59 protein-coding genes (1 of these 59 running past the window's edge) are annotated in these 49,276 nt (G+C 29.3%); 7 read left to right on the top strand and 52 right to left on the bottom strand.

Features of this window, described 5'->3' with window-relative positions; all coding sequences use genetic code 11:
* Window positions 1–116: 116 nt before the first annotated feature.
* The 3 genes from LJD32_RS02160 to efp form a co-directional block, all read right to left on the bottom strand.
* On the bottom strand, window positions 117–431 hold the full coding sequence (locus LJD32_RS02160) for an Asp23/Gls24 family envelope stress response protein (protein ID WP_022001561.1): 315 nt from the start codon (window positions 429–431) through the stop codon (window positions 117–119).
* Window positions 432–502: 71 nt separating this feature from the next.
* Window positions 503–961, bottom strand: a complete 459-nt coding sequence (locus LJD32_RS02155) for a SpoIIIAH-like family protein (protein WP_227391658.1) — start codon at window positions 959–961, stop codon at window positions 503–505.
* 73 nt (window positions 962–1,034) lie between these two features.
* Window positions 1,035–1,592: an elongation factor P gene (gene efp / locus LJD32_RS02150; protein ID WP_022001559.1), complete on the bottom strand. Its 558-nt coding sequence runs from the start codon at window positions 1,590–1,592 to the stop codon at window positions 1,035–1,037.
* A gap of 174 nt (window positions 1,593–1,766) precedes the next feature.
* On the opposite strand from efp, the gene LJD32_RS02145 reads away from it, so the two are divergent.
* Genes LJD32_RS02145 through LJD32_RS02115 form a run of 7 tightly spaced genes read left to right on the top strand, consistent with a single transcriptional unit; the run spans window position 1,767 to window position 5,392 of the window.
* On the top strand, window positions 1,767–2,726 hold the full coding sequence (locus tag LJD32_RS02145; RefSeq protein WP_227391657.1) for an ATPase, T2SS/T4P/T4SS family: 960 nt from the start codon (window positions 1,767–1,769) through the stop codon (window positions 2,724–2,726).
* The gene (locus LJD32_RS02140) at window positions 2,716–3,717 is read left to right on the top strand and encodes a type II secretion system F family protein (protein ID WP_175300906.1); all 1,002 of its coding nucleotides are present in this window, start codon (window positions 2,716–2,718) and stop codon (window positions 3,715–3,717) included. Before LJD32_RS02145 ends, LJD32_RS02140 begins: the two co-directional genes overlap by 11 nt.
* Window positions 3,718–3,737: 20 nt before the next feature.
* Window positions 3,738–4,049, top strand: a complete 312-nt coding sequence (gene comGC, locus LJD32_RS02135; RefSeq protein ID WP_022001556.1) for a competence type IV pilus major pilin ComGC — start codon at window positions 3,738–3,740, stop codon at window positions 4,047–4,049.
* Window positions 4,036–4,443 carry a competence type IV pilus minor pilin ComGD gene (gene comGD, locus LJD32_RS02130; protein WP_227391656.1) on the top strand — a complete coding sequence of 136 codons (408 nt, stop codon included), beginning with the start codon at window positions 4,036–4,038 and terminating at the stop codon, window positions 4,441–4,443. Before comGC ends, comGD begins: the two co-directional genes overlap by 14 nt.
* A complete protein-coding gene (locus LJD32_RS02125) occupies window positions 4,430–4,654 on the top strand; it encodes a type II secretion system protein (RefSeq protein WP_032090073.1) in 225 nt (74 codons plus the stop codon). Before comGD ends, LJD32_RS02125 begins: the two co-directional genes overlap by 14 nt.
* Window positions 4,630–5,040, top strand: a complete 411-nt coding sequence (locus tag LJD32_RS02120) for a prepilin-type N-terminal cleavage/methylation domain-containing protein (protein ID WP_022001553.1) — start codon at window positions 4,630–4,632, stop codon at window positions 5,038–5,040. Before LJD32_RS02125 ends, LJD32_RS02120 begins: the two co-directional genes overlap by 25 nt.
* Window positions 5,021–5,392 carry a hypothetical protein gene (locus tag LJD32_RS02115; protein WP_022001552.1) on the top strand — a complete coding sequence of 124 codons (372 nt, stop codon included), beginning with the start codon at window positions 5,021–5,023 and terminating at the stop codon, window positions 5,390–5,392. Before LJD32_RS02120 ends, LJD32_RS02115 begins: the two co-directional genes overlap by 20 nt.
* A gap of 9 nt (window positions 5,393–5,401) precedes the next feature.
* On the opposite strand, the gene LJD32_RS02110 is transcribed toward LJD32_RS02115, so the two are convergent.
* The 49 genes from LJD32_RS02110 to LJD32_RS01875 all read right to left on the bottom strand — a co-directional run.
* On the bottom strand, window positions 5,402–6,019 hold the full coding sequence (locus LJD32_RS02110; protein ID WP_227391655.1) for an MBL fold metallo-hydrolase: 618 nt from the start codon (window positions 6,017–6,019) through the stop codon (window positions 5,402–5,404).
* Window positions 6,020–6,052: 33 nt separating this feature from the next.
* Entirely contained in the window at window positions 6,053–6,202 is a 150-nt protein-coding gene (gene rpmG / locus LJD32_RS02105) for a 50S ribosomal protein L33 (protein ID WP_022001550.1), read from the bottom strand.
* Window positions 6,203–6,274: 72 nt separating this feature from the next.
* Complete coding sequence (locus tag LJD32_RS02100; RefSeq protein WP_032090077.1) at window positions 6,275–8,410, bottom strand: penicillin-binding transpeptidase domain-containing protein; 2,136 nt, start codon at window positions 8,408–8,410, stop codon at window positions 6,275–6,277.
* A 122-nt stretch (window positions 8,411–8,532) separates the two neighbouring features.
* Window positions 8,533–10,341: a translation elongation factor 4 gene (lepA, locus tag LJD32_RS02095; protein ID WP_117346891.1), complete on the bottom strand. Its 1,809-nt coding sequence runs from the start codon at window positions 10,339–10,341 to the stop codon at window positions 8,533–8,535.
* A gap of 64 nt (window positions 10,342–10,405) precedes the next feature.
* Window positions 10,406–10,711: a hypothetical protein gene (locus tag LJD32_RS02090; RefSeq protein ID WP_227391654.1), complete on the bottom strand. Its 306-nt coding sequence runs from the start codon at window positions 10,709–10,711 to the stop codon at window positions 10,406–10,408.
* A 151-nt stretch (window positions 10,712–10,862) separates the two neighbouring features.
* On the bottom strand, window positions 10,863–11,195 hold the full coding sequence (acpS, locus tag LJD32_RS02085; RefSeq protein WP_119363397.1) for a holo-ACP synthase: 333 nt from the start codon (window positions 11,193–11,195) through the stop codon (window positions 10,863–10,865).
* A gap of 2 nt (window positions 11,196–11,197) precedes the next feature.
* Window positions 11,198–11,929, bottom strand: a complete 732-nt coding sequence (locus tag LJD32_RS02080; RefSeq protein ID WP_032090081.1) for a hypothetical protein — start codon at window positions 11,927–11,929, stop codon at window positions 11,198–11,200.
* A gap of 24 nt (window positions 11,930–11,953) precedes the next feature.
* Window positions 11,954–12,274 (bottom strand): thioredoxin family protein, encoded by a 321-nt coding sequence (locus tag LJD32_RS02075; RefSeq protein ID WP_147580250.1) that lies wholly within the window; start codon window positions 12,272–12,274, stop codon window positions 11,954–11,956.
* A 4-nt stretch (window positions 12,275–12,278) separates the two neighbouring features.
* Entirely contained in the window at window positions 12,279–12,926 is a 648-nt protein-coding gene (gene trmB, locus LJD32_RS02070; RefSeq protein ID WP_032090082.1) for a tRNA (guanosine(46)-N7)-methyltransferase TrmB, read from the bottom strand.
* Between the two features lie 33 nt (window positions 12,927–12,959).
* Window positions 12,960–13,676, bottom strand: a complete 717-nt coding sequence (locus LJD32_RS02065; RefSeq protein ID WP_081918920.1) for a pseudouridine synthase — start codon at window positions 13,674–13,676, stop codon at window positions 12,960–12,962.
* Window positions 13,660–14,148, bottom strand: a complete 489-nt coding sequence (locus LJD32_RS02060; protein ID WP_032090083.1) for a hypothetical protein — start codon at window positions 14,146–14,148, stop codon at window positions 13,660–13,662. Before LJD32_RS02060 ends, LJD32_RS02065 begins: the two co-directional genes overlap by 17 nt.
* Before the next feature lie 61 nt (window positions 14,149–14,209).
* Window positions 14,210–14,362 carry a DUF1540 domain-containing protein gene (locus LJD32_RS02055; RefSeq protein ID WP_022001540.1) on the bottom strand — a complete coding sequence of 51 codons (153 nt, stop codon included), beginning with the start codon at window positions 14,360–14,362 and terminating at the stop codon, window positions 14,210–14,212.
* Window positions 14,363–14,426: 64 nt separating this feature from the next.
* A complete protein-coding gene (locus tag LJD32_RS02050) occupies window positions 14,427–14,606 on the bottom strand; it encodes a sporulation protein Cse60 (RefSeq protein ID WP_032090270.1) in 180 nt (59 codons plus the stop codon).
* Between the two features lie 38 nt (window positions 14,607–14,644).
* Entirely contained in the window at window positions 14,645–15,523 is an 879-nt protein-coding gene (locus LJD32_RS02045; RefSeq protein ID WP_032090084.1) for an aldose 1-epimerase family protein, read from the bottom strand.
* A 68-nt stretch (window positions 15,524–15,591) separates the two neighbouring features.
* Window positions 15,592–15,936 (bottom strand): 30S ribosome-binding factor RbfA, encoded by a 345-nt coding sequence (gene rbfA / locus LJD32_RS02040; RefSeq protein ID WP_022001537.1) that lies wholly within the window; start codon window positions 15,934–15,936, stop codon window positions 15,592–15,594.
* Between the two features lie 12 nt (window positions 15,937–15,948).
* Window positions 15,949–17,793, bottom strand: a complete 1,845-nt coding sequence (gene infB / locus LJD32_RS02035) for a translation initiation factor IF-2 (protein WP_032090085.1) — start codon at window positions 17,791–17,793, stop codon at window positions 15,949–15,951.
* 4 nt (window positions 17,794–17,797) lie between these two features.
* On the bottom strand, window positions 17,798–18,100 hold the full coding sequence (locus LJD32_RS02030) for a L7Ae/L30e/S12e/Gadd45 family ribosomal protein (RefSeq protein WP_032090086.1): 303 nt from the start codon (window positions 18,098–18,100) through the stop codon (window positions 17,798–17,800).
* Window positions 18,093–18,350 (bottom strand): RNase P modulator RnpM, encoded by a 258-nt coding sequence (gene rnpM / locus LJD32_RS02025; RefSeq protein WP_022001534.1) that lies wholly within the window; start codon window positions 18,348–18,350, stop codon window positions 18,093–18,095. The genes LJD32_RS02030 and rnpM overlap by 8 nt, the downstream gene beginning before the upstream one ends.
* Window positions 18,351–18,361: 11 nt before the next feature.
* Window positions 18,362–19,657, bottom strand: a complete 1,296-nt coding sequence (gene nusA / locus LJD32_RS02020) for a transcription termination factor NusA (protein WP_227391660.1) — start codon at window positions 19,655–19,657, stop codon at window positions 18,362–18,364.
* Window positions 19,658–19,690: 33 nt separating this feature from the next.
* Window positions 19,691–20,158 carry a ribosome maturation factor RimP gene (gene rimP, locus LJD32_RS02015; RefSeq protein WP_227391652.1) on the bottom strand — a complete coding sequence of 156 codons (468 nt, stop codon included), beginning with the start codon at window positions 20,156–20,158 and terminating at the stop codon, window positions 19,691–19,693.
* Window positions 20,159–20,257: 99 nt separating this feature from the next.
* Complete coding sequence (locus LJD32_RS02010) at window positions 20,258–24,574, bottom strand: PolC-type DNA polymerase III (protein ID WP_227391651.1); 4,317 nt, start codon at window positions 24,572–24,574, stop codon at window positions 20,258–20,260.
* 56 nt (window positions 24,575–24,630) lie between these two features.
* Window positions 24,631–25,710: a M50 family metallopeptidase gene (locus LJD32_RS02005; protein ID WP_227391650.1), complete on the bottom strand. Its 1,080-nt coding sequence runs from the start codon at window positions 25,708–25,710 to the stop codon at window positions 24,631–24,633.
* Window positions 25,695–26,858, bottom strand: coding sequence for a 1-deoxy-D-xylulose-5-phosphate reductoisomerase (locus LJD32_RS02000; protein WP_119363406.1), 1,164 nt, complete (start codon window positions 26,856–26,858; stop codon window positions 25,695–25,697). The genes LJD32_RS02005 and LJD32_RS02000 overlap by 16 nt, the downstream gene beginning before the upstream one ends.
* 3 nt (window positions 26,859–26,861) lie before the next feature.
* A complete protein-coding gene (locus LJD32_RS01995; protein ID WP_227391649.1) occupies window positions 26,862–27,644 on the bottom strand; it encodes a phosphatidate cytidylyltransferase in 783 nt (260 codons plus the stop codon).
* Complete coding sequence (locus LJD32_RS01990) at window positions 27,644–28,381, bottom strand: isoprenyl transferase (RefSeq protein ID WP_175300919.1); 738 nt, start codon at window positions 28,379–28,381, stop codon at window positions 27,644–27,646. The genes LJD32_RS01995 and LJD32_RS01990 overlap by 1 nt, the downstream gene beginning before the upstream one ends.
* A 129-nt stretch (window positions 28,382–28,510) precedes the next feature.
* Entirely contained in the window at window positions 28,511–28,633 is a 123-nt protein-coding gene (locus LJD32_RS15235) for a hypothetical protein (RefSeq protein WP_264472051.1), read from the bottom strand.
* A gap of 70 nt (window positions 28,634–28,703) precedes the next feature.
* Window positions 28,704–29,249, bottom strand: coding sequence for a ribosome recycling factor (frr, locus tag LJD32_RS01985; protein WP_022001526.1), 546 nt, complete (start codon window positions 29,247–29,249; stop codon window positions 28,704–28,706).
* 1 nt (window position 29,250) lies between these two features.
* A complete protein-coding gene (gene pyrH, locus LJD32_RS01980) occupies window positions 29,251–29,967 on the bottom strand; it encodes a UMP kinase (RefSeq protein ID WP_032090093.1) in 717 nt (238 codons plus the stop codon).
* 51 nt (window positions 29,968–30,018) lie between these two features.
* Window positions 30,019–30,900 (bottom strand): translation elongation factor Ts, encoded by an 882-nt coding sequence (gene tsf, locus LJD32_RS01975; RefSeq protein WP_022001524.1) that lies wholly within the window; start codon window positions 30,898–30,900, stop codon window positions 30,019–30,021.
* Between the two features lie 87 nt (window positions 30,901–30,987).
* On the bottom strand, window positions 30,988–31,821 hold the full coding sequence (gene rpsB / locus LJD32_RS01970) for a 30S ribosomal protein S2 (RefSeq protein WP_022001523.1): 834 nt from the start codon (window positions 31,819–31,821) through the stop codon (window positions 30,988–30,990).
* Between the two features lie 144 nt (window positions 31,822–31,965).
* Complete coding sequence (gene xerC, locus LJD32_RS01965; protein WP_147580244.1) at window positions 31,966–32,865, bottom strand: tyrosine recombinase XerC; 900 nt, start codon at window positions 32,863–32,865, stop codon at window positions 31,966–31,968.
* Complete coding sequence (trmFO, locus tag LJD32_RS01960) at window positions 32,855–34,156, bottom strand: methylenetetrahydrofolate--tRNA-(uracil(54)-C(5))-methyltransferase (FADH(2)-oxidizing) TrmFO (protein ID WP_032090096.1); 1,302 nt, start codon at window positions 34,154–34,156, stop codon at window positions 32,855–32,857. The genes xerC and trmFO overlap by 11 nt, the downstream gene beginning before the upstream one ends.
* 34 nt (window positions 34,157–34,190) lie before the next feature.
* Window positions 34,191–36,266: a type I DNA topoisomerase gene (topA, locus tag LJD32_RS01955; protein ID WP_227391648.1), complete on the bottom strand. Its 2,076-nt coding sequence runs from the start codon at window positions 36,264–36,266 to the stop codon at window positions 34,191–34,193.
* A 65-nt stretch (window positions 36,267–36,331) separates the two neighbouring features.
* Entirely contained in the window at window positions 36,332–37,084 is a 753-nt protein-coding gene (gene dprA, locus LJD32_RS01950) for a DNA-processing protein DprA (protein ID WP_227391647.1), read from the bottom strand.
* Window positions 37,085–37,151: 67 nt separating this feature from the next.
* Window positions 37,152–37,781: a ribonuclease HII gene (locus LJD32_RS01945; RefSeq protein ID WP_032090099.1), complete on the bottom strand. Its 630-nt coding sequence runs from the start codon at window positions 37,779–37,781 to the stop codon at window positions 37,152–37,154.
* On the bottom strand, window positions 37,774–38,631 hold the full coding sequence (gene ylqF / locus LJD32_RS01940; protein WP_032090100.1) for a ribosome biogenesis GTPase YlqF: 858 nt from the start codon (window positions 38,629–38,631) through the stop codon (window positions 37,774–37,776). The genes LJD32_RS01945 and ylqF overlap by 8 nt, the downstream gene beginning before the upstream one ends.
* A gap of 1 nt (window position 38,632) precedes the next feature.
* The gene (gene lepB, locus LJD32_RS01935; protein ID WP_227391646.1) at window positions 38,633–39,178 is read right to left on the bottom strand and encodes a signal peptidase I; all 546 of its coding nucleotides are present in this window, start codon (window positions 39,176–39,178) and stop codon (window positions 38,633–38,635) included.
* Between the two features lie 82 nt (window positions 39,179–39,260).
* A complete protein-coding gene (gene rplS / locus LJD32_RS01930; RefSeq protein WP_022001515.1) occupies window positions 39,261–39,611 on the bottom strand; it encodes a 50S ribosomal protein L19 in 351 nt (116 codons plus the stop codon).
* A gap of 105 nt (window positions 39,612–39,716) precedes the next feature.
* Window positions 39,717–40,436, bottom strand: coding sequence for a tRNA (guanosine(37)-N1)-methyltransferase TrmD (trmD, locus tag LJD32_RS01925; RefSeq protein WP_022001514.1), 720 nt, complete (start codon window positions 40,434–40,436; stop codon window positions 39,717–39,719).
* Complete coding sequence (gene rimM / locus LJD32_RS01920) at window positions 40,426–40,926, bottom strand: ribosome maturation factor RimM (RefSeq protein WP_147580241.1); 501 nt, start codon at window positions 40,924–40,926, stop codon at window positions 40,426–40,428. The genes trmD and rimM overlap by 11 nt, the downstream gene beginning before the upstream one ends.
* A gap of 35 nt (window positions 40,927–40,961) precedes the next feature.
* The gene (locus tag LJD32_RS01915; protein ID WP_022001512.1) at window positions 40,962–41,210 is read right to left on the bottom strand and encodes a KH domain-containing protein; all 249 of its coding nucleotides are present in this window, start codon (window positions 41,208–41,210) and stop codon (window positions 40,962–40,964) included.
* A 2-nt stretch (window positions 41,211–41,212) separates the two neighbouring features.
* A complete protein-coding gene (gene rpsP / locus LJD32_RS01910) occupies window positions 41,213–41,485 on the bottom strand; it encodes a 30S ribosomal protein S16 (RefSeq protein ID WP_022001511.1) in 273 nt (90 codons plus the stop codon).
* 86 nt (window positions 41,486–41,571) lie between these two features.
* Complete coding sequence (gene ffh, locus LJD32_RS01905; protein ID WP_032090102.1) at window positions 41,572–42,960, bottom strand: signal recognition particle protein; 1,389 nt, start codon at window positions 42,958–42,960, stop codon at window positions 41,572–41,574.
* 9 nt (window positions 42,961–42,969) lie between these two features.
* Window positions 42,970–43,299 (bottom strand): YlxM family DNA-binding protein, encoded by a 330-nt coding sequence (gene ylxM / locus LJD32_RS01900; RefSeq protein ID WP_022001509.1) that lies wholly within the window; start codon window positions 43,297–43,299, stop codon window positions 42,970–42,972.
* Window positions 43,299–44,285, bottom strand: a complete 987-nt coding sequence (gene ftsY / locus LJD32_RS01895; protein ID WP_032090103.1) for a signal recognition particle-docking protein FtsY — start codon at window positions 44,283–44,285, stop codon at window positions 43,299–43,301. The genes ylxM and ftsY overlap by 1 nt, the downstream gene beginning before the upstream one ends.
* Window positions 44,286–47,246, bottom strand: coding sequence for a chromosome segregation protein SMC (locus LJD32_RS01890; protein ID WP_227391645.1), 2,961 nt, complete (start codon window positions 47,244–47,246; stop codon window positions 44,286–44,288).
* Between the two features lie 17 nt (window positions 47,247–47,263).
* A complete protein-coding gene (locus LJD32_RS01885) occupies window positions 47,264–47,836 on the bottom strand; it encodes a xanthine phosphoribosyltransferase (RefSeq protein ID WP_032090105.1) in 573 nt (190 codons plus the stop codon).
* A 10-nt stretch (window positions 47,837–47,846) separates the two neighbouring features.
* Entirely contained in the window at window positions 47,847–49,220 is a 1,374-nt protein-coding gene (locus LJD32_RS01880; RefSeq protein WP_032090106.1) for a sensor histidine kinase, read from the bottom strand.
* Window positions 49,221–49,276, bottom strand: partial view of a response regulator transcription factor gene (locus LJD32_RS01875; protein ID WP_032090107.1) — the end only. The gene runs 616 nt beyond the window's last position; only the last 56 of its 672 coding nucleotides appear in the window; its start codon lies off the right edge, out of view; it ends in the stop codon at window positions 49,221–49,223. It abuts the gene before it with no gap.

The raw sequence follows: 49,276 nt of genomic DNA, 5'->3' as shown, positions 1-49,276 counted from the left end.
TCTTGAATTCCTACTGCTTTTTTACTATCACTATATTTTAATGCTGGATACCAAAGCCAGGTTTCTTACGAAATTAAATAAATAAACACAATAAAAAAGGAATTGCTAGACAATCCCTAGAATTTAATTTTATTGACATTAACATTCACTTTAACATTTCTAAAGCCAATATATCTATCAATAGCATTTACAACTTCATTTTGAATTTCACTAACAACTTTTCCAACATTAAGCCCATAATCAATGACAATGTCAATACCGATGATTACTTGATTATGATCATTGATTTCAATATTTACAGAATTTTTTCCACCATCAAAATCAATCCCGTTTATTTTACTCACTTCATGATTAGTAATTGCTTGAAAAACAGATAATTCAATATATTGTTCACCTAAATTATTTTTCTTTTCTACTGTATAGTATTCCATAAAATTACTCCTTTATATCTCTATACTTTATTTTATCTAAAAATCATTGATTATTCAAGTTAGAAGTATCATTAGTCTTCAACAAATTTAACTTCAATGATATATCCATTATATTTATTATGAATAAGCTTGATGATTTTATTAGCATCTTTCGAAGTTGCATCTTTTAATTTTACAACTACTTTCATGTGTCCACCATCAATCTCACAAAAACATTCTTTATACCCTTTATCAGTTAATAACTGACAGATATCTTTTTCATTTTTTATAATTGCTTTTGTTTTTTCATTAGAAGTAAGTGCTGTTGAAATTTCTTTTTCAGATGCTTTTGAAGAGGCAATTACCGTATTATTGTCATTAATTTTATTTTCATGATTTTTATTGAGTTCACTTTGCAAAATTTCTATTCTACTTAATGATTTTTTTGAGACCGTGTCACCTTGATCAATTGGTGGTACTAATAAATAATAAATTGATAAAACAAGAATCAATGTAAATAATGATAAAAATGTTATAGCTTGTTTATTCATGAACATCCCCTCATTACCTACTGTATGCAATCACGTTTTAGAATATGAAAAAACACTAGGTTTTGTCCTAGTGCTAAGCTCTGCCTGAATATTTTCCTTCAGCAGTTGAAATAACGACCATTTCTCCTTCATTAATAAATAAAGGGACTTTGATTTGGAATCCAGTTTCTAAAACAGCATTTTTTGTTGCTCCAGTTGCTGTATCTCCTTTAACCGCTTGTTCTGCTTCAGTAATTTGTAAAGTAACTTTATCAGGTAATTGTACACCTAATACTTCACCTTCAAAACTTCTAATCGTTGCTGTATCACTTTCTTTTAAGAAATTCTTTTCCCATTCTAAATTTTCAGCTGGAATTTCAATTTGTTCATATGTTTCTCCATCCATAAATACAAATGCATCCCCTGTATTATACAAGTATTGCATTTCTTTTTTATCGATTTGTGCTCTTTTTACTTTATCATTTCCACCGAATGTCATTTCAGTAGTAGATCCAGTACGTAAGTTTTTCATTTTAACTTTAATATTTGCTGCTGCTCTGGCAGTTTTATTATGAGAATAATCTAATACTACAAATAAATTTCCATCCATTTGAAAAGTAACACCTGGTTTTAAATCACTAACGTTAATCATAATAATCTCCTTTTTAATAATATCCTTGTTGATTGTAACAAAAAATTATTATGAATGGAATAGTTTTTTTATTTTTACAATCGATATTCTTACTATTTATATTTTTTGAAAAAAATCAACTTAAAAAAAAGAAATTTAAGAATAAATTGTCTATATAATAATAGGAGGATTTTTATGGAGGAACTATTTGAACAGATTATTTATCAAGCTATTAAAAAAAATGTAAGTGATATTCATTTACAATGTACAGAGAAAGGAATGATTAAATTTAGGATTTGTGGGGAACTACTTACTTATGAAACCTATGAAAAAACAAATATTATTCAATTAATGAATTATATTCGTTTCATTTCTAAAATTGATTTAAATTATTACCGTAAACCTCAAACAGGACATTATGTGTATGTTTTAAATAATAAAAAATATAACTTAAGAATTTCCTCACTTATTGGAAAAGATATGGATTCCATTGTTATTCGTATCCTAAATAATCATCAAAAATTATCATTAGAAAATATTAGTAAAGATATTCATGTTTATCAATTTTTAAAACAGATTGTCCAAAAGGATAGCGGATTATTTGTAATAAGTGGTGCAACTGGTTCTGGGAAATCTACAACATTATATGCTATTTTAGATGCAATTAATAAGATGTATAAAAAAAATATTATTACACTAGAGGATCCTATTGAAATCAATAAAGATTATTGTTTGCAAATTGAAATTGATGACAGAAAAGGTATCAGCTATCATGAATCGTTAAAACAAATATTAAGACATGACCCAGATGTCATAATGGTCGGTGAAGTACGTGATGAAAAGACAGCTCAATTAGCACTTACATGTGCTTTAACTGGACATCTTGTACTAACAACTATTCATGCAAGTAATTGTATAAATACGATTAAAAGATTAGAAAACTTAAACATTTCATCTCTTGATTTAGAAGATGTTCTTCTTGGTATCATGACACAAAAAATGCGTTTTAACGATAAAAAAGAAGTATTTATTTTAAGTGAATACATTGATCAAAAAAACTTATTAAAATATTTTGATCGAAAGAAAATAGATTACTATGATTTTTCGAAAGCTGCATGCACATTAAAAAATGTAGGTGTTTTAAATGAAAAATAAATTACTTAATTTTATTGATCTACTTATTTTTTTCTTTAATCAAGGATATTCATTACAAGAAACGCTTGATTTTTGCAGTTTGCTTAACTATGAAAAAGAAGTAAAGGAAATAAAGAACTATTTAAATCAAGGTTTTTCTCTTGACGAAATTTTTATAATGCTTCCCTTTCCTACTCTATTTAAAGAATATTATTCATTTTTTAAAAATGAATTCACATTAGAAACTGCATTAAAAAAGTCAATTGAAATTTGCAAAAAAAGAGATGAGTATAAAAATACTTTTTTAAAAAAATTGGCATATCCAATTATATTGCTTATTTTCTTATTTGTTTTTTCTATTTTTACTGTTTTTTACTTATTACCACAGGTTGAAATTTTATTTAACGATTTTGATATTCAAAAATCATTTATTATTCAATGTCTATTTGTATTATTACATGCAATTCCTGTTTTTTTAACACTAATTACTATAATAAATATTATTTTAATGATATTTATCTATCAAAGCATTGCAAAACAAAAATTCAATCAGATAGATTTTTTGATTAATCACACACACTTTATTAAAAAATTGATTTGTAAGTATTATTCGTTAAAGTTTGCAATTTATTATAATGAATTACTCATACAGCACTATGATACAACATCCATTATTGAAACTTTATATGATAAAATAACTGATAGTGATATTAAAATGATTGTTTATGAACTTTATCGTTTAATTATAAATGGTCATGATTTTAATTTAGCAGTTAATGATTTTCCTTATTTTTCAGATGATTTTAAAAAATTTATATCTATTATTCAAAATAGTCATGAAAACCAAAGTTTAGAAAATTATATCCAACTTACATTTATGCAATTAAATCAATTTGTTTCTAAATTTATAAAAATCATAGTTCCATTGATTTATGGTTTTGTTGCTACATTTGTAATTGTTGTGTATGTTTCAATAATAATTCCTATGATGAATGTTGTCTCAAATTTATAAAAAGGAGGATTATAAGGATTATGAATTCTAATAAAAAAGGTTTTACACTCATTGAAATGATTTTTTGTATTTCTGTAATACTAGTTATTTTACTGCTTGTTATTCCAAATGTTACAAGTAAAAATCGTTTAGTAAAAGAAAAAAGTTGTGATGCACAAATTGAAGTTGTTAACTCACAAATCATTTTGTACGAAATCGAGCATGGAGAATTACCAACTAGTATGTCTCAATTAACTTCTGGCAGCCATCCTTATTTAAAGGAAAAACAAGCTGTTTGTCCTTCAGGACTTGCCATAAGAATAAGTGATGGTGAAGCCTATGTTTCAAAATAAAGGATTTACTTTGATTGAAATGTTGTTAGTAATATCTATTATATTAACATTGTCAGTACTTTCATTCCCTTTTATGAATACAAAAACAATTTATATAACGGATGAATGTGTAAAAAAACAAATAGGAATGATTATTAATCAGGCTAAAAGTAAGGCAATAATTAGTCATGAAAAAGTTAGCTTAATTGTATCAAAACAAGAAATATCTTTTATTGATCATCAAAAAAAATACAAAGTAGTTTTACCTAATAATTATTTTTTCAATAATATTAAAGAAATATATTTCAATAAAGATGGCAATATAAATCAAGCAAATCATATTGATCTCATTGCACCCAAAAAGAAATATACCCTTATTTTTCATCTTGGAGCGGGTGATTATGAGTTTAAATAAAAAAGGTTTTACTTTGATTGAAAGTCTTTTTGCTTTTAGTATCTTTACTACTGTTATTATTCTATTAGTGTCTTTATATGTAACAAATTCAAAAACAAACATCAAAGTCAATCAAGAATACGAAACTTATCAGTCAGAGAAACAACAAATAGAATATACACTTAATTTAGATGAAGGAATAGAGACATGTCTAAAAAAGGCTTTACATTAGTAGAAGTATTATTGAGTTTATCTATCACATTACTTATTGTTTTAAACTGTTCATTACTAGTGAAAGTTTTAAAAATTTCTAATCAATCAAAATATATCGATACATCGCTAGAAAATGCAATATTTTCACTTAGTAATGAACTTATAACGGCTAAAAATATAGAATATGGTGATAGTTTAAGTTTTCTCGATGAAAATGACGATTCTCATAAAATAATACTACAAAACAAACGACTCGTTATTACACCTGGACACCATATTTTATATCATGACATTGATTCTGTATATTTTGAAAATACGAATGGATTTATCAAAATAAATTTAATGAGTAATAATAAAGAATATCAATTTATTGTAGGTAGTGATTATGAAAAAAAAGAAGAATAACGGAAATGTTCTACAAATCACCCTTATTTTATTGCTCATGCTTTCTCTTAATATATTTTCATTATGTCATTTGACAATTCTAAATAGTCAAGGTTTTCAATCTATGAAACAAACGAATGATATAAGACTACTTAAAAATATACTTATTGCAAATTATAAATACGAAAATCAAAATAGCATTTTATTAAGTAATTATTTAGAACTTGAAAATTACACAATTTCGTATACTGTTGATGATATGGGAGATTATTTTTTAATAGAAACAAGATTAAAAAATGATCGATATAAACTCAATATCACATTTTATCTTGAATTGGATAAAGAAAAAAATGTTATAAAAAAAGTAGAATAAATTGTTATTCTACTGAAGATATGGATTATTTAATTTTTCTTGTATTAAAGTTGTCAATTCACCGTGTCCAGGATATATTTCATAATCAGCTTTTATTTCTTTAATTTTTTTTATACTATTTCTTGTGTCTGTTGAAGATGATGTTGGAAAATCAAATCTACCAATTCCATTTTTAAACAAAACATCTCCTGAAAAAATAACATGGTAATTTTTTAAGATGATAAAGCATGAACCAATTGTATGTCCTGGCAAATGTAAAAATTCAAAATGAAAGTCACCAATATCTATATCCTTATCAACAGCTGTTACTTTAGATTTAATTTTTAATTCACCGTAATAGTTAGATAAATTTAATTGATCATTGTAAATCATTTCATAATCATCTTGATGAATATAAACAGGGCAATTATATTTTTCTACTAATTCATCTATAGCTCCAATATGATCAAAGTGACCATGTGTTAATAAGATAGCAGTTAATTGTAAATTATTTTGTGTTAAATAATTTATAAGTAGCTCAGCCTTATCCCCTGGATCAATTAGAATCGAATGATTATTATTTTCTATCAAATAACAATTTGTTGACATTATTCCAAGTACAAATTTTTTAATAATTAATCTTTCCATAAAATATTCTCCAATAAAAAAATAAGCCTAAGCTTATTTTTTTTCTTTGTGTACAGTTTTTTTATTGCATCTAGGGCAATATTTATTTACTTCCATTCTATCTGGATGATTTCTTTTATTTTTAGTGTTGATATAATTTTCTTCTCCACATTCTGTACATTTTAAAATGATATTATCTCTCATGATTACACCTCCGCATCACTAAAACTTTCTTAGATATAATAACATATTAATTAATGAAATACTAGCATTTTTTTAATTTAAACCATATTTTTCTACATATTTATCAACAACTTGATGTGCAATAATTGGTGCAGATGAATCAGCGCCCGATGAAGAACGATCTTCTCTAAATGCAATACTAGCAAATGCAACTAATGGTTTACTATCTTCTGTTGCTGAAATATAACCAATTTGTAGATGGTTTGGGTGGTCAACATTTGAATTACCATCATATTTTTCAGCTGTTCCTGTCTTACAATAAACAGCATATGGCTTTTCTGACCAATACGTATGTGATGTTCCATCTGTTCTTGTAACACATGCGCGCATTCCAGCTTTTATTTGTTTAAATGCATCTGCCTGTGAAGAAACATCATCTTGAATATTTGTTTTGAATTTATAAGTTGTGTATCTATTTCCTTCTCCATCACTTTTAAATGATTCAATAAGGAAATGAGGTTGAACTTTTTTACCCATATTAGCAAGGGTACATGTATATTGTGCCAATTGAATTGGAGTATATGTGTCATATTGTCCGATACATGCATCTAATAAATGCCCAGGGGCAGTATCTCTTCCTTTATATCCGTCACTTTCATTTGGAACATCCAATCCAGTTTTAACACCTAAACCTAATTCACCAAAATCCCTTCTGATAGTAGAGAGAGTTTTGACAAAACGATTGAGATCAACATTTAAAGCGCCATGAGGTACATATTCAACACCAGCTAACTTCATAGCAATTCTAAACATATAAACATTTGATGACCAAGCAAGCGCATCTATTTCATTAATGTTTCCCATTGTTTTCCATGATTGTTTAGCTTTTGTAGAACCTTTAAACCAAAGCGGCTCATCTACAAAATAAGTATTAGGAACAATGATATTTTCTTTAAATCCTGTATATAATGTACCCGCTTTTGAAGTAGAACCAATTTCTACCGCTTCTAAAAAGTTACCTGTAGAAATATCTTTGACCTCGCCAGTTTCTTTGTTAATTTCTTTAGCTGACATAACTAAAATTTCTCCATTATTAGGATTCATCATTACAAAATACATTTTATTGAAATAAGTATTAAAGCTATTACATGTCGTTAATTCATTAGTAATAAGTTCATCAGCAAAAGATTGTAACTCTAAATCAATAGATAAGCGAATGTTATCTCCTTTTTCACCATTAACATTGTTTGTGATAATAGGATCACCATTACTATTATATTTAACAGAATATGATGAATTTGATGCTTTTAAAATATCTTCATATTGTTTTTCTAAACCACTTGTACCGACTCGTGAATTACCAGTATACCCTTTTGCAAGTAATTCTGTTTTTAATTCCGTAGGCAATCCTTGTCTTTTAGTTGTTAATTTTCCAATCAACGCGCCAAGTTGACCATTCACCATTGATTGACGAGACCACCCACTACTTATTTGAATACCTTTTAAAATATTTGTATTTTCTCCTATAACACTAGCTTCTTCGACTGTAATCCCTTCTACTAAAGTTACAGAACCTGTTTTACATCGTTTCATTAAATATTCAAAACGTGTTTGTTCTATTTCATCTTGTGTCATATTTTGATATATATATTCCATAGATAATTTAGAAACAATCAAATTGGTTTTTGCCTTAGAATAATCAGCATCATCAGGGTTTTCTGTTTTTAATTTTTTTAACTCTTTGTCACTTAACAAAGATTCTGCTAATTTTTCATGAGCAATAATAAAATAATCTTTTATATTTCTTTCAGTAATGTTATTAACGTTATTTTTAGAAAAGTCAATTGTAATTTTTTCACTTAAAAATTTTGCAATATACGTAATTTCTTTATTTGTAATTTTTTTAGGTGCGTAATAATCAACACAAATAACATTTTGATTACCCATGATTTTTGTATAATTACGATCATAGATTTCTCCACGCGGTGCATCATTTGTATATGTTGTACTTCCATAAGTTTCCAGTTTGACTTCTAATGTATCAGCTTGAGTTAATTGTACATAAGCCAATCTAATAATTAAAATAAAAATTAAAACAAGTGTCACAGCAATTAGTTCAATTAATCTTTTAGATACAATTATATCAGATTTACTATTTTGATATTTCTTTTCTTCATTAAATCCATGAAATCTTACAGTAGCAGTTTTTTTGTTAAAAAACTTTGGCATATTTTTCCTCCTTCCTTGAACAATTATATTATACTTTAGATTATTAGTAAATTTGAATTAATCGATAATATAAATTTATTTAACATATTTAACATATTTAAAATAGCAGCGATTGCTGCTATTTATTCATCATCAACTGATAATATTGCCATGAAAGCTTCTTGTGGAATTTCAACACTTCCTACTGCCTTCATTCTCTTTTTACCTTCCTTTTGTTTTTCTAGAAGTTTCTTTTTACGCGAAATATCTCCACCATAACATTTAGCAAGGACGTTTTTACGCATTGCCTTAATTGTAGTTCTTGCAATGATCTTACCTTGTAATGCTGCTTGTACAGGAACTTCAAACATTTGTTTTGGAATAATTTCTTTTAATTTTTCACAAATTACTTTTCCTCTTGAATAAGCAAAATCTTTATGAACAATAGATGATAAAGCATCTACAACATCACCATTTAATAAAATATCCATTTTTTGCAATTTACTTTCTCGATATCCTATTAATTCATAATCAAATGAGGCGTATCCCTTTGTACTAGATTTCAATTTATCAAAGAAATCATAAACAATTTCTGATAAAGGAATATTATAAATAATATTACGACGTGTTTCATCAATATAATCTATATCAACATATTCTCCTCGTTTTGATTGACATAGTTCCATGATAGATCCAATATACTCATTTGGAGTCATAATTGAAGCTTTTACATAAGGCTCTTCAATATAATTTATTACTTGTGGAGATGGCATCATTGCAGGATTGTCAATTTCAACCATTGTTTTATCTGTTAAAAATACTTTATAAATAACAGATGGTGCAGTAGCAATAAGTTCTAAATCAAACTCTCTTTCTAATCTTTCTTGAATAACATCCATGTGTAATAATCCTAAAAAACCGCATCTAAAACCAAATCCCAATGCTTGCGATGTTTCTGGTTCAAAGACAAGAGACGAATCACTAAGTTGTATTTTTTCCAATGCTTCTCGTAAATTTTTATACTTAGAATTATCAACTGGATATAATCCACAATAAACCATAGGATTTAACTTTCTATACCCTGGCAATTGATCATGACTTTCATTTTCTAAAGTTGTTATTGTATCCCCTACATGAACATTTTGAATAGATTTAATAGAAGCTGATATCCATCCAACTTCCCCACAAACTAATTTATCTTTTTTAACTTCCGCAGGAGTTCTTACACCTAATTCAGTTACTTCGTAAGTAGCTCCTGTAGCCATAAATTTAATTGTATCTCCAACCTTTATAGATCCTTCTTTAATTCTAACGAATACAACAACACCTCTATAGCTATCATAAAATGAATCAAAAATAAGTGCTTGAGTAGGATGATTAATATTCCCACTTGGTGCAGGAACCTCTTTAACAATCATCTCTAACACATCTTCAACGTTTAAGCCACTTTTAGCCGAGATACGAGGTGCATGGTCTGCAGGCAATCCAATAACATCTTCGATTTCTTGAATAACATGTTCAGGGTTTGCACTAGGTAAATCTACCTTATTTATAACTGGTAAAATTTCCAAATCATTATCTAAAGCCAAATAGACATTTGCCAATGTTTGTGCTTCCACACCTTGTGCTGCATCTACAACTAACACTGCTCCTTCACATGCAGCTAATGAACGAGATACTTCATAAGTAAAATCGACATGGCCAGGAGTATCAATAAGATGTAAAAGATAGGTATTTCCATCTTTTGCTTTGTATTGAAGTTGAACAGCATTCAATTTGATTGTAATGCCTCTTTCACGTTCTAACTCCATGCTGTCTAATAGTTGAGCCTTCATCTCTCTATTTGAAACCGCACCGGTCATTTCTAAAATACGATCCGCTAAAGTACTTTTCCCATGATCAATATGCGCTATGATTGAAAAATTTCTTATTTTATCTTGATTAATTGTCATTTATTTTCACCGACTTTCAATAATAGATTTTATCAAAAAACAATATAAATGACAATTTATTTATTTAAAAATATTTGTTTAAAATTTCAATGATTTCTCCATATATAATCACTTCTTTAAAATCATAATTAGCCATTGTAAATTTATTAGCTATTAAACGCCCTCTAACAGCAATAATCATTCCAATTTGAGTAACATCAGACATCATGTCTTCTAGCCCCTTCCACAAAGCAATAGAAAAAACATCAAATTTTTCTTTTCCTATCTCCTCAGGAAATGGTCTTTTAACCTCAATGTCAATAAAAGCCATGTTTTCAACATGATATACATTTTTTACTATTTTCCCTACTAAAGAAATTGAATTTAACATAAACGATCCTCCTTAGTATTATCATAGTTCTTATAAAAAAATAATCATGCTAAATCGACTAAAAGGTCTATTTAAACGACTAAAAAACAAATAAAAAACATTAATAAATATATCCTAAGATATATTTATTAATGTTTTATTACTCTATACTTTATTGATTAGGGTCATTATTTTCAATAACAACAAAGGCAACTGCATAATGATTTTCATGAGAAATAGAAACATGACAAGGCTCATCTTTAATATAGGGTTTACCATTTTCATCATTTAAACAGCATATCTCCTTAAATGATTTATAACCTGCTGCTTTTACAAATGCCTCTTTGACTGCAAATCTACCACCCACAAATTCTCTTTTTGCTTTATCATTACCTTTTGATAAATACAAAGAAAATTCATCTACATGTAAAATTTTCTTTGCAAGTTGATCCAAATGATTTAATCTTCTTAAATCACAAATATCTACACCAATTCCTTTAATCATCACTAATCCTTAAATTTCTTTTCATACAGACTCATCAATTCATCCAAAGACATATTGTCATCAATTTCATCAATTAAAGAATTTTGTTCCTCTGATTTTTTTTGACCAAAATCAAGTTTAAACTCCCCTGTTCGTTCCTCAATAATTTTAAGTTGATCTTGTTCTTCTTCAACAATTTTAGCAATATTTCTTAAATTATCTTCAACTGTTGGAAGCTTTTCTTCTTCAACGATTTCGGGTTCTATTGTTTTTTCAGCATCAGTATTTGTTTCATCTTGAAAATCTTTTGAATCTTCAACAGCAGTAAGAACAGCTTCACTATCTGTTTCTTCTTTTTCTTCAAAATTACCATAATACGGAGATATTACTTGAACAAGTGAATTATCTTTTTTCTTTGGTTTTTTTACTGAATTTTTCTTAACTGTTTTAACTATTTCTTTTTTTTCTTCATGCATTCCAAACATTGGAGAAATGATATCCATCATTTCATAATTTTTCTTAATTTCGGGTTCTTCTTTCTTTTCTACTTTTTTTTCAACCTTTTTAACATTTTTGGAAGTAGTTTCTTTTGGTACTTGTTGACCTTCACTTTTTTTAGTAACTTTTTCTTTTTTAAATTCTTCGTCATAAATAAGTGGTTTAGAAAACTTTTCATTTCTTCTTTGTTCAACAATTGGGTCTACAGTTTCAAAAATATCATCATCGTTTGATTTTTTAAAAAAATGTTTAAACATAATAACTCCTTCCTTCAATACACTTTATTTTATTGATTGTATAAATGTTTCTATTTCTTCTTGCGTTTTTCTTAATTTACTTACAAAGCGACCTGTCTCTTGTCCATTTTCATAGCTGACAAAAGAAGGTATTCCTAAAATATCTAAATCTTGACATAAATCAATAAAATAATCTCTATTAATACTATAAAATGTAAAATTTGGATATTTTTTTACAACATTACCTATAAAAGGTTTGATAAACATACAATCAGGACACCAAGAAGCTGTAAATAAGATGATTGATTTTGTTTGAATAGCTTTTTCATATTCTTCTAATGAGTTTATTTCAATTAATTGATCCATTTTTTTACTCCTTACAATCACTAATAATCATTTTATAAATAGGTCCATTTACTGAAAATTTTCTTTCATATTCTGTCATAATATTATCATCTGCTTCTGGAGAATTATGTAAATCTAAAGAAACATAATCTAAATGATAATTATTTTCTGTTACTGACTGTAATGAATATTCAAATAGACCTCGATTATCTGTTTTAAATTCAATAACACCATCTTTTTTCAATAATCGACGATAAACATTTAAAAACGCTGAAGACGTTAAACGTCTTTTTGCATGTCTTTTTTTGGGCCAAGGATCACTAAAATTTAAAAATAAATGATCAATTTCACCATTTTCAAAAACATTTTCTAATTCAATTGCATCAAAATGCATTAATTTTAAATTAGGCAATGATTGATTTTTATTAATTTTATTAATTGCTGCTGCTAAGACACTTGGAAATTTTTCAATCCCTATGTAATTGTTTTCTGGATGTTTTAAAGCATTTTGATAAATAAAATCGCCTTTCCCCATTCCAATTTCTATATATAATGGCTGATTTATTTCAAATATATCATGATAATGACCTTTATGTTCTTCAGGCTTTAAGATAACTAAATCAGCATTCTCTTTCATAATTTCATAAGCTTTTGGGTTGTTTCTTAATCTCACAAAAAATCCTCCTTATTTTTTATACAAATAGTATCACAAATCATTCATTAAGTCGACTAATTCATCTTCGGATAATTCTCTAAATTTTCCAATTTGTAAAGAAGTATCTAATTTTAAATTCTTCATCTGTAACCTTTTTAAATAAGTTACTTTTTTACCGACACTTTCTACCATTTTTTTCACTTGATGAAACTTTCCTTCAAAAATTTCAATTAATACTTCAGATGTATTATCTTCAGTTTTTATAATGGATAAATTTGAACTTTGACATCTATAATGATCAATAGTAATTCCTTCTTTAAACTTTAAAATATCATTTTCATCCATTATTCCTTCGACACATGCATAGTACAATTTAGAATGATGTCGACTAGGTGCTAATAACTTATGTGCAAAATCTCCATCATTTGTTAGTAATAATAAACCCTCCGTATCCAAATCTAACCTTCCTACTGGAAATAAATCATACTGTTCATAACCATAAATCAAATCAACAACTGTAGGATGAACATTATCTTTTGTAGCAGAAACATAACCAGCAGGTTTATTAAGCATAATATAGACATATGGTTTATATGTAATAAGCTCACCATCAAAGATAATTTTATCTGTTTCATAATCTACTTTAAAATCATCCTTTTTTATAATACTTCCATTAACAGTAACAAAACCTTTTCTAATATAATTTTTTACTTCTTTTCTAGTTCCGATACCATAATGAGCTAATAATTTATCAAGTCGCATTACCATGTAAAATAATATACCTTTCTATTTGTTTATCCTCTGTGTTATATGTTAAATAGAGCTTAACATCAAATTTGTTTTTGGATGTTGTTCCTGATAAATTGATGCCTTTATAATAACCATTCTTCTTATCAATATAATTAGGCTTTAATGAAAAAGTATCCTTTTCTAATAAACCAATACTCGGAATATTTTTATCCTTTTTATCAATAAATGCAATTGCTTTAATATTTTTCATTTCAATAATAGGATTATTAATGATAATATCATACCGTATTTTTTTATTTGATATTTTATTAGTAACTAATTGAATTGAACAATCATCACAGCTTTCATCAAATGAAGTAGACATCTTTAAACGATTATAATAACTAACATATTCATTATATTGTTTTTTTGAATAAGATGTTGTATTTTTTTGACTTGAACAACCTAATAAAATAAATAAAGATAAAAAAATAATTAATCTATTTTTCATATAATCACCTTTTATATTATAACATAGAGACAATAAAAAAAAATTAAAATAGGAAATAATCCTATTTTAATTTAAAAGTTCCGCACTCTGTTTCTTGCTCATCACATGGTGAACTACAATTACATTTTGAAACTTTAATCTCATTGGCCAAACATTTATTATTAGAATCATGATATGCACATGTCGTAACTGAACATCTTACATCTTTTGCCATATGTTTCACCTCCGTTAATTATTTTAACCAATAATATAAAATCTATGCAAAAATAAAAGTCCTTTTATTTAGGACCTTTATCATCATATTCAATTAAACAACTAAAAGAGTATTCTAATTCAGATGAAAAACACATTGCAACACAATAATGCATCCGTATTATATGATATCCCAGTTTAAGAAAATCATTAATTTCATCTTGTAAGTCTAATTCATGAGTACATTCTATAAGTTTAACTTTCATAAACAAAGTATAATCTACAAAAATTAAAAAAATTGTCATTATTGGTTAATTTCTACAGCAAATTCAACTTCAAAATTTTTACCAACAGGTAATTCAACACAACTTTCTTTTTCTTTAAATTCACCATTAAAATCAGTATAATCAGCATGTCCAACCCATGGTTCAATAGCAATTAATCCACCAACATGTTTTGCGGCCCAAAGTCCAACATGATCAAAACCATTCATATGAAAAACAATTGATTTATCATGATTTAATGATTTAAGAGCAATATTTTCTGATTTAAAATTTTTAATAACAATTGCATCTGTATTAAAAAGCTCTTGTCTAACAAAAAATCTTTTTTCATTATCAAAGAAAGGTTTTTCAACTCTTGACATACCTCTTTTTTCAACATCAATTATTTTTCGATTACATGTTTCATTTTCTGAAAATTCTAAATAATAATCGTTGCTTGATTCATTTTCCATAAATGGACAAGCAAAAGCAGGATGTCCTCCAACTTGGAAATAAATAGGTTGATGATCCGTATTTTTCACTTCAATATGACATTTTAATTTATTTTCAACAAGTTTATATGTGACATTTAATTCAAATAAGAAAGGATATTGTTTTATAATTTCATCATTAGATTTTAATGAGAATATTACCTCAGTATCACTAACTTGGTTTGTTTCAAATTCATTGTGTCTTGCAAAACCATGTTGTGTCATATGATACTCTTTACCATTAATCACACATGTATCATTTTTTAATGCTCCAACAATTGGAAATAAAATAGGTGCACTGTTTGCCCATTGAGATGCATCTCTTCTCCACATATAATTCAATTGATCTTTTTTCCCTTTAATTGAAATAATTTCTGCTCCTTTTGGATGTAAAGAAACAGTTAATAAATCATTAGATAATTCTACCATAATAATCCTCCTATCAGTATTTTCATTATATCATAAAATAAATTCTAAAAAAAAGAAAAAGATTATTTCTAATCTTTTTCATGTAATGAATTAATAATACTTTCAATTTTATTTCCATATTCTAAAGAAGTATCTAAAACAAAATGTAATTCAGGACACTTTCTTACTTTTAATTTTTTAGCAAGTAAATTACGAATGAATCCTTTAGATCTTTCTAATGCTTCCATTCCTTTTTCTTGATTATAATTTTTTCCTAAAAAAGTAACATACACTTTAGAAATAGATAAATCATTTGTTGTTTCAACAGCAGTAATTGTACACATACGTAAATCTCTATCACGTACTTCATTTTGTAAAATCAAAGAAACTTCTCTTAAAATTTGAGTATTTATTCTATCTGTTTTTAATGACATAAGACTCAACTCCTATTTCTTTTCTACTTCTTCCATAACATAACCTTCAATGATATCGCCTTCTTTAATATCATTATAGTTTTCAATGTTTAAACCACATTCAAAACCAGCATTGACTTCTTTAACATCATCTTTAAAACGTCTAAGTGAAGCAAGTTTTCCTTCGTATACAACAATACCATCACGAATCAAACGAATACCACAGTTTCTTTTAATTGAACCATCGGTAACATAACATCCTGCGATATTTCCTACTTTACTTGCTTTAATAACTTGTCTAATTTCTGCTTGACCAGTAATTACTTCATGGTATTCTGGTGCTAACATACCTTTCATTGCAGTTTCAATTTCTTCAACCATTTTATAAATAACATTATGAAGACGAATTTCAACATTTTCTTCTTCTGCTTTATTTCTAACTTTTGCATCTGGTCTTACATTAAAACCATAAATAATTGCTTGAGAGGCACTTGCTAAAATAACATCAGATTCAGAAATTGCACCAACGGTTGAACGAATAACGTTAACACGCACACCATCTACATCGATTTTTTCTAATGAAGCTTTTACAGCTTCTGCAGTTCCTTGTACATCCGCTTTAACAATAATGTTTAAATCAATAATTTGACCTTCTTTAATTTGAGAATACAAATCATCAAGAGATAAAGCAGCTCCAGAATTACGATCTTTTTCAATTTTAGCTTTCATACGTGTTTCACCAACACTACGTGCTTGTTTTTCAGTTTCGAAAACCATAAATTTATCACCGGCAACAGGAACTTCATTTAAACCTGTAATTTCTACTGGTGTACCTGGTAATGCTTCTTTAATAACACGTCCTTTATCGTCTAACATTTGTCTTACTCTACCATAAGCAGCACCAACAACGATTGGATCGCTTGCACGTAAAGTTCCGTTTTCAACCAATAATGTTGCAACAGCTCCTCTACCTTTATCAAGTTTACCCTCAACAACACTACCATATGCATAACGATTAGGATTTGCTTTTAAATCAGCTAATTCAGCAACAACCGTTAATGTTTCTAATAACTCTTCAATACCAATTTTCTTTTTAGCAGAGATTTCACAATAAACAGTATCTCCACCCCATTCTTCAGGTAATAATCCTTCTTCAGCCATTTCAGCTTTGATTCTTTCAGGATCAGCACCTTCTTTATCAATCTTATTAATTGCAACAACGATAGGAACTCCTGCAGCTTTTGCATGGTCAATAGCTTCTTTTGTTTGAGGCATCACACCATCATCAGCAGCAACAACGATAATAACAATATCAGTCACTTGTGCTCCACGTGCTCTCATTGCTGTAAAAGCTTCATGACCTGGTGTATCTAAAAATGTAACTTTTTTACCGTTTACTTCTACTTGATAAGCACCAATATGTTGAGTAATACCACCAAATTCACCATCAACAACTGCAGATTTTCTAATAGTATCTAGTAATGTTGTTTTTCCATGATCGACATGTCCCATAATTGTTACAACTGGACATCTTGGTTGTAAATCAGCTTCATCATCCACAACTTCAATATTTTCAAAATTAACTTCATCTACTGGAACATGTTTTTCACATTCACAACCATATTCTAAACAAATTAATTCAACTTGTTCATCATTTAATGATGAATTGATTGTTACCATAGTTCCTAATAAAAATAATACTTTTATAACATTAGCAGGTGTTTGTCCTAGCTTTTCAGCTAGTTCACCAACTGTAATTCCTTCTTCATAGGAAATCACACCATCTTTTATTACTGATGTTTCTTTCTTTGCAGGAAAGTTTGATTGTAATTGTTTCTTCTTTTGAGAACCTTTTTTCTTTTTAAATTGTTTTGCCATAAAATCAACCTCCTATCAATTCTTTTATTTTTTTCGCAAACCCTTGATTTGTAATACCTAATGCAACGCGATTATTTTTTCCAACTGCTTTTGAAATGGTTTCAATATTTTCATCAACAATGAAATAATCAACATGATAAAAATGACATTTATCAGTAATTTTTTTCTTAGTATTAGCACTAGCATCATTTGCAATAACAACAAGTTTTGTTTCATTTGCAGCGATACTTTTTATCAAAGTTTCTCCTGAAACAATTCCCTTTGCAACATTAGCAAGCCCTAATAAATTTAAATATTTTTTATTCATCACAATATTTTTTTAACTCCTCAAAAATTTCATCAGGAATTTCTACTTGTAAAGAACGAGATAAAACTTTTTTCTTTTTAGCAATTTCGATTGCTTCTAAGCTTCTTTTTAAATAAGCACCTCGTCCATTCATTTTACCAGTAGCATCTACAAATACTTGACCTTCTTTATTTCTTACAACACGAATTAACTCTTTTTTAGGTAATTGTTCATTTGTTGCAAGACATTTTCTAAGTGGAATTTTTCTCATTCTATCTCATCCTAATCTTCATCATAATATTTGTCATATTCGTCATAGTCGATATCTTCATCATATTTACTGTATTCATCATCTTCATAATCATCATAATCTTCATAATCTTCTACATCAGATTCTGAAGTGACTTCTTCAACTTCATTTTCGATATTTTCTTTTTCTTCAACAACAGTTTCTTTTTCTTCTTGGTTATCTAGCATTTCTTGAGCAAATTCATCTTGGAATGTTTCATCAACAGGTAATTCTTCTTTTTGTTGAATTTGTTCCATTAACCCTAATTCAGTTGCTTCAGATAATGATTTAATATCAATTTTCCATCCAGTAAGTCTTACTGCTAAACGAGCATTTTGACCACGTTTACCAATAGCTAATGATAATTGATCATCAGGTACAATAACTAACGCACTATGTTTTTCTTCATCAACAGAAACAGTTAACACATCTGAAGGTGATAATGCATGTGAAATATAAACAACTGGGTCACTTGACCATTCAACGATATCAATCATTTCACCATGTAATTCATCAACAACGTTTTTAACTCTTGAACCCTTAGGTCCAACACAAGAACCAATAGGATCTAATCCTTCAACTGCAGTGTATACAGCAATTTTACTTCTTTCACCAGGTTCACGAGAAACAGATTTAATTTCAACTGTACCATCATAAACTTCAGGAACTTCTAATTCAAATAATCTTCTTACAAATTGTGGTTCTGTTCTGCTTACAACGATATGTGTTCCTTTAGTTCCACGATCAACGTCACTTACATATACTTTGACATGTTGTCCTTCATGTAATGTTTCTCCAGGAATTTGTTGATTTAGTCCTAAAAATGCTCCAGTTTTTCCAATATTGATAATAGCAAATTTAGGTTCAACACGATCAACAATACCTGTAATGATATCATCTTTTTTATCAGCAAATTCATTATATAATGTTTCTTTTTCAGTTTCGCGTATTTTTTGTCTGAAAAGTTGTTTTGTTTGAATTGCTGCTAAACGACCAATATGATCTACATCTGCTTCAGTTTCTACAATATCACCCACTTGATAATTTGGGTTGATATCATGTGCTTCATCTAAAGATACTTCTAAATCTTCATCTTCTAAATCATCAACAACTGTTCTAATTTCAAATAATCTAATTTTTCCAGTTTTTTCATTAATTTCTACACGTACATTTGCTTCTGGAACCATATAATTTTTTTTATAAGCTTTTGCAATTGATTCCTTTAACATTTCTAAAAACACGTCTTTTTCAATACCTTTTTCTTCACATAAAGCATTTAAGGCGCTCATAAATTTTCTGTTACTAGCCACTTTTATTTCCTCCTAAAATTTTACAGCTAATCGTATAAATTGAATGTTATCATAATTGACAACAATTTTTTTCTTTATATTTTTTACAAGATATTCAAATTCTAATTCTTGATTATCAACAGATTTTAAATATCCTTCAACTTCACATAATCCGGCTTTAGGATTTTTAAATTTTGCATAAACATATTCACCAACAGATTTTTGAACTTGTTCAAAAGTTTTTAATGGTTTTTCAATTCCAGGTGAAGAGACTTCTAAAATGTATTCATCTTTAATTGGATCAGTTTCGTCAAGTTTATCACTAATTAACTCACTTACCGCAACACATGTATCCATATCTAGATACCCTTCATTTTTTTCGATATAAATACGTAAATACATTTCATTATTATCTTTTACATATTCAATATCATCTAAATAACAATCATTTTGTTCGATCAAAGGTAAGACCATTTCTTTAATACTTTCCAATAACTCCATTTTTTCACCCCATTCAATAATAAAGAGTGGGTTCCCCCACTCGTTTCTCTTTATGAAACTATAAGTAATATAGCACATTTTTCATTTATAATCAAGTCACTAGAAAAGTGATAATTGATTTTCTTCTTGCATACCATCAAAAACACCCATTTTTGTTAGTTGTTTAATATGCGAATTGTTCAATTTAGTCCTTTTAATCACGTCTTCTTTAGATAAGAAAGAACCATGTTTACGTGCCTCAATAACAGTATTAGCTACCGATTCACCTAATGAATCAACTGAACTAAACGGTGGAAGTAAGCCACTTGGATCATCTGGATCTAAAATGAATTTATTGGCATCAGACTTTTCTAAGTTTAAAGGACTAAAATGGAATCCTCGATCAATCATTTCTAACGCAATTTCAAACACATCCCACAATCCTTCATCCTTATTTGAAGATTGTCTGTTTTCCCTTAACATTTCAATTTCTTTTCTTCTTGAAAGAATAGCATCTTTACCAGCAACTAATGTTTCAATATCAAAAAAATCACATCTTGTGGAAAAATATACTGCATAATATTCTCTTGGATAATATAATTTCCACCAAGCTACACGAATAGCTGATAAAACATAGGCTACCGCATGGGCTTTAGGGAACATGTATTTAATTTTCTTACATGAATCAATATACCATTGAGGAACATTGTATTCTTTCATTAATTCTTCGTATTTCTTTTCTGGGAAAACTGCAGGTGATTTTCCTTTACGAACACATTCCATGATGTCAAAAGCATCTTTATTAGGAAGGCCTTTTTCAATCAAATAAACCATAATATCATCACGACATCCAATAACTTCTTTTAAGGTACATGTTCCATTTTTAATCAACGTCTCTGCATTACCTAAATAAACATCTGTTCCATGTGAAAGCCCCGAAATGATTACTAAATCATTAAAAGTTTGTGGTTTTGTCTGATCTAACATGCTACGTACAAAGGTTGTACCAAATTCAGGTAATCCTAAAGCACCACTCTTGCAATTGATATAGGATAAATCAACACCTAAAGCATCACTCGTTGTAAAAAGTGACATAACTTTTGTATCGTTTGTTGGAATTGTTTTAGGATCAACACCTGTTAAATCTTGTAACATACGAATAACGGTCGGATCAACGTGTCCTAAAATATCGAATTTCAAAACGTTATCATGAATAGCATGGAAATCAAAGTGAGTCGTACGCCATTCAGCAGATAAATCATCTGCTGGATATTGGTAAGGCGTGAAATCAAAAACATCATAATCTCTAGGAATAACAATAATTCCTCCTGGATGTTGGCCGGTCGTACGTTTAACGCCACCACACCCTCGAGCAATTCTTTCAAGTTCAGCACTACGTACTTCATTATCAATTCCTAATGTTTCAGCATATCCTTTTGCATAACCATAAGCTGTTTTTTCAGCAACTGTAGAAATTGTTCCTGCTCTAAAGACATGATCTTCTCCAAAAATAGTTTTAGTAAATGCATGAGCATTTGCTTGATACGCTCCCGAGAAATTTAAGTCGATATCAGGTACTTTATCCGCATTGAAACCTAAGAAAGTTTCGAACGGAATATTATGTCCTTCACCTTTCATAGGTTTACCACATACAGGGCAAATCTTATCAGGTAAATCATAACCATCAGCAGCAACACCTTCTTCTAAAAATTCACTATGACTACAATGAAGACATAGATAATGTGGTGGTAACGGATTTACTTCTGTAATTCCTGACATTGTTGCAACGAATGAAGATCCTACCGAACCTCTGGAACCTACTAGATAACCATCATCATTTGATTTTTTTACTAGTAAGTGGGAAATATAATAAATAACCCCAAACCCATGTTTAATGATATTACTTAATTCTTTTTCTAATCTTTTTTCCACAATTTCGGGTAATTTTTCACCATAAAGTCGATGTGCTGTATCATAACAAATCTTTGTTAAATTTTCATCTGCATTATCAATTGTTGGTGTAAATAATTTATCATGAATTGGTCGAATTTCTTCAACCATATCTGCGATTTTGTTTGTATTTGTTACAACATATTCATATACTTCATCCGCTGGTAGATAATCATAACATATTAACATTTCATCTGTTGTTCTTAAATATTGAGATGGTGTAAATGCACGTGGATTTTTTCGGTCACATAAAGGGTGAGCACGATGTCCAATCCCAATTTTGGGTTGTGATATAAAAACATCTCGATAAATTTTATCCTTTTCATCTAAAAAATGGACATCTCCAGTAGCTACAATAAGTTTATTTAATTTTTTTGCTGCTGTAATAAGACGTTTTATTGAAATAATTAAATTTTCTTCAGATTCAATTTGTCCACGATCAATTAAATGATAGTAATCTTGAAAAGGTTGTATTTCCACATAATCATAAAATTCTAACAATTGTTCCAACTTTTCATCTGAAGAATTCAAAGCTGCTTCAAAAACATCTGAACGATAACAGCTAGTCCCATATAGCAATCCTTTACGATAATATTCCAATCTTTCTTTTGGAATACGAGAACCATCATGGAAATAAGTTGTATTTGCTTCAGAAACAATTTTAAACATATTTTTTAAACCTTCTTTGTTCAAAGCAAGTGCTGTCATATGATATGGGAAAACGATTTTATAAGCATCGTCTTTTTGTAATTTATTTAAATCAAGTAAATTATAATTTCCACTTTGCATAATAGAATGTAACATCGTTGTAAATACAGCACCTAAAACTTCAGCATCATAATCAGCTCTATGTGCTACATCATCGTCATAATTTACACGATAAACACGACATACATTTCCTAAACGATAAGATTTCATTGGTTTCATAATAGCTCTTGCTAATGCCAAAGAATCAATAACCGGATTAGTTATAGGTTTTTGATTTAACCTCTTTAAACTTTCATTTAAAAAACCAATGTCAAATTTAGCATTGTGAGCCACTAAAATAGCATCACCAAAGAATTCTAATATTTGTGGTAAAAACTCTTTAATTGTTGGTGCATCAGCAACCATTTCATTTGTAATATTTGTAAGTTGAGAAACACGTGTTCCAATCTTTTTACCAGGATTTACAAAACTTTGTAAGCGATCAATCACTTCACCATTTTTAATTTTAACTGCACCAAATTCTGTAATCCCATCATGGATAACAGAAAAACCAGTTGTTTCCAAGTCAAATGATACATATGTGGCATCTTCAATAGACATATCTTTTTCATTAAAAACAATATTAAAATAAGGTTCTATCATATTTAATTCAACACCATAGATCATCTTAATGCCCGCTTTTAAACTAGCTGCTTGAGCTTCAGGAAATGATTGAACGTTTCCATGATCAGTAACTGCAATTGCTTTGTGTCCCCATTTGGCCACTTGATTAATATAATCCGAAACATTGCCTATTCCATCCATTGCTGACATCTTAGAATGTGTATGAAGTTCAACTCTTTTAACTTCCGCAGTGTCTTGCCTTCTTGCTGGTTCTTTAATAACTTCTATTTGGCGAGCCATCATAACAGTTTCTCTCGCATAATTATCTAAACGAATTTCTCCTGTTGCTTTGATCCACACTTTACCTTTATCTAGTACTTTAATATCCTCTAAAGTATTAGTTGTATTGTTTTCAAAGCGTTTTACCATAATTGAATCCGTATAGTCAGTGATCCATAATGTTTGAATATGTTTTCCTGCACGTGTTTTGATTAATTCAGTTTTAAAGACATACCCTTGAATCGTACAATTATTTTCCATCGTTTGACTGTTAATTTCAGATAACTTTAAAAAAGTTGCATCACCCTTTGGTTTTCGATAATTATTTTTATAATCTACAGTTGATTTTACTGGTTCCGATTTTTTTATTTCGGACATATCTATTTTCATTGGTTCATAGCTGTCCATTTCTTGTAATAAATTATTTAATTCATCATTATCTTGTTTAACATAAAAACTAAAATCTTTCTCTATTCCAATTTCCACAAAATACTTTTTAATTATTGATTTTAATTGTTGGAATTGTTCCAATTGTATTTCATTTAACAAACCAATCGATATAGTTTGTTTAATTTCAATATCTTCGATTTTCAACGAAGAAAATAATGGTGAAATTTGTTTTAGTTTTTCAATAATATACCCTAAATAAAGTGAAACATCTTTTGACTCAAAATTAAAATCATCATAACAAATTACAAATTCAGCCGGGTAAGGAAAATCAAGACCATGATCAAGTAAGAGTTGATACTCTGTAAATGGAATCAAATCCTTACTCAATATATAAAATGTATAATGGTTATCATGATGTACAATAACTTTTTTCAATGAAGCATGTAATAAAACATTAACATCTTCGATTATATTCAATTGTTTTAATAGTATTATTAATTTGTTCATATTACACCTCAAAAATCTTACCTATTATAACACAAAAAAAGGCTTAAGCCCTTTTTTTAGAAAAATTTTCCAATATCATTTATAGTTGCAAAAATCATTAGGCCAAAAGCAAGAATTAGTCCTGCCATTTGTAAAGCATATTTCATTTTTGTTGGAATTTCTCGACGAATAATTTTTTCAACTAATGCAAATAATACTTGACTACCATCTAGTCCTGGAATAGGTAGTAAATTAAACATTCCAATATTTGTTGATAGTAAAGCAGTCAATGACAACAATGTACTAATTGAACCAGATTGTGTAACTTGTGCAGTCACTGTATAAATTCCTACTGGGCCAGAAAGTTGTGAAACAGTATGTGTTAAATCTGTAATAAGTTTTCCTAATGTTGTAAAAATCAATAATGCATATTCTATAAATTGATTAATTCCTTGTCTTATAGCCTCAATAAAAGTCAATTTTTTAGTAGCCGCTGTTATTCCAATGACATAAGACTTGGATTCACTATTGTACTTTCCTTCAACTGTTTTTTCAATATTTTGATTCCCTCTTTTAAGGGAAATTTGCATTGTAACTGTATCTGTATCTAATTGCAAATTTTCATTAGATAAGACAGATTGAATATCTGAAAATGACGCAATGATATGTTCTTCACCATTAATTGTGATTTTATTAATGGTGTCTCCAGCTTGAACTCCAGCATTATAAGCACCATTGTTTTTAACAACACTTCCAATTTCGGAAGTATTTGTTTGTACTTCAACAAACGAATAAATACCTATTAATAAAACAAGGGCAAGTACAAAATTCATAAAAACACCAGCTAACATAATAATGCATTTTTTCCATGTTTTAATTCCTTTTAGAGTTCTTTCATAAGGAACATCTTTCATTAATTCGCTGTCTTCTTGATCAGCTTCACCAGCCATTGCAACATAACCACCAATAGGAAGTGCACGAATTTGATAATCTGTTTCTCCTTTTTTCTTAGAAAAAAGTTTAGGACCCATTCCAATAGAAAATTCAGCACAATAAACACCAAATAATTTAGCAGTTAGAAAATGTCCTAATTCATGGATTAATACAATAGCTCCTAGTATTACAAAAAAGACAAGAATATTTATAATCGTCTGCATGTTTCATTTATCTCCTTTAAAACAAAATCTCTCGCCCATTGATCAATATCTAATAATTGATCAATAGTTGGATCTTTAACCAACTCATGAGCATTCATAGCTTTTTCAACTAATTCCTCTATTTGTAAAAATTCAATTTTTCCTTCTCTAAACAAAAGATTAGCCATTTCATTTGCACCATTTAAAACACATGGTAAGCTTCCACCTGTTTTTCCAGCACGATATGCTAAAGAAAGCGCATGAAATCTATTGAAATCTGGCTTTTTAAAAGTAAGCGAACCAAGTTGTGTTAAATCTAAAGATTTACCATTAACTAATTTTTTTCTTTGTGGATAAGTTAACGCATACTGAATAGCCAAACGCATATCAGGTGTTCCCATTTGCCCAATGACAGAAGTATCTTCAAACTCTACAGCAGAATGTAAAATACTTTCTGGATGAATCAAGACTTCAATTTGATCATAATCTACATCAAACAACCATTTTGCTTCCATGACCTCTAATCCCTTATTAAATAAAGTAGCACTATCAATCGTAATTTTAGCCCCCATTGACCAGTTAGGATGATTCAACGCTTCTTTAACAGAAACACCTACAAGTTCTTCTCTTGTTTTATCTCTAAAACTTCCGCCACTTGCTGTTAATAAAATACGTTTGATTTTATTCATCTCATTTCCTTGAAGCGATTGGAAAATTGCTGAATGTTCACTATCTACTGGTAATAATTTTACACCATGTTCTTTAACTAATTTTGTAATAATATGTCCTGCAACCACAAGTGTTTCTTTATTAGCTAAAGCAATATCTTTTTTAGATTCAATAGCATGAATTGTTGGTAACAAACCTGCAAAACCTACAATTGCATTTAATACAATATCAACTTGATCAATTGTTGCAATTTCATCTAAACCAGCACTACCAAAAACAAAACGAATATGTGGATATTTTTCTTGAAGATAGTTACAATCCTTTTCATCGATAACACAAACAACTTGTGGATTGATTTTTTGAATTGTTGTTTCAAGTAATACAATATTTTTGCCCGCAGACATTGCAACAACATTAAATTCATCTTGATGATGCAAGCAAACATCAACAGTTTGTTGACCAATAGAACCTGTAACACCTAAAATCGTAATATTTTTCATTATCTATAACCCCACAATCATTAAAAAGAAACTAAAAATCAATACATTAAAAGTTAAACTATCAATACGATCTAAAATTCCGCCATGTCCTGGTAATAATTTTGAATAATCTTTAACTTCAAAATATCTTTTAATGGCACTAAAAATCAAATCTCCTATTTGACTTGTCGTTGTCATTACGATAATTGCTGGTACAATAATCCAATGATGTGCCAATATTCCTGTAAAATATGCAAAAACCAATCCTAAAACACTTCCTAGAACAATTCCACCAATTGACCCTTCAATTGTTTTTTTAGGAGATAATCTTGGAATCAACTTATGTTTACCAAAAGCCATACCAGCAAAATAAGCTCCTGTATCACTACCAAAAGTTGCAATTGCTAATAACAATAAATATTCCCAACCATAGTCAACTCTTAAAACAAGTAACGCATGTAATCCAGAACAAACAAGAACACCCATCGTAAAAACATAAGCACTTCTTTCAATATTACATTTATCATCAAAAATCATACATGCTAAAATAACCGCTAAATAAACCAAAATAGAATAGCTAGAAATAAGTAATTGATTTCTGTTAAATAAAAATCCTGTAACAAAAAACAAACCAACAATGATATACATATACATTCCAATACGTGGTCTAGAACAAATATGTAACATTTCATAAACACTAAGAACCATTGCAACCCCTATAACAATTTTATAAAAAATACCCCCAAAAATGACTGCTGGAACTACAATTGCAATCAAGCACAGTGCAGTAATAATTCTTTCTTTCACTATTTTAAACCTCCATATCTACGCTCCCTATTTTGATAAAGCCAAATTGCTTTATGTAATTCTTTTTCATCAAAATCTGGCCAACAAACAGGAGTAAAAATAAACTCTGCATAAGCAAGTTGCCATAACATAAAATTAGATAATCTTTGTTCTCCACTTGTTCTTACCATTAAATCAACATCAGGTAAATTCGCAGACATTAATGTTGAACCAAAATAATTTTCATCAATATCCTCAATATCAAGTTTCCCATCTTTTACATCTTGTGCTATTTTTTTAGTTGAACAAACGATTTCATCTCTACTACCATAAATAAAAGCAAAGCAAAGTTTTAGTCCAGTATTATCCTTTGTTCTTTCTATAGCAGTATTGATAATATCTCTTGTTGCCTTTGGAGCTTTTTCTAAATGCCCAATCATACAAATTTGAACATTATTTTCAATTAATTCTTTTAAATAAAGTTCAAAAAATTTTTTGGGTAATTTAAATATAAATTGTACTTCTTCTTCAGGACGAGAAAAATTTTCTGTAGAAAAAGCATAAACTGTCATTGCTTTAACACCAAGTCTATTAGCCTCTAAAGCAATCTTACGAATTGTCTTTGTACCTTCGTTATGGCCATAAGTTCTTGGCATCATTCTCTTTTTAGCCCAGCGTCCATTGCCATCCATAATAAAGGCAATATGTGCTGGTATATTATTCATGTCTAATTCATAGTTTTCAATTTGATCATTCATAGAATAATCCTCCTTAAAGTCATGATTGATTATAACATAAAACCATAAAATAAAAAAGCGCCTAATGTAGTGCACTGAAATAGGTGGTTTTTTATGTTCTAATCCAATTTCTCCAAGCTGATTAAAAATTTAAACCCATCTTAAAACATTTCTATAAAATGTTCTATGAGTACATCCACCAGGATCAGGTATATTTTCTCCGTTCATATATTTTCTAACACATTCTAATTTAAATTCTTTTGTATACCGCATAATAAAAGTGAACCTCCTAAGTTGTTGGTCCAACTTATTCAGTTCACTTCATAATAAGACGCCTCAATAATTATACAGTCATAATATCTTTTTCTTTTACTTTACCAATTTCATCAACTTCTTTGACAAATTTATCAGTTAATTTTTGAACACGATTTTGACCGTCTTTAATTTCATCTTCACTACCATCGCATTTTTTAATTTCGTCATTAGCATCACGACGAATATTTCTTATAGCAACTTTAGCATGTTCAGCGAATTTCCAAACATTTTTTGCATATTCTTTACGTCTTTCTTCTGTTAATGCTGGTACAGTAATACGAATAATTTCTCCATCATTTTGAGGAGTTAAACCTAAATCAGCTTCATAAATTCCATGTTCGATATCTTTTAAAGCAGATTTATCATAAGGTTTAATTACTAATTGTCTACCTTCTACAACAGAAACACCAGCCATTTGATTAATTGGTGTTGGTGATCCGTAATAGTTGACCATTACACGGTCTAACATTGCAGGAGTAGCTCTTCCAGTTCTAACTGTTGCTAAATCTCTTTGGTAAGCTTCGATTGCTTTTTGCATTCTATCACTTGCATCATCTAAGATCATATTTATCATATTATTTTCCTCCAGAGATAGTTGTTCCTATTTTTTGTCCATCACAAGCTTTGGCAATATTACCATCTTCTTGCATATTAAATACACATAAATCAATATCGTTATCTTTACATAATGTAATAGCTGTTTGATCCATTACTTTTAAATCTTTTGCTAAAACATCACTATATGAAATTTCATCAAATTTTACTGCAGATTCATCTAACTTAGGATCAGCAGAATAAACACCATCGACCCCATTTTTAGCCATTAAAATAACATCAGCATTGATTTCAGCGGCTCTTAATGCAGCTGTTGTATCAGTTGTAAAATATGGACTTCCAGTTCCAGCACCAAAAATAACGATTCTACCTTTTTCTAAATGTCTAACAGCACGTCTTCTAATGTATGGTTCTGCAATTTGTCTCATTTCAATTGCTGAAAGTAAACGTGTTTGAACTCCTAGTTGCTCTAAAGCATTTTGAACAGCTAAACCATTCATTACTGTTGCCAACATTCCCATATAATCAGCAGAAGAACGTTCCATACCCATTTGTGCACCAGTAACACCACGCCAAATATTACCACCACCACAAACGATGGCAATTTCAACACCTAAATCTTTAGCTTCTTTGATTTGTCTTGCAATATCGGCTACAGTATTAGCGTTTATACCAAAATGATCGTCACCAGCTAATGCTTCACCACTTAATTTTAATAAAACTCTTTTATATTTCATAAAATGTTCTCCTTTTTTAAAAAAAGGACACACTTGTAGTGTCCTTAAAAATTATTGTTTCATTTGTGCAGCTACTTCTTCAGCAAAGTTTTCTTCTTTCTTTTCGATACCTTCACCAACTTGGAAACGAGCCATTTCTAACACTTTAGCTTTTCCTAAGTATTTAGCAACTGATTCTTTTGGTGTTTTAATGAATTCTTGATCTAATAAACACCATTCAGAGAATACTTTATTTAATTTTCCACGTTTGATACCTTCTAATACTTTTTCAGGTTTGTTAGCTAATTTAGGATCATTAGCCATGATTTCTGTTTGAACTGCATCTTCTCTATCTTTTTCAACTTGTGGAATTTCATCTTGTGAGATATATTTTGGATTGATAGCAGCAACATGCATAGCAATGTCTCTTGCTTTTTCTTCATCACCGTCAGCTAATTTAACGATTGATACCATTTTTCCACCCATATGTGAATAAGCACCAAATACTTCATCATCATTTTTAGTGAAAGTTTTAATTCTTCTTAAAGATAATTTTTCACCAATTTTTCCAGATGCTTCTGCAATTGTAGTTTCAATAGTTTTTCCATCAACTTCAATTGCTTTTGCAGCTTCTAAATCAGCAGGGTTATTTGCAGCAACTGCTTCACATACATTATTTACTAATGCAACGAATTCAGCATTTTTTGCTACGAAGTCAGTTTCAGAGTTAACTTCAACCATAGCAGCTACATTTCCGTTAATAGCGAAAGCAGATAACCCTTCAGCAGCGATTCTATCAGCTTTTTTAGCAGATTTTGCGATTCCTTTTTCTCTTAACCAGTCGAATGATGCTTCGATGTCACCATCACATGCTTCTAATGCTTTTTTACAATCCATCATTCCAGCACCAGTTTTTTCACGTAATTCTTTTACTAATTTTGCACTAATTGCCATTTTCTTTTCCTCCATGAATTTTATTTTATTAAAAAGGGAAAGCTTTGCTTTCCCATCACAACATATTTATGATTTCCAGCCTTGAGATTATTCTTGAGTTGGTCTAGATTCTCTTCTTTGAGCTGGTCTACCAGCTTTATTTCTTGGCCCTCTTCTGTTGTTGTTTTCTACAGAAGATACAGCATCATTCATAGTAACTTCTTTTTCATCTTCATCTTTAACATAAGCAACAGTTAATGGTTCACTTTTAGCTTCACAAATTGCATCTGCCATAGCAGCAACAATTAATTTAACAGCTCTAATAGCATCATCATTTGCTGGGATTACATAATCAACTTCATCAGGATCACAGTTAGTATCAACAATACCAAATACAGGGATTCCTAAGATTCTTGCTTCAGCAACAGCGTTGTGTTCAGCTTTAGGATCTACAACGAATAAAGCACTTGGTAATCTTCTCATTTCTTTAATACCACCTAAGTTCTTTTCTAACTTAGCAGCTTCTTTTTTTAGTAAGATAACTTCTTTTTTAGGTAATAAATCGAAAGTACCATCTTTTTCCATTTTTTCTAATTCAACTAATCTTCTAATTCTTTTTTGGATTGTTTTGAAGTTAGTTAAAGTTCCACCTAACCAACGTGAGTTAACATAGAAACTTCCAGAACGGATTGCTTCTTCTTTAACAGCTTCTTGAGCTTGTTTTTTAGTTCCTACAAATAAAACTTTTCCACCTTTTTCGGCAATTTCATTCATTGCTTTATAAGCTTCATCGATTTTTTTAGATGATTTTTGTAAATCAATAATGTAAATTCCATTTCTTGATGTAAAAATGTATGGAGCCATTTTAGGATTCCATCTTTTTGTTTGATGTCCGAAATGAACACCTACTTCTAATAATTTTTTCATTGAAATTACTGACATGTGTAATTTCCTCCTTTTCGTTTTTTTCCTCCATTATTTCAAACATTTACCACCATTAGGCACTAGATAAATGAATTCATAATGTGTGTATTTTTTAATACCTGAAACATAATAGCATAAGATTTAAAACAAAACAACCCTTTTTTATGCTTTATTTCGAGGATGTGCTTTTAAATAAACATTTTTCAAATGTTCTTTTGTAACATGGGTATAAATTTGTGTTGTCGAAAGGTTTTCATGACCCAATAATTCCTGTACAGTTCTTATATCTGCTCCCGCATTCAATAAATGTGTGGCAAAGGAATGTCTGAAAGTATGTGGATGTATTTTCTTGGTTGCATCATATTCTCTTCCAATACGCTTTACAATATCCTGTATTCCTCTATTGGTCATTTGTTCTCCTCTTTTATTAACAAAAACATATGGATGATCTTCTGAATTTACAAGTTTTCCCCTTACTTCTTCTATATATTTTAATAACCATTCACTAGCAAATTCATGGAAAGGAACATAACGGTCTTTGTTCCCTTTACCATGAATCAATAAAACTCGATTGTGAAAATCTATACAATCCAAGGTTAAATTTACTACTTCAGAACATCTTAACCCAGAAGCATACATGATTTCTAGCATCGCTTTATTACGAATTCCTAAATCATCTTGTGTATCAATACCATCCAATAAATCCATCATTTCTTCAGGAAACAAAAAATCAGGATTACGCTTTGCGGTTTTAATATTTTCAACAAGAATCATTGGATTATTTTCAGCCAATTCTTCTTTTACTAGATATTTATAAAATGATCTTAAACAACTGATTCGATTATTAATTGAACTCTTTGACAATTTTTTTTCATTTAAATAAGTTAAATATCCTCTTATATTTGTATACTTGACATCGTTAAAGTGAGAAATACTTTCACTTTTTAAAAAACCAATAAATTCATTTAAACTTCGTTGATAAGATTCAACTGTATTGATTGAGTAATGTTTTTGAAATTGAAGATATTTTATAAATTCTTCTTTATCTTGATTATAACTCATTGATAAATTGATCCATTACTTCTATTGCTCTGTTAGCATAAGCTTCTTTTCTTAGTTTCTTTTTAACGCGTACAGGTAAATCTGGTAGAATTCCAAAATTAGCTTTCATTGGTTGGAAATTACTTTCATCACAATGCGTAATATAATATGCAAGTGCCCCCATGATTGTTTCTTGTGGAAAAATAACAGGTTCTTGTTTATTTAAATAACGAACCATGTTCATTCCGGCAACGATTCCACTTTGAGCTGATTCAACATATCCTTCAACTCCTGTCATTTGTCCAGCAAAATAAATTCCAGAATGATTTTTTAAACTGTAATCTTGATTTAAAAATTTTGGAGAACAAATAAACGAATTTCGATGCATGACACCGTATCTTACAAATGTTGCATTTTCTAATCCCGGAATTAAATGAATAATTCTTCTTTGTTCAGGCCATGTAAGATGTGTTTGAAAACCAACAATATTATATAAACTAGCTTGTACGTTATCTTGTCTTAACTGTACGACTGCATATGGTTTTGTACCATCAGGTTTTGTTAACCCAACCGGTTTCATAGGCCCAAACAATAAAGTTTGTTTTCCTCTTCTTGCCATTTCTTCAAAAGGCATACATCCTTCAAAAAATTTTTCTTCAAAATCTTTTGGTTTAACAACCTCTGCTTTCATTAATTCATCATAAAATACATTAAATTGCTCCTCATTCATTGGACAATTTATATATTCATTTTCTCCTTTGTCATATCTTGATTTATAATAAGCAATATTAAAATCAATACTATCTTTTTCAACAATTGGAGCCGCCGCATCAAAAAAATAAAAATATTCTTCTCCTAATAATTCTTTGATTTTCGTAGACAAAGCATCACTTGTTAAAGGTCCACTTGCAATAATTGTTGGTGCTTGGGGAATTTCTGTAACTTCTTCATGAATCACTTCGATATTTGGATGATTTGTTATAAACTCAGTAACATCCGCAGAAAACTTTTCACGATCCACTGCAAGTGCTCCACCAGCAGGAACACTATTTTTTCTAGCAAATCGAATAATAACACTATCTAGTTTTTCCATTTCATTTTTTAATACACCTACGGCATTATTGAAATTATCTCCTCTTAACGAATTAGAACAAACAAGTTCAGCAAATGATGATGTATGATGTGCCGGTGTCATTTTAACAGGTCTCATTTCATATAACTTTACTTTAATATTATTTTTTGCTAATTGATAAGCCGCCTCAACTCCAGCAAGACCAGCTCCAATTACATTGACTATTTTTTCACTTTCCATATTTTCTCCTTTTTAAAAAAGTAGAACAAATGTTCTACTTAATAATTGTTTTACATTTTGGATAATTTGAACAAGCTTTAAATTCTCCCCAACGTCCCTTTTTAATAACCACTGGAGAACCACAGTTAGGACAAACTTCATCTGTCATAACAGGTTCTGCTTTCTTTTTAGAATTCTTAATATATTTACATTGTGGGTAATTTGAACATGCTTCAAATTTACCATATCTTCCGGTTTTAAAAACCATTGGGCTTCCACACTTAGGACAGTTTTCTCCTGTAAATTCAGGTTCAACTTTTTCTTTTTTGATGTATTTACATTCAGGATAATTTTCACAAGCTATAAATTTACCATAACGCCCATGTCTTTCAACAAGATCATGTCCACATTCAGGACATTTCTCTCCAGTTTTTTTAGGTGAAATGACTTCCATTTTTTCATTTGCTTCATCCAATAAAGGTTGGAATTTTTTAATAAATGTATCTATAGCATCAAAATAATCATCTTGTCCTTCTGCAATATCATCTAGTTCTTTTTCCATTTGTGCAGTATATTCGACATTAATAATATCATTAAAAAATTGTGTTAGTCGATCACTTGTTAAAATTCCACTTTCAGTAGGTTTAAATGTTTTATCAACAAGTTCCACATACCCTCTAGTTTGAATCGTATCAATAATCATCGCATAAGTACTTGGTCTACCAATTCCAAGTTCTTCCATTTCTTTAATTAGTTTTGCTTCACTATAACGAGCAGGTGGTTTTGTAAAATGTTGTGTTTTTTCAATATTTTGACTTTCTAAAATTTCTTGTTCAGTTAATTCAGGTAAAATTTCATCTTTTTGTTTTTCATATGGGCTATATAAACGTAAATAACCATCAAATTTTAATACTGAACCACTTGCGTTAAAATAATAGTTATTATTTTCTAATACTACACTTGTTGCATCAAAACGAGATGGTGCCATTAATGACGCCAATGCTCTGGCATAAATTAAAGAATACAATTTAAATTCATCCACACTTAAATATTCTTTAACAGACTCAGGTGTACGCATTGCACTTGTTGGACGAATTCCTTCGTGAGCATCTTGTACATTTTCTTTCTTTTTACTTACTTTTACTTTTCCAACATAATTTTGACCATATTTTTCTTTAATATATTCTGTAGCACTTTCTACAAATAAATCTGACAATCTTGTCGAATCTGTACGCATATAAGTAATAAGCCCTACTGTTTCATCTTCTAAAGCAATTCCTTCATATAGCTTTTGAGCAATCATCATTGTCTTTCTTGCTTTAAAGCCTAATTTAGAAGACGCTTCTTGTTGTAATGTTGAAGTAATAAATGGTGGTTTTGATTCTCTTTTCTTACTTGATTTTTTTACACTATCAATAACAAATTCTTTAGAAAGTGCATTAAAGATTTCCAAAGCTTCTTGTTCATTTGAAATTTTTAACTTCTTTGTTCCTTTTTTATTAAGTTCACCTGTAAATTCAATTTCATCTTTTTCAAATTGTGCTTTGATTTTCCAGTATTCTTCTGGAACAAAGGCTTCGATTTCACGTTCTTTTTCAACAATTAATCTTAAAGCAACCGATTGAACTCGACCAGCTGATTTAGATTTAATTTTTCTTTGTAATAATTTAGATAATTTAAATCCAATAATTCTATCCAATACTCTTCTTGTTTCTTGAGATTTTACAAGATTTTGATCAATTTTACGAGGATGATTCAATGCATCAACAACTGCATCTTTTGTTACCTCATTAAAAACAATACGATTATCATCATCCATATCTAAACCTAAAACATCTGCTAAATGCCATGAAATTGCTTCCCCTTCACGGTCAGGGTCGGTAGCAAGATAAACTGTTTTTGCCTCTTTAACAGCTGCTTTCAATTCCTTAACGACATCTTTTTTATCCTTAGAAATAACATATTTTGGCTTATAATGATCTTCTTGATCAATCCCTAGCCCTTCTTTACCAGATGTTGATAAATCTCTAATATGCCCTTTAGAAGAAGTCACATGATATTCCTTCCCTAAATAATTTTCTATTGTTTTTGATTTAGAAGGAGATTCCACAATGACTAATTTATCATACATAATATAACCCCCTTATCGCAAAAACTATTATTATTGTTTTTTTTCACTTTGTCAACTCCATTTCATTAATCTTCAATAATATCATTTACAGTCAATACTAACTTGGCCCCTTGTTGAATCAATAAATTACACCCCATTGGATCCCCAATTCTTGATGGAATACAATAGATATCTTTTCCTTGATCTAATGCATATCCTACAGTAATCATTGTTCCTGAACGTTTTTCAGCTTCTGTAACAACTACAGATTCACTTAAGCCAGCAATTAACCGATTCCTACATGGAAAATCCTTAGCCTGTGGTACATAATCACCTGGTTTTTCACTAATAATAAGATGATTACTTTTTAATTGAACATATAAATCTTGATTTCTTTTTGGATAACAATAATTAATTCCACTTCCCAATACTGCAACTGTTTTCCCTTTGTTTTTTAATGCACTTCTATGAGCGAGAGTATCAATTCCTAATGCCATACCACTTACAATCGTATATTCATTTTTTACTAAATCACATACAATTTTATCCGTAATATTTGATCCATATTCACTAGGAACACGTTTACCAATAACACCTATGCATTTACCATTTAAAATATTCAAATTTCCATGATAAAACAATACAAATGGTGGACAAGATATTTCTTTTAAAGCATCTGGATAATCACTTGAAATAATCGTTGTATATTTTGAATTTACTTTAGCAACTGCTTCCCTCCTTTCTTCTTGAGAAACTTTTTCTTTTGCTTGCAATGCTTTTAAAATACTTTGAAAATCACCTTGATACTTCAAAGCAAAAAATAGTAAGATTTCTTCCATATTTATCACCTCACTATTTATATAGACATTTAATTTTGTTTTTTCTTCTTTTTTTATAAAAAAAGAACTAAATATCTAAATTTAAAGATATTTGTTCTTTCATTACTTCTTGTACTGGTTTAAAAGATTTCCTATGAATAGGGCATGGACCATATTTACTAAGTGCCTCTTTATGTGCCTTGGTTACATAGCCCTTATGTTTTTCAAAACCATATTGTGGATATTTTTTTGCATAATCTATCATCAAATGATCTCTTGTTACCTTAGCTAATATACTTGCTGCTGCAATAGACATAGAAAGGGTATCTCCTTTAATAATAGATAAATGTTCAATATCATGTAAAGGCATCGCATCTGTTAAAGCAAACATTTTTTCTCTCTTTAAAATTTGACAACATTTTTCCATTCCTTTTTGACTTGCGCTATATACATTTAATTGATCAACATCTTCAACAGAAATAACTTCAATGTGATAGGCTAATGCATTTTCTATAATTATTTGATACATCGCCTCTCTTTTTTTTGCTGTTAATTGTTTTGAATCAAAAATACGTTCATCATAAAATCCTTTAGGAAAAATGACTCCTGCAACAACTAATTCGCCAGCCATTGGTCCTCTTCCAGCTTCATCAAGACCAATAATATAATCATAACCTAAATCATAATATCTATTTTCATATTCTAATAAATTACTCATTTGGAAGCTCCCATGTTATTTTTGTAATAACACCATCAAATAAATCAGTAAAAAACATATCCATGACACGCTCATAATCAGTAATCCCTCTTACTGGTTTTATTTTTTTATTAAATGCGATATCATCATAACATTTTTCAACCCAATCACTTTGTAAATCAACAGCTATTTGATAACGATTTTCTAAAGTTCCAGGGTAATTTTTAACTAAATATTCAACTGCATAAATAAATAAATCTTCCCTTGGTAATATTTGCTGTTTAATAGAACCAATAAGAGCAATATTTCTAGCAATATCCTCACTTTCGAATTTAGGCCATAAAACACCCGGTGTATCAAATAATTCAAAATCTTTATCTACCTTAATAATTTGTTGAGCTTTCGTTACACCTGGTTTATTCCCCGTAACAGTTGCTTTTCTTTTTGCTAAGCGATTGATGAAAGTAGATTTTCCAACATTAGGAATACCTAAAACCATTGCTCGCATTGCACGAGGTTTTAATCCCTTCTTTGCTTCTCGTGCCATTTTATCTTTCAAAATTTCTTTGCAAACTTGTATGATCTTTTTATATTCATTAAATTGCTTAAGATTAACACTTATAGCATAATAACCTTTACTTTTGTAAAAATCTATCCATTTTTGTGTTAGTTTATCATCTGCTAAATCTTCTTTTGTCATTACAATTAATCTTGGCTTATTATTAACAACACTATTAAATAATGGATTTTTACTTGAATATGGAGCTCTAGCATCCACCAATTCAACAACAATATCTATTAATTTTATTTTATCAGCGATTTCTCTTTTTGCCTTAGCCATATGGCCAGGAAACCATTGTATTTGTGCCATATTAGTTCATTCCTTTCATATGATTAAAAGGAAATAGTATAATTCCTTTTTTTGATAAAACATCTTCAATTTTAAAACATCCTAATTCTCTTGAATCAAGTGAATTTACTCTATTATCACCTAAAACGAAAATTTCATTTTCACCAACTGAAATTTCAAAATCATCAGTAAAATAAGAAATATTATATCGACTCTTTACATCTTTTATATGTGATTTATTAAGATAATTTTCTTTAATATACTTTCCATTAACATACAAACAATCATTTTTGTAAACAATTTTTTCTCCAGGTAACCCTATAACTCTTTTAATAATTACATTGTCTAATTGTTTACAGTCTATTGTGACAATATCAAATCTTTTAATTTGTTTTGAATTCAAATCAAGCCGAGACATAAAGGCAAGATCTCCGTCATGTAATGTTGGATACATTGAAGAACCATCGACTTTGACCGGCATAATTATGCCTTTAAAAACAAAAACAATTGCTAAACAAACAACAATAAATTCTAATATTGCCATCATTGTTTTTTTACTATATTTCATAGACATCACCTATCTTTATCTTATAGACGTGTTCTATTATACAACAATTAATGGTAGAAAAAAAGAAATGGTTACCCATTTCTTATTTTCTAATTTCTTTGATTCTAGCAGCTTTACCGGATAAACCACGTAAGTAATTTAATTTAGCTCTACGTACTTTACCAACTTTAGCAACTTCGATTCTATCGATGATTGGTGAATGAACTGGGAAAGTTCTTTCTACACCAACTTGGTAAGAAATTTTTCTAACTGTGAAAGTTTCAGCAATTCCTTTACCTTGTCTTGCGATACAAACCCCTTCAAATAATTGGATACGGTATTTATTACCTTCTTTAATTTTTACATAAACTTTTAAAGTGTCTCCAGCTTTGAAAACAGGGATATCAGATTTTAATTGTTTTTTAGTAATTTGTTCTACTAATGTTAAATTCATCTTTCTTCTCCTTTTCATTTATAGTCTTGTATGTTCATTCGATTAACCAGCGGAACATATGCAGTCACATTGACCTATGCTATTATAACATCGTTCAAAAAAATATCAACTCTTTTTTTTAATTTTTGTCAACATATTTGCCGATTCTTCATCAAATTCATAATTTTCTAATAAATCTGGTCTCTTTAAATAGGTTTTCTTTAGAGATTGGTATTTTCTCCATTTACGAATATTTTCATGATGACCAGAGACCAATACGTCAGGCACTCTATTTCCATCATATTCTATTGGTCTTGTATATTGTGGGTATTCTAATAATCCATCTGCAAATGAATCATCTTCATGGCTTTCTTGACGAATAGCTCCTTCAAGTAATCTTATTACCGCATCACAAGTAACCATACTTCCTAGTTCACCACCAGTTAGTACATAATCACCAATAGACAATTCTAAATCAACATAATCACGAATTCTTTCATCAAATCCTTCATAATGTCCACAAATAATAATAAGATGCTTTTCTAATGAAAGCTTTTGTGCTACTTGATGCTTTAAAGTAATCCCTTGAGGAGACATTAAAATAACAAGTGAATCATCCGTTGTTAATGTTTTTAAGCAATCAATGATTGGTTGACACATCAACACCATTCCCTGTCCTCCTCCATAAGGATAATCATCTACATGTTTATGCTTATCTTGAGTGAATTCTCTAAAATTATGAATCTTAATATCAACAACTTCTTTATCTATAGCTCTTTTGATAATTGAGGTATTTAAAAAGCCTTCAAACATTTCTGGAAATAATGATAAAATATCAATCTTCATCATACATTCCCTTAATCAAATGAACAAATATTTTTTTATTTTCAATATCTTCATTTTCAATAAATGCATCAACATATGGAATAGCAATCTTTTTATTTGCTGTTTGTACAGTTAAAACATCATGTGCACCATTAAAATAAACAGATTCTACTTTTCCAATTTCTTGATCATTATTAATGATCTGACAACCAATTAAATCATCGTAAAAATATTCATCATCATCTAATTCAACATCTTCTTTTAAACCATAAACATTATAACCAACATATTTTTCTACTAGATTAATATCTTGCAATCCCTCAAAACTGATTAAATAATTTCCTTTATGAACTCTTACAGTTTTGATGATAAAAGGGTCTACAATTTCATTTAAGTAAAGCTTATGTCCCACAACAAATCTTTGATCATTGAAATCACTAAAAGAACGTATTTTAAGTTCTCCTTTAAGTGCATGCGTTCCAACAATTTTTCCAATTTTTAATTTTTCCATATAACCTCCAAAAAAAATAGATGTGTAAAACACATCTATTCATATGATTCGAATTTAATATCTAATTTTTTATCAGAAAGACGTCCTGCAACAGACATTAATTGACGAATAGAATTAGCCATAACACCTTTACGACCGATTAATTTTGCAATGTCATTTTTTGCTGAATAAACATGTAAAACAACAACATTCTCATCTAAAGAAGGCATTTGTCTTACTTCTAAATGTTCTTTATCCTCAACTAATTCAATCGCTATATCTTTTAGTGTTTTTACATAATCCATAATTATTTACCTTGTTTTGAATCAGCAAATTTTTTCATGATACCTTGTTTAGACAATAAGTTTCTAACTGTATCAGATGGTTGAGCACCATTGTTTAACCATTTTAAGATTTCTTCTTCTTTTAAGTTAACTTGAGCTGGATTAGTACATGGATTATATGTACCTAATAATTCAATAAATCTACCATCTCTTGGTGATCTTGAATCAGCTGCTACGATTCTATAGAAAGGTCTTTTTTTAGCACCCATTCTTGTCATTCTTAATTTTACTGCCATTTATATTTCCTCCTTGTTTTCTTATTGCTTGTATAATTTAACATAGATAGGAACAGGTGTCAAGCATTTTTGCTTGACACCTTTCATTATTTTTTCTTTTTCTTTTTATGACGTACTTTTTTACGATTTGGACCACCTACAAAGTGACCTCCTCCCATTTTTGGAAGTCCTGTTGCCATATCCATATTTGACATTTGTTTCATCATTTGTTTAGATTGTTCAAATTGTTTTAATAATCTATTAATAGCTGCTAAATCTTTACCACATCCTTTAGCAATACGTTGTTTTCTAGATAATGTAATAATACTTGGATCACGACGTTCTTCTAAAGTCATAGAATAAATAATAGACTCTGTTTCTTTCATTCTCTTATCTGTTGTTTCATCGTTTAAATTAGGCATAGATGGCATACCAGGAATCATTTTCAAAATTCCTGAAAGTGGACCTAACTTCTTTAATTGATGCATTTGATCAAGCATATCATCCAATCCAAAACGTCCAGATTGCATTTTTTTCATAGCTTTCATTGTTTCTTTTTCATCATAGACATCTTGAACTTTTTCAACTAAAGAGACTACATCACCCATTCCTAAGATACGATCTGCCATACGATCTGGGTAGAATAAATCAATAGCATCTAATTTTTCACCTGTACCAATAAATTTAATTGGAACATGCGTAATATGTCTAATAGAAAGTGCTCCCCCACCACGAGAATCACCATCTAATTTAGTAAGCACAGCTCCTGTAATACTTAATTTTTCATTAAATGAAGCAGCTACATTGACAATATCTTGACCTGTCAATGAATCTACAACAAGTAAAATTTCATCAGGTTTTGCAATTTCTTTAACATTTGCTAGTTCTTGCATTAAAGGTTCATCAATGTGCAAACGTCCTGCCGTATCAATAATAATAACATCATTATTATTTAAAGCCGCATAATTCATAGCACCTTTAACAATATTTTCAGCACTTTCAGATGTTCCTTTTTCATAAACAGGCACATCTAATTGCTTTCCTAATGTTACCAATTGATCAACGGCTGCTGGACGATAAATATCTCCTGCAACCAATAATGGTTTTTTAGCATATTTTGTCTTAATTAATTTAGCAATCTTCCCAGAAGTTGTTGTTTTCCCAGAACCTTGTAACCCTACCATCATAATAACTGTTGGTTTTTTACTAAAATCAACTTCTGAAACCTCATCACCTAATAAATGTACTAATTCATCATGTACAATTTTAACTAAAACTTGTCCAGGTTTTAATGAACCTACGACATCTGCACCAATTGCTTTTTCTTTTGTTGATGCAATGAACTCTTTTACAACTTGATAGTTGACATCAGCTTCAAGTAAAGCAAGTCGAATTTCTGTCAACATCTCTTCCATATTACTTTCAGTCAACTGACCTTGTCCAGATACCTTTTTTAAAGTTGACTGCAATCTTTCAGATAACGAATCAAACGCCATATATACCTCCTATAAATCTCTTAACATTTGTAAATGTTCATCAATATTTTTATGTTCTTCTTTTATATCTTTTTCTAAATCATCTATAATTTCAAGTCTTTTTTGATGTTTTTCTAATAAATTTAATTTTTCTTCATAATTTTCTAAATGTAAACAAGCTTTTTTTAAATTGTCAAAAACTGCATTTTTAGAAACATTTTTAATCAAAGATATCTCTGACAAAGACAAATCCTCATGATAATACAAATCTAAATACTCTCTTTGTTTTTCAGTTAATAAATCTTCATATAAATCCATCAAAAGATTTACTCTTTGCTTTTTTTCTAAACTATTTTCCATTATGCTTCCTCAACTAACCCTTTACATAATCCATAAATATATTGTTCTAAGTCAAATTCTTGTAAATCATCAACTTGTTCACCTAAACCAATAAATTTTACAGGAATATTTAATTGATCTTTAATAGATAAAACAATTCCACCTTTAGCAGTACCATCCATTTTTGTAAGAACAATCCCTGTAATATCAGTAATCTTAGAAAATTCAATAGCTTGTGAAACACCATTTTGTCCTGTTGTTGCATCTACAACAAGAAGTGTTTCATGTGGTCCTTCAGGAACAACACGCTTAATAATTCGATTCATTTTTTCCAATTCGTTCATTAAATTCACTTTATTTTGTAAACGACCTGCTGTATCACAAATTAAAACATCCGCTCCTGTTTCTTTAGCTTTATTTAAAGCATCAAAAACAACGGCCGAAGGATCTCCTCCTTCTTTTCCTTTAACGATATCCACACCAACTCTTTCTGCCCAAACTGCCAACTGATCAATTGCTCCTGCTCTAAATGTATCACCCGCAGCAACAACGACTTTTTTACCTTCATCATGAACAATACGATGAGCAAGTTTCCCAATCGTTGTTGTTTTTCCAGCACCATTGACACCAACCATTAAAATAACAGTTAACCCTTCTGCTGCGTAATTGATTTTAGTTGACATAACACTTTCATTAGCATAAATAACGAACATTTTATCAACAATAATATCATTAATTTCTCTTGGATCAGTTATATTTCTGATTCTTACTTCTGTTTTAATTTCAGATACAATCTTCATGACCATCGAAACACCAACATCAGCCATAATTAAAATATTTTCTAATTCTTCAAAATACTCATCATTGATTTCTCTAAATCGGGCAGCTAATTCATTAATACGATCTGAAAATGTTTCAGAAGATTTATCTAAACCAACAACATATTTTTCATTTTGCTTAGTTGACTTTCCAACTAATTTTTCTTTTATTTGTGTAAAAAATCCCATCTAAATACCTCCCTTACGATTTTCATTAGAAAAATCTATTGCCTCTTCAAGTTTGACACTTACAAGTTTTGTAACACCTTTTTGTTGCATCGTCGCACCATATAACAAATCACATTCTTCCATCGTTCCCTCACGATGTGTTACTACAATAAATTGTGTTTGTTTAGAAAATTCTCTTAAGAATTTTGCAAATCTTTCAACATTAGCCATATCCAATGCTGCTTCAACTTCATCTAAGATACACATTGGCACAGGTCTTACTTTTAAAATAGCAAATAAACATGAAATTGCAATCAACGCTTTTTCTCCACCAGAAAATAATGTAATATTCGACACAGCTTTTCCTGGTGGTTGCACATCTATATCAATTCCCGTTTCTAAAATATTATCTGGATCAGTATATTTGATTTGTGCTCTTCCCCCACCAAATAATTCTCTAAAAACATTATTAAATTCTTTATTGATCTTTTCAAATGTTGTTGAAAATTTCTCAATCATAATTTGATCCATTTCATCAATTGCCTGTACTATTTTATCCTGAGCTTGTATTAAGTCAAGTCGTTGACTATTCATATTTTCGTAACGCGATGAAACTTCTTTATATTCTTCGATAGCATCAATATTAACATGACCAAGTGCTACTATTTCATTTCTAAGTGTAGCAACCTCTCCTCTAGCAAATTCAATATCTACTTCATCATGATAATTTTCACTTGCATACTCATAAGTCATGGAATATTCATTAGATAATCGACTTAAATAATTATTTAATGATCCTTCATATTTAGTAGATAAAATAGCTTTTTCATTAATTTGTCCTTGAATGTCTTTAAGCATCTTTCTTAAATCTTTCAATTTTGATTCTAATTGCTCATTTTCATTAACATAGGACATTCTTAATTCTCTTTTTGATTTTATTTTTTCTGTTAATTCATCTCGATGCTTGATGGCTTCATTTAATTGTAAAACAAGTTGATTATCAATTTTACCACTTTTAAACTCATCCAATTCAACGCTTTGATGCGATAAACTTTCATATTCACCTTTAGCAACTACAAGTTCTTCCTTTTTTCCTTGAACAACAACTTCTAACTTAGCATATGACATTTGTTTTTGTAGAAGTGTATGTGCCAATTCTTTAGCATCGTTTTCAAGTTTAAGTAATTCATTCTTTTCACGTACAAGTTTTTGTTCTAATTCATCCAATTTTTCTTTAACTTTTTCTAGTTCTCTTTTTTGAAGAATGGATGATTGTTGACGATTAACTGTTCCACCTGTAAGTGAACCTCCAACATTGACAATATTTCCATCCAAAGTAACAACTTTATATCGAGCATATGTTGCCTTTGATATTTCATAAGCATGATCAATATCATCAGCTAAAATAACATTTCCCAATTGATTCAAAATAACATTATCTATATTTTTAGAACTTGAAACAAAATCACTTAATACACCTAAATAACCTTCTAAAGCTGGACATAAAATAGCATGTTCTTCTCTTAAAGAACGTGGTTCCATATCCGCTAAAGGTAAAAAAGTAGCACGTCCTGCCTTATTATCTTTTAAAAACTTAATTGCTAATCTAGCTTGTAAATTATCTTTCGTAACAATAAATTGCAAAGCACTTCCTAAAGCAACAGAAACCGCTAAATCATACTTCGAATCATTTTCTAGTAAATCTCCAAAAACACCAATAATATCCGGATTATCATGAGCAAGTTCCATAATAGCCTTGACACCATGATGATAATTGGATTTATTTTCTACTAAATCCACTAATATTTCTTGTCTATTTTTATTTTTCGTAATTTCTTGATTAAGATTATTGATAGATTGATGTTTATGATTGATTTTGGATGTTAAAACCGTTTGTTCTTGAGATAAATCTTCAAGAGATTTTTCTGTTGTTTTTAATCGTTCAACACGGTCATTATATTCTTCAATCAAATCCGTCAAAATAGCTTTTAAGTTATCTAATTTCTTCTTTATATCACCATTGTTTTGAGACTGTAAAGCATGTTTTCTTTTTTGATCAACCTCTATTTTACTTGTTTCTAGTCTTGAAACTTCAGACATCGATTCTAATAATTGACTTTGTAGAGAGTTTATTTCATTATCTAAAACAAACATTTTCTTTTTTATCTCATCATCAGCACTTTCTTTTAATAAAATTTCTGCATCTAATGAACTGTGTCGTTCATTAAGGTCTTTTAATTGTAAAGATAGCGTATCTAGTTGATGTTTTAATTCCGAAACTTCATGAACAAGTACATTTACTTCGATTGAAGTAAGTTTTTCCTTCAACGTTAAAAATACTTCTGCTTTTTCTTTTTGTTTTTTTAATGGTGCTATTTGTTTTTCTAATTCATAAACAATATCTTTTATACGATTTAAATTATCCGTTGTTCTCTCTAATTTTCTAATAGCCTCAATTTTTCTTTTTTTATATTTAGAAACTCCTGCAGCTTCTTCAAAAATAGCTCGTCTTTCTTCAGGACGACTATCAGCAAAATTAGAAATATTTCCTTGAGAAATAATAGAAAGCGAATCTCTTCCAAGTCCCGTATCTAAAAGCAGATCTGTAATATCTTTTAAACGACATTGTTGCCGATTTAAAAGATATTCAGCCTCATTTCCTTGTCGATAAAGACGTCTAGTAATTTCAACTTCATTATAGTCATAATTGAGCATACGATCACTATTATCAAATATTAAAGTAACTTCAGCTAAATTTTGTGCCTGACGATCTTGAGAACCAGCAAAAATAACATCTGCCATATTACTTCCACGTAAAGATTTTACAGATTGCTCACCTAATACCCATCTAACTGCATCCGAAATATTAGATTTTCCACATCCATTAGGCCCTACAATTCCTGTTATTCCCGGCTGAAATTCTATATTAACTTTATCTGCAAATGATTTAAATCCATGTAATTCTATTTTTTTTAAATACATAGATGCTCCTTTCTAGCCTATTTGAAAACTATTTTACCATTTTCAAACGATTCAATAATCGCAAGCGATTCTACTCTATAACCTAAATCAACTAATTTTTGATGTCCTTTTTGAAATCCTTTTTCAATAATAATACCGCATCCAACAATATGTGCTTTTGCTTGATTACACATATCGACTAATCCAAGCATTGCATTTCCATCAGCTAAGAAATCATCTACAAGTATCACATTTTCATTTTCATTTAAATATTTCTTTTTAACGCAAGCAATATATCTTGTTCCTTTAGTATATGAATATACTTCACTTGTATATAAATCATCATTAACTGTTTTAGATGTTCCTTTTTTAGCAAAAACAACAGGAATATCATTTAATTCATAGCTAAGTGCTAATCCCAGTGCAATTCCTGATGCTTCAATTGTTAAAATCTTATCGATTTTTTCCCCCGCAAATCTTCTTTTAATTTCTTTAGCAATTGATCTATAAGTTTTTGGATCAATTTGATGATTAATAAAACTATCTACTTTTAAAATATCTGGTTCAATAATTTCTCCATCACTTAAAATCTTTTCTTTTAATTCTAACATACTAATCCCCTTACCTTTTCAATCTTTCAATTAATTTTTGTTTTTCAATTGGCAGTCTTACAATAAAATTTGTACCCACATCTACTTGAGATAAAATATCTATCTTCCCATGATGTAAATCAACAATAGATTTTACAATTGCCAAGCCGAGTCCATTTCCTTCAACGTTTCTTGCTTTATCTTCTCTATAAAATCTTTCAAAAATATGAGAAACGACTTCTTTAGACATTCCAATACCCGTGTCTTCTATAGAAATTTCTATATCTTTAGAATTTTTTTTCATCGTAATTGTAATGAGTCCACCTTCATTTGTATACTTTATAGCATTTGAAATAATATTGGTCCAAACTTGTTCTAAACGTTGTTCGTCTCCTTCTATAAATATTTCTTTTTTAGGCATCTCAAAGACAATTTCTATATTTTTTTCCATTGCTTGATTTTCTTGAGTAGAAATAACTCGATTCATTTGTTCAACTAATGAATAATTTGTTAACTCTAATTCAATCTCTTCTCTATCAAGCAAGGTCAATTGTAACATATTTTTTGCTAGAGAAGATAATCTTTTACTATTATATAAAATAATATTCGCATATTTTACTCTTTGTTCTTTTGGCAAGTCTTCTTCTTTTAAAATATTGGCAAATCCTTGAATAGACGTCAATGGTGTTTGAAATTCATGAGAAATATCTGAAATAAACTTTTGCCTTGTTTCATCTTGTTTTGCAAGTTGCCTCGCCATTTGATTAAATCCTTGATTTAATTTAGAAATTTCATCTTGTCCAACATTATCAACACGAACATTATAATTCCCATTACTCAGTTCTTTGATTGCATTTGTTAAACGTGTTAAAGGTTTAACAATAATATCGGCAATTACTAAAAAGACAATGCTTCCTGTTAAAAAAACACACCCCAAAATCAAAATTGCTGAATTAGCAATTGCACTTTTTTGACCACTGGTATCTTTTTGAACATAGATATAATACTCTTGCCCATTGATCATATTCTTTGTACCATACGCTAACACTTCATTATGATGCTTAAAGGAAAGCTCATTGTTTGTACTTTTAAACATTGCCATCATCTGTTCAGGTGTTGGATTATATTTTTTGTTTCCATAAGCAACATAGCCTTCACTGCTTGAATAACATGTTATGGCCATTTCACTACTTTTTGCATATAAATCAATAATATCATCCCTATTTTCAATATTAATATTTGAAATCACTTTAGAAACATAATCATTTGTTGTAATCAAATCTTCTTCTACTGTGGATTCAATTTGTTGGTCATTTAATCTTAAAGATACAAAACCTGCTACTGAAAAGGAAGCTACGATTGTAATAAAAAAGCCAAAAATCAATTTTGAATAAATAGATTTCATCTACTCTACCTCAACTTTGTATCCTAATCCTCTAACTGTTACAACATTAAAACCTG

The organism is Faecalibacillus sp. TM498 (genome assembly GCF_020589955.1).
Lineage (GTDB): Bacteria > Bacillota_I > Bacilli_A > Erysipelotrichales > Coprobacillaceae > Faecalibacillus > Faecalibacillus intestinalis.
This window is presented reverse-complemented; position numbering and strand designations above follow the sequence as displayed.

Coding starts and splice junctions, on each gene's coding strand:
- LJD32_RS02160 (WP_022001561.1), bottom strand. CDS start 431: ATGGAATACTATACAGTAGAAAAGAAAAATAATTTAGGTGAACAATAT.
- LJD32_RS02155 (WP_227391658.1), bottom strand. CDS start 961: ATGAATAAACAAGCTATAACATTTTTATCATTATTTACATTGATTCTT.
- efp (WP_022001559.1), bottom strand. CDS start 1,592: ATGATTAACGTTAGTGATTTAAAACCAGGTGTTACTTTTCAAATGGAT.
- LJD32_RS02145 (WP_227391657.1), top strand. CDS start 1,767: ATGGAGGAACTATTTGAACAGATTATTTATCAAGCTATTAAAAAAAAT.
- LJD32_RS02140 (WP_175300906.1), top strand. CDS start 2,716: ATGAAAAATAAATTACTTAATTTTATTGATCTACTTATTTTTTTCTTT.
- comGC (WP_022001556.1), top strand. CDS start 3,738: ATGAATTCTAATAAAAAAGGTTTTACACTCATTGAAATGATTTTTTGT.
- comGD (WP_227391656.1), top strand. CDS start 4,036: ATGTTTCAAAATAAAGGATTTACTTTGATTGAAATGTTGTTAGTAATA.
- LJD32_RS02125 (WP_032090073.1), top strand. CDS start 4,430: ATGAGTTTAAATAAAAAAGGTTTTACTTTGATTGAAAGTCTTTTTGCT.
- LJD32_RS02120 (WP_022001553.1), top strand. CDS start 4,630: ATGTCTAAAAAAGGCTTTACATTAGTAGAAGTATTATTGAGTTTATCT.
- LJD32_RS02115 (WP_022001552.1), top strand. CDS start 5,021: ATGAAAAAAAAGAAGAATAACGGAAATGTTCTACAAATCACCCTTATT.
- LJD32_RS02110 (WP_227391655.1), bottom strand. CDS start 6,019: ATGGAAAGATTAATTATTAAAAAATTTGTACTTGGAATAATGTCAACA.
- rpmG (WP_022001550.1), bottom strand. CDS start 6,202: ATGAGAGATAATATCATTTTAAAATGTACAGAATGTGGAGAAGAAAAT.
- LJD32_RS02100 (WP_032090077.1), bottom strand. CDS start 8,410: ATGCCAAAGTTTTTTAACAAAAAAACTGCTACTGTAAGATTTCATGGA.
- lepA (WP_117346891.1), bottom strand. CDS start 10,341: ATGACAATTAATCAAGATAAAATAAGAAATTTTTCAATCATAGCGCAT.
- LJD32_RS02090 (WP_227391654.1), bottom strand. CDS start 10,711: ATGTTAAATTCAATTTCTTTAGTAGGGAAAATAGTAAAAAATGTATAT.
- acpS (WP_119363397.1), bottom strand. CDS start 11,195: ATGATTAAAGGAATTGGTGTAGATATTTGTGATTTAAGAAGATTAAAT.
- LJD32_RS02080 (WP_032090081.1), bottom strand. CDS start 11,929: ATGTTTAAACATTTTTTTAAAAAATCAAACGATGATGATATTTTTGAA.
- LJD32_RS02075 (WP_147580250.1), bottom strand. CDS start 12,274: ATGGATCAATTAATTGAAATAAACTCATTAGAAGAATATGAAAAAGCT.
- LJD32_RS02065 (WP_081918920.1), bottom strand. CDS start 13,676: ATGGTAATGCGACTTGATAAATTATTAGCTCATTATGGTATCGGAACT.
- LJD32_RS02060 (WP_032090083.1), bottom strand. CDS start 14,148: ATGAAAAATAGATTAATTATTTTTTTATCTTTATTTATTTTATTAGGT.
- LJD32_RS02055 (WP_022001540.1), bottom strand. CDS start 14,362: ATGGCAAAAGATGTAAGATGTTCAGTTACGACATGTGCATATCATGAT.
- LJD32_RS02050 (WP_032090270.1), bottom strand. CDS start 14,606: ATGAAAGTTAAACTTATAGAATGTACTCATGAATTAGACTTACAAGAT.
- LJD32_RS02045 (WP_032090084.1), bottom strand. CDS start 15,523: ATGGTAGAATTATCTAATGATTTATTAACTGTTTCTTTACATCCAAAA.
- rbfA (WP_022001537.1), bottom strand. CDS start 15,936: ATGTCATTAAAAACAGATAGAATAAATACTCAAATTTTAAGAGAAGTT.
- infB (WP_032090085.1), bottom strand. CDS start 17,793: ATGGCAAAACAATTTAAAAAGAAAAAAGGTTCTCAAAAGAAGAAACAA.
- LJD32_RS02030 (WP_032090086.1), bottom strand. CDS start 18,100: ATGAATAAAAAATATTTAAATTTATTAGGGCTTGCTAATGTTGCAAAG.
- rnpM (WP_022001534.1), bottom strand. CDS start 18,350: ATGAGAAAAATTCCACTTAGAAAATGTCTTGCAACAAATGAACAATTA.
- nusA (WP_227391660.1), bottom strand. CDS start 19,657: ATGAGCGCCTTAAATGCTTTATGTGAAGAAAAAGGTATTGAAAAAGAC.
- rimP (WP_227391652.1), bottom strand. CDS start 20,158: ATGGAGTTATTGGAAAGTATTAAAGAAATGGTCTTACCTTTGATCGAA.
- LJD32_RS02010 (WP_227391651.1), bottom strand. CDS start 24,574: ATGAACAAATTAATAATACTATTAAAACAATTGAATATAATCGAAGAT.
- LJD32_RS02005 (WP_227391650.1), bottom strand. CDS start 25,710: ATGCAGACGATTATAAATATTCTTGTCTTTTTTGTAATACTAGGAGCT.
- LJD32_RS02000 (WP_119363406.1), bottom strand. CDS start 26,858: ATGAAAAATATTACGATTTTAGGTGTTACAGGTTCTATTGGTCAACAA.
- LJD32_RS01990 (WP_175300919.1), bottom strand. CDS start 28,381: ATGAATGATCAAATTGAAAACTATGAATTAGACATGAATAATATACCA.
- LJD32_RS15235 (WP_264472051.1), bottom strand. CDS start 28,633: ATGCGGTATACAAAAGAATTTAAATTAGAATGTGTTAGAAAATATATG.
- frr (WP_022001526.1), bottom strand. CDS start 29,249: ATGATAAATATGATCTTAGATGATGCAAGTGATAGAATGCAAAAAGCA.
- pyrH (WP_032090093.1), bottom strand. CDS start 29,967: ATGAAATATAAAAGAGTTTTATTAAAATTAAGTGGTGAAGCATTAGCT.
- tsf (WP_022001524.1), bottom strand. CDS start 30,900: ATGGCAATTAGTGCAAAATTAGTAAAAGAATTACGTGAAAAAACTGGT.
- rpsB (WP_022001523.1), bottom strand. CDS start 31,821: ATGTCAGTAATTTCAATGAAAAAATTATTAGAAGTAGGTGTTCATTTC.
- xerC (WP_147580244.1), bottom strand. CDS start 32,865: ATGAGTTATAATCAAGATAAAGAAGAATTTATAAAATATCTTCAATTT.
- trmFO (WP_032090096.1), bottom strand. CDS start 34,156: ATGGAAAGTGAAAAAATAGTCAATGTAATTGGAGCTGGTCTTGCTGGA.
- topA (WP_227391648.1), bottom strand. CDS start 36,266: ATGTATGATAAATTAGTCATTGTGGAATCTCCTTCTAAATCAAAAACA.
- dprA (WP_227391647.1), bottom strand. CDS start 37,084: ATGGAAGAAATCTTACTATTTTTTGCTTTGAAGTATCAAGGTGATTTT.
- LJD32_RS01945 (WP_032090099.1), bottom strand. CDS start 37,781: ATGAGTAATTTATTAGAATATGAAAATAGATATTATGATTTAGGTTAT.
- ylqF (WP_032090100.1), bottom strand. CDS start 38,631: ATGGCACAAATACAATGGTTTCCTGGCCATATGGCTAAGGCAAAAAGA.
- lepB (WP_227391646.1), bottom strand. CDS start 39,178: ATGAAATATAGTAAAAAAACAATGATGGCAATATTAGAATTTATTGTT.
- rplS (WP_022001515.1), bottom strand. CDS start 39,611: ATGAATTTAACATTAGTAGAACAAATTACTAAAAAACAATTAAAATCT.
- trmD (WP_022001514.1), bottom strand. CDS start 40,436: ATGAAGATTGATATTTTATCATTATTTCCAGAAATGTTTGAAGGCTTT.
- rimM (WP_147580241.1), bottom strand. CDS start 40,926: ATGGAAAAATTAAAAATTGGAAAAATTGTTGGAACGCATGCACTTAAA.
- LJD32_RS01915 (WP_022001512.1), bottom strand. CDS start 41,210: ATGGATTATGTAAAAACACTAAAAGATATAGCGATTGAATTAGTTGAG.
- rpsP (WP_022001511.1), bottom strand. CDS start 41,485: ATGGCAGTAAAATTAAGAATGACAAGAATGGGTGCTAAAAAAAGACCT.
- ffh (WP_032090102.1), bottom strand. CDS start 42,960: ATGGCGTTTGATTCGTTATCTGAAAGATTGCAGTCAACTTTAAAAAAG.
- ylxM (WP_022001509.1), bottom strand. CDS start 43,299: ATGGAAAATAGTTTAGAAAAAAAGCAAAGAGTAAATCTTTTGATGGAT.
- ftsY (WP_032090103.1), bottom strand. CDS start 44,285: ATGGGATTTTTTACACAAATAAAAGAAAAATTAGTTGGAAAGTCAACT.
- LJD32_RS01890 (WP_227391645.1), bottom strand. CDS start 47,246: ATGTATTTAAAAAAAATAGAATTACATGGATTTAAATCATTTGCAGAT.
- LJD32_RS01885 (WP_032090105.1), bottom strand. CDS start 47,836: ATGTTAGAATTAAAAGAAAAGATTTTAAGTGATGGAGAAATTATTGAA.
- LJD32_RS01880 (WP_032090106.1), bottom strand. CDS start 49,220: ATGAAATCTATTTATTCAAAATTGATTTTTGGCTTTTTTATTACAATC.